Raw genomic sequence first — 40,608 nt, forward strand, 5'->3', positions numbered from 1 at the left:
CGCGCTGGGTGCACGCGGATCCGGACCGGCTGCGCCAGGTGATCGGCAACCTGATCCGCAACGCCCTGGCCGCCACCGCGTCCGGCGGCACGATCACTCTCGGCGTCACCCCGGACGGTGACCGGCACCTGGTCCGCGTCACCGACACCGGCAGCGGCATCGCCGAGCAGGACCTGCCCCACCTGTTCGACCGGCTCTGGCGCGCCGACCGCGCCCGCGGCCGGGGCGAGCGCTACACCACCGGCTCGGGCCTCGGCCTGTCCATCGCCCGGCAGATCGTCGCCGACCACGGCGGCGACATCGACGTGGTCAGTGTGCTCGGCGTGGGCACGACCTTCACCATCCGGCTGCCCGCCGCCTGAGACGTCAGAGCCCCATGGGGATCGGCTGCCCCGGCGGGCCGTCGGCCAGCAGCGCCGCCAGCGCCGCGGGCAGGGCCCGGGGCGCGAACAGGTCGGTTCCCCGGTACAGCGTCAGCTCCTGCTGGGTCCACCAGCGGAACTCGCTGATGTTCTCCGTGGCGGCCAGCTCGTCGTCGGTCAGCACGCCGCGCGGGTCGAACGACGACGTGCGTACCAGGTAGATGTCGTTGACCACGCCGTCGAAGCCGGTGATGTGGCCCTCCCGCACGACCTCCTGATGCCACACGTGCGGCGGATCGGCGGTCAGCGCGAGCCCGATCTCCTCGGTGAGCTCGCGCCGCAGTGCGGCCAGCGGAGTCTCGCCGGGCTCGATCCCGCCGCCCGGGGTGCCCCACACCACGATCGGGCCCTCGGGCTTGTCGAAGGCCCACCGGCACAGCAGCACCCGGTCCTGTTCGTCCAGCACGATGGCGCGTACACCGGCGCGCAGCCGGGGGAAAGCTGACGGCAGCATGCCGACGAACCTATCCGAATCACCTGTCCGCACGCCCCGGCATTTCGCCCCGCCCGCCGGTACAGTCGACGCTTCGACCTGCGAGAGGGCGGCCGATGATGCGGGTGTGGATGACGAGTGCCCCGGCTCGGACCGGCCGGGTGAACGAGGACTTCACCGGTGCCACGGCCTCGGCGGCGGTGCTGATCGACGGGGCCGGCATTCCCGGCGCGGAGTCGGTCTGCGGTCACGGCGTCGCCTGGTACGCCCACCGCCTGGGCGGCTGCCTGCTCGGCCTGCTTCCGCTGCGCGACGATCGCAGCCTCGCCGCGGTGCTCGCCGAGGCCATCACCCAGGTGACCGGCGAGCACCGGGACACCTGCGACGTCGCCGACCCGATCAGCCCGTCCGCGACCGTGGCCATGCTGCGGATCTCCGGCGGCCTGGCCGAATACCTGGTGCTCGGGGACACCGTAGTCGTGCTGGACATGTCGGACGGTGCGCCGCTCGTCGTCACCGACCCCCGTGAGGTGGTCATCAGCCGGTCGTACCAGCCTGCGTACGAGGCGACCGCCGCGGGCAGCGACGAGCGGCGACAGGTCCTGCGCGAACTGCGCGCCCACCGCAACGCGCCGGGCGGATTCTGGCTGGCCAAGGACGACCCGCGGGCCGCCGACGAGGCGCTCACCGGGAGCCGCCCGGTCCTGGAGCTGTCAGGTGCCGTCCTGCTCAGCAACGGGGCCGGCCGTTTCGTGGACCGGTTCGGGCTCGCCGACTGGCCGGGAGTCCTGGCGGTATTGGCGTCTCAGGGACCGGCGGAGATCATTCGTCAGGTTCGGCAGGCCGAGGGACGGGACGCGGTGACCGCCGACGACGCGACGATCACATGGTGCACCGACCTCGGCGAGGACTGATCCACCGGTGGAAGCCCCTGGCCGCAGCACATGCCGGGCGTACGGGTTCTTCAACAGTTCTTGATCGTGTGCTGCCTACCGTCCGTCCGTGGCGAACGCGACACGTACCGCACCGGCAAGAAGCACCCCTGGCTCAAGTGCTGCCTCCTCCGGCGTCCGGGGTTGGCTCGCGTTGCTGTGCCTGGCAGCCGGAGCCGTGCTGGTCGGACTGGGGCTGCTGCGCGGGGCCGAGGAACCGGTCGCGCAGCCGAGGCCCGTGGCGGGCGATGGAATCTTCCCGGCACCGTCGACGGCCCCGGCGTCGCCGAGCTCGTCCTCGTCACCGACACCGGTCTACCAGCTGCCCGGGGACTTTCCGGCGTCCGGGCCCGGCACCTGGAAGTACGCGAGCGGTCAGGGTGCGGTGCTCGGCAGCGCGGGCGGGCTGCGGCGATACCGGGTCGCGGTCGAGAACAACATCGCCGGGACCGAGCTGGCCGAGTTCACCCGGACCGTCGACCGGACGCTCGGCGATCCCCGTAGCTGGATCGGCGGTCGGGAACGCCGCCTGCAGCGGGTGCCCGCAAACTCGGCGTACGACTTCACGATCTACCTCGCCACCGGCGAGACCACCCGCAAGCTGTGCGCCCTCGGCGGGATGGACACCCGGCTCGACGGGGTGTCGTACACGTCATGCCGCCTGCCCGGACGCGTCGTGATCAACCTCAACCGCTGGCGGCTGTCCGTGCCCGACTATGTGAACGGGCGGATCGAGCTGTCGGTGTACCGCAGCTACGTGATCAACCATGAGGTCGGCCACGAGTTCGGCCGCGATCACGAGCGCTGCCCCGGCAAGGGCCGACCCGCGCCGACGATGCAGCAGCAGACGTACGGCCTGCGCGGCTGCCGCGCCAACCCGTGGCCCTACCTCGACGGCAAGCGCTATGCCGGCCCACCCCTGTGACCCGTTGCCACCGCACGGCGATCATGGCACGCTTCCGCGGATGGAACCGCTGAACGAGATCACTCACGGGTCCGGGCGATCACCGGACGCTGCCGCGGACGACCATGCGGCCAAGGCCGACCGGTTGCGGTCGGTGATCGAGCGGTTCGCCCCGCTGGTCGACCCGCCCGCCGAAGACGTGATCGCGCAGATCCTGACCGACGCCGGAGGGAGCCCGCGCGGTCGGTCCGGCCGCGGCTTCGCGTCAGGCGGCATGACCGCCGCGATCCTCGACGTCACCGGTGGCGCGCGGGTGAGCTTCGAGCTGGCCGGCTTCGGCTGCTCGGACGAACTCGACTACGACGACTTCGACGACGACGACGCCTATTCGGCGGCGGTGGACCAGCAGTACCTCGACGCAGAGGCGGGGGTGGCTGCCGTGTCCGCCCGGCTCGGACTGCCCGCTGCGGACGACCTCGCCGTCGACACGCTGATCTACTACGGATCGCGGGTCCGGATGCGCGCCGGGCACTGGGCGGTGACCGTCGCGGTCGTGCAGGAAGGCAGCGACCTGCCGATCCAGCTGGTGGTGGACCTGAGTTACGGCGCTGACCTGCCCGCGCGCCTCGCGCAAGTCGCACCGCCGCCAGCGGCCGGCACATCGGTCGACTGGGACGCCGTGTCGTCCGGGCTGGGCGTGGCCCTTCCCGCCGACTACCGTTGGCTGGCCGACCGATACGGCTGCGGCACGCTGGACCGCCGCGTCTCGGTGCTGCCACCTGCCGAGCTGTCCCCACCGCTGCTCGGACCGCTGGTAGGTCCGCTCCGGTACATGACAGCGCGGACGCTGCCGGTCGCCACTACCGCCGACGGCGCGCTCGTCTCCTGGGTGCTCGACCACGAGGGCCAGCCTGACCAGTGGGGTCTGCGCATCAGGGCCCCCGGACACCCGGACGAGGACCTCGAGGTGGGATTACTGCAGTACCTGGTGGTGACGCTGTCCGGGGCGTATCGGGCGCGGTACCTGCCTACGGGCACGGAGGACTGACCGCGCCGTCGGGTGTCAGGGCTCGTGCCGCGTGTGTCGTCCGGCGCTGTCGGCGGGCGGGAGCGGTTCGGGCTCGGTGTAGCCGTACGCCCGCTCGGCGAGCATCTGGCCGAACACGCCGTTGAAGCTGCCGCAGTCGCGGCACTGGAAGTTCTCGTCGAGCCGGGGTCCGCCGCAATGGTCGCACCGGCCCTGGTCACGCGGGTCGTGGTAGTCCTGCAGCGCCAGCCGCAGCGCCTGTGCGACCGGCTCGCTCAGCATGAGCCGCGACTCGCGCCCGTCGACGCGCACGGTCAGCTCGGTGCTTGCCGGGGCGTGCGGGTCGAGCGCGTGAATCCGCTCCACAAACCCGCCGATCTCACCCAGAATATCCGCCGCCTGCTCACTTGCCATGCCCCCGACCGTACGACATCCATGACCACAACTCTTCTAGATCCAGGCAAGTACAGTCGTCGTGCCCTGTTTCGGCTGGAGTGGATCATATGAAGGCCGACCCGACCCGGGTGCCGGAGAATGTTCGGCACCTGATTCCGCTGGTGGAGCGGTGGAGCGTGCCGGAGGACGGCGAGCGCTCGGACCTGATGGAAGCAGCCACCGATGCGCAGTTGCGCGAGCTGACCGACGCGGTGACCGAGTCGATCGACGAACTGGACGACTGGCTCTGCGGTGACGAGGCCGCTTCGCCGGATCCGTCCGATGAGTACATCGCGTTCAGCTGCCTGTCGATGGCGGCGTGCCTGGCGGACGTCCGGCTGAGGAAGCGCAGAGGGTCGGTTCCGCCGGGACCCGTTGGCGGCTGAGTCAGGCCTGCTGAGGCAGCGGGCCGGTGGATTCGCGGACGACGAGGCGGCAGGGTTGGCGGATGACGCCGGAGGACGGGGTGCCGTCGAGGGCGGCGAACAGGTGCATGACGGCGGTCGCGCCGAGTTGTTCCAGGTTGAGGTCGACCGTGGTCAGTGGGGGGCGGCAGTCGGCGGCCATCTCCTCCCAGTTGTCGTACCCGATGATGGCGACGTCGTCGGGGACTCGGCAGCCGTGTTCCTGCAGCGCCTGCGCGGCTCCGGCGGCGATCTGGTCGTTGCCGCAGAAGATCGCGTCGATCTCCGGGTGGGCGGTGATCAGCATGCGGGCGGCGTGCCGGCCCCAGCGCTGTGACCATTCGCCGTACAGCGGCTCGCCGCCGACCAGCTCCCATCCGGACTCGGCGAGCACGGCCTGCAATCCGGTGACGCGGTCGCGGGCGGCGCGGTAGCTCTGCGGGCCGGTGATGTGGGCGATGTTGCGCCGGCGCAGGCTGACCAGGTGCTCCATGGCGATGCGGCCGCCGCCCTCGTCGTCGGCGAGCACGCTCAGGTCGGCGGGGTCGGTGGACTGGCCGTACACGTAGACGACCGGCACCGGGATGTCGCGGCTGAGCGAGGGGCGCAGGTCGTTGCTGTCGCCGAGGATGATGAACCCGTCGACCTGCCGGGCCAGCAGGGTGCGGATGTAGTGCTGGCGGCGGATGGCGTCGCCGCGGGCGTCGCACAGCAGCACCGACATCTGCTCGTTGCCGAGAGCGTTTTCGGCGCCGAGCAGGATCGGGATGGAGAAGCGGCCGCCGAGTTCGTCGGTGAGCAGGCCGATGGTGCGGGTGCGCCCGGAGATGAGCCCGCGGGCCAGCACGTTGGGCTGGAAGCTGAGCTGGTTGGCGGCCTGCAGCACGCGCAGCCGGGTGTCGGGCGCGACCTCGCCGCGCGCGTTGAGCGCCTTGGAGGCGGTGGCCACGGAAACCCCCGCCAGCCGGGCCACGTCGGTGAGGGTCACCGACGTCGATCGCCGCCTGCCCATGGAAAGCCTTTCGCTCGTTTTTCGACAACGTGTCGGAGCATACGCACCAAGGCATCGCCGTGGCTAGCACGGTCCACGTTATCGAGATGTGACACGACGGCCATCTTGCCGAAAAGGTTTTCGGCGTCCATCGTTGCTCCAACGTCGAAGTGACCGCGGTCACGAGAGTCTGTTGGAGGCGGAGATGACGGTGGCGGCGCGAACCGCCGACCTCACCGGAGGTCGGCCCGTGGTGCCGTCGCGAGGAGTCCTGCGACCGCTGGGCCTGAGCGAGGTTCGGATCACGGGGGGCTTCTGGGCGCAGCGGCAGGCGACCAACGGGCGGGCGACGCTCGACCACGGTCGCGAATGGATGGACAAGCTCGGCTGGACCGGCAACTTCACCGCTGAAGTGGGCCGGGGCAGCGCCGAGCGGCGCGGTCGCGAGTTCTCCGACTCCGAGGTGTACAAGCTGATCGAGGCGATGTCGTGGGAGACCGGCCGGCAGGCCGACCCGGCCCGCGACACCGAGATCGCCGAGCTGACCACGATGATCGCCGGTGCGCAGGCTGCCGGCGGCTACCTGCACACCGCGTTCGGCCGGCCCGGCCAGCAGGCCCGCTACGGCGACCTGGCCTGGGGGCACGAGCTGTACTGCGCCGGGCACCTGCTGCAGGCGTCGGTGGCGCGGGCCCGGACCAGCGGCGACGACGCGCTGCTGAACGTGGCCCGGCGGGTCGCCGACCACGTGTGCGAGGAGTTCGGCCCGGCCGGGCGCGACGCGGTCTGCGGGCACCCGGAGATCGAGCCGGGACTGGTCGAACTGTTCCGGGCGACGGGGGAGCAGCGCTACCTGGACCAGGCGGCGCTGTTCGTGGCCCGGCGCGGCCGGCGTACGCTGCCGCGGCACGAGTTCGGCTGGAGCTACTTCAGCGACGACATCCCGGTGCGCGAGGCGAAGGTGCTGCGCGGGCACGCCGTGCGGGCCCTCTACCTGGCCGCGGGCGTGGTCGACCTGGCCGTGGAGACCGGCGACGACGAGCTGCTGGAGACGGTCGCGGCGCAGTTCGACCGGACCCTGGCCCGGCGCACCTACCTGACCGGCGGCATGGGCTCGCGGCACCTGGACGAGGCGTTCAGCGACGACTTCGTGCTGCCTGCCGACCGGGCCTACTCGGAGACCTGCGCCGGCATCGCGGCGATCATGGTGGCCTGGCGGCTGATGCTGGCCACCGGCCGCGAGCGCTACGCCGACGTGATCGAGCGCATCCTGTACAACGTCGTGGCCACCGCGATCGGCGACGACGGCCGCTCCTTCTTCTACGCGCACACGCTGCACCAGCGGTCGCTGACCGCGGTGCTGCCCGGCGACGTGGAGCAGCTCGGTTTCGGCGGCGGCCCGCGCGCGCCGTGGTTCGAGGTGTCCTGCTGCCTGGCCAACACGGCCCGGATGCTGGCCAGCCTGTCCACGTACGTGGCGTCGGTCGACGACGACGGGCTGCGCGTGCACCAGTACGCCGACGCCGACATCGACACGACGCTGGCCGACGGGCGGCGGGTCGGGCTGCGGATGCGGACCGGCTACCCCGACGACGGCACGGTCGGTTTCGAGGTGACCGCGGCCGAGCCCGGCCCGTGGACGCTGGCGCTGCGGCTGCCCGCGTGGGCGGCAGGCGCGACGGTCACGCTCAACGGGGAACCCCAGTCGGCCACCGGTGACCGGGTCGTGCTGCGGCGCGACTTCGCCGTCGGCGACCGGATCGTGCTGGCGCTGCCGATGCGGCCCCGGTTCACCCGCCCCGACCCGCGCATCGACGCGGTCAGAGGCTGCGTGGCGGTGGAGCAGGGGCCGGTCGTGCTGTGCGTCGAATCCGTCGGCGGCGAGCTGGACCTGGACAGCCTGCGGGTCGACGCGGGCACCGATCCGGCCGCCGACGGCGGGGTGACGGTCCGCGGGGTGGCCGAGGAGCTGCCCGAACGGCCGTGGCCGTACGCCGACGCGGGACCCGTCGGGCAGCGCACCACCTTGGACGTGCCCCTGGTCCCGTATCACCGCTGGGCGCGCAGCGGACCCTCCACCATGCGGGTCTGGCTGCCTACCACCTGATTCACCGCGAACGCACCACCGCACCTCGCTCCACTACATACCGATGGAAGGAGAGATTGTGAGATCTAAAGGACTTCGGGCGCTCGCCGTCACGGCGGCGGCCCTGCTGGTGACCGCTGTCGCCGCGTGCGGCGGCGATGACCCGAAGGCTCCCGGCGCGTCGGGCACCGCCGGTGTCGACGACGGTGCGCAGCTCACGCTGTGGACCCGTGCGGCCACCGAGTCGGTGTCCAAGGCGTACGCCGACGCGTACAACGCCACGCACAAGAACAAGGTGACCGTCACCTCGTACCCGAACGAGGAGTACCCGGCGAAGCTGGCCAGCGCGGCCGGCGCGAAGGCGCTGCCCGACCTGTTCGGCGCGGACGTGGTGTTCGCAGCGCAGTACGCCTCGCAGGGCCTGTGGACCGACCTGACCGAGCGCCTGGCGGCCAGCGGCCTGAGGGACAAGGTGTCGCCCGGACACCTCAACGCCGGCACCTGGGAGGGCAAGAACTACGCCGTCCCGCACACCGTGGACATGTCGGTGATGCTGTACAACAAGGACCTCTACACCAAGGTCGGCCTGGACCCGGAGAAGGGCCCGACGTCGCTGAAGGAGTTCGCCGAGCACGCCCGCAAGATCGACAAGCTGGGCGGCGACGTGAACGGCACCTACTTCGGCGGCAACTGCGGCGGCTGTGTCGAGTTCACCTTCTGGCCCTCGGTCTGGGGCGCGGGTGGCGACGTGCTCGACGCCAAGGGCGAGAACGCCAAGGTCGACTCCAAGGAGATGGCCGACGTCTTCGCGCTCTACCGGGCGCTGTACGACGAGGGCGTGGCGGCTCCGGCGTCCAAGGACGAGGCCGGTCCGACCTGGCTCGGCGCGCTGCAGAGTGGCAAGATCGGCATCGCCCCCGGGCCGTCGGTGTGGCTGGGCCTCATCGAGGAGAAGGGCGTGAAGATGGGCGTCGCGCCGATCAGCGGGCCCGACGGCGGCGACTCCACCTTCATCGGCGGTGACGCGATCGGCGTCGGCGCCACCAGCACCAAGGCCGCCCAGGCGTGGGACTTCCTGCTCTGGACCATGTCCGACGAGGCGCAGGTCGAGGTCATCGCCAAGAACAAGGGCGTGCCGATCCGCACCGACCTGGCGTCGAACAAGTACTCCTCGGCCGACCCGCGCATCGTGCTCATCAACAGCCTGGTCGCCAAGGGCAAGACGCCGTACGCGAAGAACTTCAACGCCTCCTTCAACGACCCGCAGAGCCCCTGGCTGCAGACGGTCCGCGGAGCGCTGTTCGGTGATGCCGCCAAGTCCCTGACCGACGGCAACGCCGCGATCACCAAGTCCCTCCAGCAAGGCTGACTCGCCCGGCCCGGCCGCCACCCCTCACGCGGCGGCCGGGCCACCTCGACCGAACGGCCTGCCGCGCACGCGTGGCGACAAGCCACCTCGACCGACCCGGAGACGCGATGTCCACGCTCACCCCGCCCCGCAGCGGACCGGCGCGCCCGCTGCCCGCCCCGGAGGCGCCCCCGCCGCCGCAGCGGTTCCGGCGCAGCGCCGCCCGCAGCCGCGCAGTGCTCGGGGCGCTCTACGCGATGCCCACCGCGGTCATGGTCGGCCTGTTCTTCCTGGTGCCGCTGCTGCTGGTCGGCTGGATGTCGCTGCACAAGTGGCCGCTGCTCGGCGCGCCGGCGATGAACGCGCCCGACAACTACACCCGCATCGCCGACAACGAGCTGGTCTCCTCGGCGGTCTGGTTCACCGTCAAGTACACGGTGCTGATGACGGTGGGGCTGTTCGCCGTCGCGTTCGGGCTGGCCCTGCTGGTGCAGCAGCGCCGGCGCGGGGTCGGCTTCTTCCGCACGGCGTTCCTGCTGCCCATGGCCGTCGGCTTCGCCAGCGCGTCGCTGCTGTTCCTGGGCCTGCTGTCGGACGAGATCGGCCCGATCAGCGACCTGCTGCGCAAGCTCGGCGTGATCGACGGCTACGTCTCCTGGACCAGCGGCAGCTCGGAGTCCGCGCTGGGTTCGGCGATGGTGCTGGTGCTGTGGCGCTTCGCCGGGTTCAACATGCTGATCCTGCTCACCGGCCTGCAGGCGATTCCGCTGGAGGTGTACGAGGCGGCCCGCATCGACGGCGCGAGCCGCCGGCAGACCTTCCGCCGGGTCACCATCCCGCTGATGCGGCCGACGATCGCGCTGGTGCTCACCATGATGATCACCGGTTCGCTGCTGGCCTTCGACCAGTTCTGGATCCTCACCCGCGGCGGCCCGGACAACAGCACCACGTCCCTGGTGATGGTGATCTACCGGGAGGCGTTCATCCGCCTCGACCTCGGCTCCGCCGCCGCCATCTCGGTCGCGCTGCTGGCCGTTCTCGTCGTCTTCAACGTCATCCAGCTCGGCGTGCTGCGCCGGCGCTCCTAGGAGAGGCACCAATGACCAGGTCTTCCCTGACGAGCCGGTGGGGCTACTACGTCACCGGCACGGCGCTGGCGATCCTGTTCCTGTCGCCCCTGCTGTGGAGCGGCTGGGCGTCGCTGCGCACCGGCACCGGCTTCGGGCTGGAGAACTACGACCGCCTGTTCACCTCGGACAACGGCATCCGGGTGCACCACATCGTCAACAGTGTCACGGTCAGCGCGCTCACCGTGGCGGGCACGCTGCTGGTCGCCACCCTCGGCGGGTATGCCTTCGGCCGGTTCCGCTTCCCCGGCCGGGACCTGCTGTTCCTGCTCACCCTGGCGATCCTGATGGTGCCGTACGCGACCATCCTCATCGCGCTCTACGTCCTGCTCGGCTGGATCGGCCTGCAGGACAGCCTGATCGGCCTGAGCCTGGTGCTGATCATGTTCCAGCTGCCGTTCTCGATCTTCATGATGCGCAACTCGTTCGAAGCCGTGCCCCGCGAGCTGGAGGAGTCGGCCCAGGTCGACGGCTGTAACAGCGTCTCCACGCTGATCCGGATCATGCTGCCCGCGGTGAAGCCCGGCCTGGTCACCGTCGGCCTGTTCGCGTTCCTGACCTCGTGGAGCGAGTTCTTCGCCCCGCTGATCCTGCTGAACTCGACCGACCGGTTCACGACCACCCTGGCCGTGGTCAACATGCGCACCGCCAGCCACGGCTCCATCGACTACGCCGCACTGGAGGCCGGGGTGGTCTTCATGGCCGTGCCCTGCCTCCTGCTGTTCGCCTTCATGCAGCGCAGCTACGTCCGGGGGTTCACCTCCGGCGCGCTGAAGGGCTGAGCAGCCCGATAGCCCCCGGCCGTGCCCGCCCCGCCTACCCGGCGGGCGCGGCCGGGTCACCAGACCTCTCACCGCCGAACACTCACCGCGTTCCCCCCAACCGTCCCCCAAGTGGAGGTGAACAACATGCCACTGCTTTCGCGCCACCGGCGCAGAAGCCTGGCACTCGGCCTGTCCGCAGTTCTGGCCGCCGGAGTGGTCGCCGTACAGGCGAGCAACCCGGCGATGGCGGCGCAGACCATCGGCTTCCCCACGTTCAGCGGCCCGACGATCCCGGCCCCGCCGGTGAGCTACACCAGCGGCAACATGATGCAGGCCAGCTACAACGCGGAGTCGGGCGGCACCGACTTCTGGATGGACCGGCTGCTGGCCCGGCCCGGCAACGACCCGGCCGGCACCTGGCTGATGACCCGCGGCCGGGCGCTGTACATGAAGACGCACACCCCGGGCACGCTCGGCTTCGCCGGGCAGGCCGCCTACTGGGAGAGCATCAACAACGGCAACGCGTACACCGTCGCGGTCACCCCCGGCACGTTCACCGAGCAGGTGGGCTCGCGCTGGCAGGCGCCCAGCCACTGGAAGAGCGTGCACACCAGCGGCACGATCACGATCAACCAGACGAAGTTCATCACCGACAACAACGTCGCGGTGACGAACCTGTCGATCACCAACGGCGGCAGCAGCTCCACCACGCTGCAGCTGCGGGCCACCTCGCCGTTCGCGACCTCGGGCAGCGGCAGCGAGCTGACCGGCCAGGTCAACGCGTACAACAACCTCACCACGCTGTACCCGCGGCTGACCGGTGACGGGTTCACCGTCTCCAGCGGCGGGCTCAACCGCTCGGTGACCATCGCGGCGGGCGCGACCGTGACCGCGAAGGTCGTCATGGGCTTCGTCGCCAACGAGATCCCGGCGTCGCTGAGCGAGTACAACGCGTATGCGGGCTACAGCAACGCGACCGCGTTCGCGACCCACGTGCGGGCGTACAACCTGTGGTGGGCGCAGAACCTGCCCTACATCGACGTCGCCGAGCCGGCGATCAAGAAGAACATCTACTACCGCTGGTGGCTGATGCGCTTCAACAACCTCGACGCCGACATCCCGGGGCAGACGTTCCAGTTCCCGACGTCGACCGAGGGCGTGCTGGGCTACAACAACGCGATCGTGCTGACCCAGCCGATGCACATCGACGACCTGAAGTACCTGCGCAACCCGATCTACGCGTTCGGCAACGTGCTGTCGACCGGGCAGGTCTCCAAGGGCGGGCGCTTCCTGGACAACCCGGGCGACCCGGAGAACTGGTCCAACAGCTACACCCAGTACATCGGCGAGGCGGCGTGGAAGGCCTACCAGATCTACGGCGGCCAGCCGGCGATCGCGGGCAACATCGCCAAGTACACCGAGGGTGACGTCAAGGGCCAGCTCGCCTTCTACGACACCAACAACAACGGGCTCATCGAGTACGACTGGGGTGCGCTGACCGGCAACGACGCCGACGCGGTGTCGTTCCACTACCGCTCGGGCCGGATGGACCGCGCGGAGTCGGCCTACCAGTACTCGGGGGCGCTGGCGGCGGCGCAGGCGTACGACGCGATCGGCAACACGACCAAGGCCGCCGAGATGCGCACGCTGGCCACGCGGATCCAGAACGCCATCACCAGTGTGCTGTGGAACTCCAGCCGGCAGCTGTTCGAGCACCGGTACCCGGACGGGACCTTCAACCCCTGGAAGGAGATCAACAACTACTACCCGTTCGCGGTCGGCGCGATCCCGAACACCGACACCTACAAGCAGGCGCTGCGCCTGTACGACAGCCCGCAGCAGTACCCGATCTTCCCGTTCTACACGGCCAACCAGGTGGACAAGGCGGCCGCGGCCGCGCAGGGCCAGCCCGGCTCGAACAACTTCTCCACCATCAACTCCACGGTGCAGTTCCGGCTCTACTCCTCGGTGCTGCGCAACTACCCGAACTCGTGGATGACCGCGCAGGACTACAAGAAGCTGCTGTACTGGAACGCCTGGGCGCAGTACCCCAGCGGCAACACCCAGTACCCGGACGCCAACGAGTTCTGGGCCGACTGGAACGGCAGCTCGATCCAGTACCGCTCCTGGATCCACCACAACATCCTCGGCTCGTCCAACTGGACCGTGATCGAGGACGTGGCGGGCCTGCGGCCGCGTAACGACAACAAGGTGGAGCTCTCGCCGATCAACATCGGCTGGACCCACTTCGCGATCAACAACCTGCGCTACCGCAACGCCGACCTGTCGATCGTCTGGGACGACCCGGCCGACGGCGTGGTCCGCTACACCGGCATCCCGCAGGGCTACTCCATCTTCATCAACGGCAACCGCGTCGCCACCGTCAACAGCCTCGTCCCGTTCACCTGGGACCCGGCCACGGGCGCGGTCACCACCAGCGGCACCGTCGCCTTCAACACCGCGGTCTCGGGCCTGCAGGCCCCGACCCAGGTGGTGCACAGCGAGGCCCGGATGACCGACATCATGGCCAAGGCCGGCGTCGACCTGACCGCCAACCTGACCAACCTGGCGGCCATGGGCACGGCCAGCGCGTCCTTCACCGGCTCGGGCGCCAACCTGGCCGGGGCCCGGGACGGCTTCCCGATCAACGAGCCCTACTGGGGCGCGGGCGGCTCCTCCAACAGCCAGGACTGGTACGAGGTCAACTTCGGTTCGGCGCAGACCTTCAACGAGGTCCGGCTGTACTTCAAGGACAGCCGCCCGGCCAGCAGCACCTATCGGGCTCCGTCGGCGTACGACATCCAGTACTACAACGGCAGCGCCTGGGTGACCGTGCCCAGCCAGGTCAAGAGCCCGTCGGCGCCGCGTGCCAACTACAACGTGGCCACCTTCACGGCGGTCAACGCGCAGCGGGTACGCGTCCTGGCGACCAACGCCTCCGGCGCGAAGACCGGTCTCACCGAGATCAAGATCTTCAACCGGGGCGGTGTCCAGCCGCCGGACCCGCCGGTGTCGACCAACCTGGCCCTGTCGGGCAGCGCGGTCTGCTCCTACACGTCCTCGTGGGAGGCCTGCTCGGCGATCAACAACGGTGACGAGCCGACCAGTTCCAACTACGGCGGCACCAACCAGGGCAACCGCTGGGGCACCTGGCCGGAGACCGGCACCCAGTGGGCCGAGGTCCAGTGGTCGTCGGCGCAGTCGGTGAAGCAGGCCCAGGTCTACTTCTTCGACGACGAGCAGGGCATCGACATGCCGTCGACCTGGAAACTCCAGTACTGGAACGGCAGCGCCTACGTCGACGTCCCCGGCGCGAGCACGTACACCCTCACCAAGAACGCCTACAACACGATCAACTTCACCTCGGTGAGCACCACGAGACTCCGCGTCTCCCTCACCGCCACCGGCACGGCCTCACTCGGCCTCCTGGAGGTCAAGGCCTTCGCCTGATGAGCAAAGGAAGGGCACCTTCTACATCGCTCCGCGATGTAGAAGGTGCCCTTCCCATCATCCGGGCAGCGTTTCAGCTGGTCGGGCTGGGTGTGGGGGTCGGCGGCGGCGCGGTCGGCAGGTTGAGGCCCGCGTACACCTGGTTGAGGACCGTCGGCAGCAGCACGTTGGCCGTCGTGCGGCCGGCCGGGTCGAGAGTCAGGTTCGTCCAGATCACCATCGTCACGTCGTTGGCCAGGTCATGGCCCATGAACGAGTTGAAGCCCGGCATCTCGCCGCCATGGAAGTGCAGCCCCACGTTCGGCGCGATCTGCTGGTACGCGATGCCGTACCCGTACTGCTGCCCACTGGCCCCGGCGGCCGGGTCCTCGGCCTGGAAGCTGCCCAGCCACTGCCGCTGCATGTCCGCGTCGAAGACCTTGCCGGTGGCCAGTGACTTGATCCAGGTGGCGATGTCCTCGGCGGTGGAGATCGCTCCGCCCGCGGCGGCCGCGTAGGACGGGTTCTGGTTCGTGTAGTCGATCGGCTCCAGCGTCCCGTCCCGCATGGCGGCCTGCATGTCCGCCGGGTACGGCTCGTCGGTCATCGCGTAGGCCGAACCGCCGTAGAGGTAACCGTGCGAGCCGGGGGCCGGGATGGTGTTGTCCTCGGGCGCGGGCAGCGACGTCTGGCCCAGCCCCAGCGGGCCGTACAGCCGCTCCTGGAACTGCTTGCCCAGCGGGCCGCCGCCGACCTTCTCCGCGACCAGTCCGAGCAGGACGAAGTTGGTGTTGTTGTACTCGTACTCCGTGCCCGGCGCGGCGTTCGGCGGGTGCCGGAACGCGATGGCCAGCACTTCCTGCGGCGTCCACACCTTCGCCGGATCGGCGTCCATGGTCGCCGACAACTCCGGCGCGTCCGTGTAGTTGTACAGGCCGCTGCGCATCTTCAGCAGCTGCTCGATGGTGATCTTGTCCCCGTTGGGCACGTCCGGGACGTACGCCGAGATCGGGTCGCTGAGCTTGAGCTTGCCCTCCTGGGCCAGGAGCAGGATCGTCGCGGAGGTCATGGTCTTGGTGTTGGAGCCGATCCGGTAGTGCGTGCTGGTCGCGGGCGGCGTCTGCGTGCCCCGCTGGAGGGTGCCGGACAGCACGGTGTTGACACCCTTCGGCGTGCAGACCAGTACCACGGCGCCGGGGACCAGCATCTGCTTGACGGCGGTGTCGACGGCGGCCTGCAGGGACGCCTGGTCGATCTGCTTCAGCACGGAACCCCCCGGTGACGGTGTGGCCCCAGCGGCGGGCGGTGCGCAGGACTGCGTGACGGGGGCGGCTGCCGCTGGTGTGCTCGGCGACGCGACCGCAGCCGACCAGCTCACGACCAGCATCGCCGTGCACGCCAGGCGGGCGCCTGGGGCTGGTGACCATGGTGCGCCGCTCCGAGAGCGCAGATCCGTTCCGCTGACCGCCCGAGAACGCCTCAACATCGCCATCACGGCCTTCGTCGTGAACTCCGTGCCGGAAACGCCGGTTGTGCCTGACCGTCGACGGCACCCGAACCCACCCATCGTAGTTCCGGGCATCGGCTCGTTTGGCCTGGTCAAAGTACTTTTGGATCACTGCTGCTGTGGGTGTCCGGCCGCCTGCCGTTTGTGCTCGTGGCACAGCGCGGCCGTCGGCTGGCCGCAGTTGCCGCACCAGGTGAGGGGCACCTCGTCGGCGGGCAGGGAGGGTCTGCGCCGCCGGGCCGACCACAGGCCGGCGAGGAAGCCGACGGCCAGGCCCGCGATCGCCGCGGCGAGCGTGTCCAGCCCCGACATGGTCCGTCCTCCGTTCGCGGTGGCGGTGCCGGGACGGGTGAAGCACTGTTCATGGGCGTCGCGGCACCGGGTCCGTGCCGGGGTGCGCGCTGCGGGCGCGTACTCCGGCCCTCCCTCCTACGGTATTGAGGTTCACCGTTGTGGGTGGCACCATTTGGCACCACGGGCTCTAATCTGGAGTCAGCGCCACTCGCCTACCTCGTAGGACACGCGATGAAGTCACCCGAACGCCCGTCACCCGAACCGATCGGCGACAAGATCAGGCGGCTGCGTGAGATCCGCGGCTACTCCGTGCGGCACGCGGCCGCCCTGGCCGGGATCTCGCACACCCAGTGGGGGCGGATCGAGAAAGGGCAGCGCAGCGCCGACAACCGCTTCCAGCTCGCGGACATCGCGCAGGCGCTCAAGGTCTCGCTCTCCGATCTGACCGGGGCGGCCGGGCTGGTGGCGGGGGACTACGCGCACACCCGCACCGCCGTCGCGCAGACCATGCAGGCCGTCATCGAGGCCGACCTCGAAGACCCGCCGCTGGCCGAGCCGGTGCCGCTCGACCTGCTCACCCAGCGGCTCGAACTCGCGCAGAGCCTCCGCTTCAAGTGCGACTACACCGGTGCCTCGTCCGTGCTGCCCGAGCTGCTGAAGGGCCTGCACGCCGCGTCGTTCGGGGCGGACCGGGTGGGCGCGCTGCGCGGCCTGGTGCTGGCGCAGGAGACGGCGTCGTTCGTGGTGCGCTACCTCGGCGACCCGGCCGGCGCGGTCATGATCGCCGACCGGAGCCGCCAGGCCGCGGCCGCGCTCGGCGATCCCGTGATCATGGGCCTGTCCGCGTGGACGCAGGCGCACGCCGCCGCCGGCTGCGGCCTGTACTCGCGCGCTCAGCGCATCGCCGACCGGGCCGTCGCCGACCTGGAGCAGGCCGCGGGCCTGCCGGACGCGCGGGAGATGCTCGGCCAGCTGCTGATGGTGGCCGCGTTCACCCGGTACGCGCAGGGCGATGTCGGCGGGTCCGTCAGCGCCGTCGCCGAGGCCGAGCGGCTGGCCGAGCTGACCGGGCAGAGCGCGGCGCTGGGCCTGAACTTCGGGCCGACGAACATCAGGTTCTGGCAGGTCAACATGGACGCCGACGGTGCCGACCCGGGACGTGCCGTGGAGATCGCCAGGAACGTGAACCCGAACGACGTGCCGGTCGTGTCCCGGCAGGCCGGGTTCCACATCGACGTGGCGCGGGCACTGGCCAACATCGGGCAGGACCAGGCCGCCATCCGGCAGTTCCTGATCGCCGAGCGCGTCGCACCGCAGCGGGTGCGCATGTCGCCGATCGTGCAGGAGACCGCGCGCGGCATGCTGGAGCGGGCGCGCCGCGGCACCGGTTGGGTGGAGCTGCGGGGCTTCTGCGAGCGGGTCGGCGTCGGCCTGTGACGGCACCGCGGACCACCGTCGTGTACGCGAGCGAGCAACCGCCCGCCGGCTGGCAGGCGTCGGTGTTCGTCGCGGGCCCGATGCCCCGCGATCCCGACCTGCCGTCCTGGCGGCCGGAGGCCCTGCGGCTGATCGAGGAGCAGTGGTCGGGCGGCGGGGCGCTGGTGGTGTTCGTGCCGGAGCCGCGCGACCGACACCATCCGCCGGTCGACTACGCGCACCAGCTCTGGGAGGACCGGTGGATGTCGGTCGTCGACGCGATCCTGTTCTGGGTCCCGCGCGAGATGCCCGGCACGCCCGGCCTGACCACCAACGTCGAGTTCGGCCGGTACGAGGGCAGCGGCCGGGTGGCGCTGGGCATGCCCCCGCACGCGCACAGCGTCCGCTACCTGCGGCACTTCGCCGACCTGCACGACGCTCCGGTGGCGGACACGCTGCCGCAGACCGTCTCCGCCACGCTCGGTCTGGTGGGGCGCGGGGCCTGGCGTGAGGCGGGCACCCGGGACGTGCCGCTGCTGGTCTGGCGTACGCACGCCTTCCAGACCTGGTGGACCGCGCTGCTGTCGCGCGGTGAACGGCTGCTCGGGGCGCGGGTGCGGTGGACCTCGGGTTCCGGCGCGGCCTCGTGGGTGCTTGACGCGACGGTCGCGGATCCCGCCGACCGTGTCGAGTCACGGCGCGTGATGTGCCTGGACGGCTCTGGCGTCGCGACGGCGGTGCTGGCGGACACCTCGCCGACGCCGGACCGCCGCCGGGCCGCGCAGGCGATGGTGCACGAGGCGGGTTACGTCGTCACTGGCGAGGGGGTGCGGCGGATCCGGGAGCGGGTGCAGGCCCTGGAGGCTCGGCGGGAAGACCGCGCGTGACCAGCCGCGGCGCGACGAGCGCGTGCCGAAATGACTATCTGCCGGACAGAGAGTGACTGGACCGTTACCGTTTGGGCATAATGTCCCACTTTGGCGGTTGCTGTTCTCTGTGAGGCGCACCATGCACGTATCCCGGCTTCGTCCCCTGCTGCTCACCTGCACCCTGCTGGCCGGCGGGTGCACCGCGGCCTTCAACGCCGACTCGCGAGCCACGTCCCGCACGGTCATGCCGAGCGAGCTGACCACCGTCGTCGCGGGCACCACCGGCGCGGAACTCGCGGTCCACGCGAGCCGATCATTGTTCGGCCAGGCCCCGGCCGTCGTACTGGTCGGCGAGCAGGACGCGCCGAGCCTGGCGCAGGCCGGTTCCGTCGCCGTCGAACTCGGGGTGCCGGTGCTGCTCACCGCGGCGGCCGACACCACGGCGGCCGCCGTGCGGGAGGAACTGGGACGGCTCGCGCCCGAGACCCTGATCCCGATCGGCGACGCCGCCACCGGCTGGGCCAAGGACAACGCGGCCAAGGGCCAGGAGGTCAAGCCGTACCAGGTTGGCGGCCTGCCCCGCCTCGGCGCCGTGGCCCCGTTGGACCAGCTCGTCGTGCTGACCCTCGACCGGGCCGACGCCGCCGCCGCGACGGCCACCGCGAAGGCGAGCCGCGCGCAGGTGCTGGTGCTCAAGGACCCCGACCCGCGCGCCGACGACGAGGTCATCAAGGCGCTCACCGGTCGGCCGACCGCTCGCGTGATGGCCCTGGGCAGCGCGTTCGGGCCCGCCGAGCGGCTGCGCAACCGGATCGCCACGGCCGCCACCGGCACGCTGCTACCGGGCGGACGCCAGGTGGTGTTCCCGAACCGCCGCCTGATCGCCCTCTACGGCCACCCCGGCGACTCCGGTCTCGGCTCGCTCGGCGAGCAGGGCGTCGAGGCCGCCGTCAAGCGCGCCCGCAAGGTCGCCGCGCAGTATGCCGAAATCGACAAGGGCCTGGTCGTGCCCGCTTTCGAGATCATCACCACGGTGGCGTCCAGCGACCCGGGGCCCGACGGCGACTTCTCCAACGAGTCGACGGTCGAGCACCTGCGCCCCTGGGTGGAGGCGGCCCGCGCCGCGGGCATCTACGTGCTGCTCGACCTGCAGCCCGGCCGGACCGACTTCCTCACCCAGGCCAAGCGGTACGAGGAACTGCTGGTGCAGCCGCACGTCGGCCTCGCCCTCGACCCGGAATGGCGACTCGCGGCCGGACAGCGGCACATGGTGCAGATCGGCTCGGTCGGCGCCAGCGAGATCAACAAGACGGCGGCCTGGCTCGCCGAGCTGACCCGCAGCCGCCGGCTCCCGCAGAAGATCCTGATGCTGCACCAGTTCCGCACCGACATGATCACCGGGCGGACGGGCATCGACACCAACCTCGACGAGCTGGCCGTGGTGATCCACGCCGACGGCTTCGGCTCGGCCAGCGAGAAGATGGCGACCTGGGACAACGTACGCGCCGAAGCGCCGAACCAGGTCTGGTGGGGCTGGAAGAACTTCTACGACGAGGACAAGCCTACGTTCTCGCCGAAGGAGACCATCGCGGTCGAGCCGTCCCCGGTGTTCGTCTCGTACCAGTGATACCAGGTCACGTGGCCGTCATCGGATACCCGATGGCGGCCACGTCGTCGTGCAGGTCGGCGAGGGTCGTCGTCGGGTTCAGCGACCGTACGAGCGTGTCCGTCAGCGGCCGGTGCGCGACCACCTGCCCGACGGCGGCCGGGTCCACCTCGATCTCGTAGTAGTCCTCGGCGAACTCCACATACCTGTCGACGATGTCGTCCAGCAGGATCGCGAGCATGCCGGCGCCGTCCACGGAGTCGTCAGGCGGGAAGACGATGCCCTCACCCGCGTGCCATCGATCGTCGTCGGCCAGCCGCCATAGCACGGCGGTTGCGATGAACTGCCCCGTCTCGTCGCCGAACGCGGGCTCCGCGACGTGTGGGCCGAACACCTCGGGCAGGCCGTCGAGCAAACCAGGCCACAGCTCGCGGTCTGGATCGCGGTACGGGGACATGTCGGACTCGTGATCGAACACGCGGATGAAGACGCCGTCGGAGGTGAACACGACAGCCCACTCGTCACCGCTGCCGTTGTTCATCAACGCGGCGTCGTCGTCGCCCCAGGCGTGGGTGAAGAAGTAGTACGGTTGCGAGCTGTCGATGATGCGCTCCAGCACGGCGAGTGACGTGCAGCGCTCGCGCAGCACATCAATGGTGGGCAGCGCGGCGGCGATGTCGTACACGTTCACCGGCCGACCCTAGCGCTTGCGGAACGCCCGGTCTCGGGCAGCCAGGCGGCCACACGGCCCTGCCGCGCGGAGCACCACGTCCAGGACGCGGTCGGGGTCGGCGGCGTAAGCGGTGCTGAACCAGGCCATGTTCGCCTCCACGACGGCCCAGTGCTCCTCGCCGCGGTCGGCGTCACTGGCCAGCCCGACGTCCACGACGACGGCGCTGGGCAGGCTGTCCGCATGGGCGTCGAGCAGGTCCTCAGCGAAGTCGAGCACGGCGTCGCGGTGCCGACAGGCGTCGAGCGGGGCGGGGTCGAGGCGGCCGCCGGTGGCGTACCGGCTGGCGGCGTGCACGGCCCCGTCGAGGACGAACAGCCGGTACTCGACGAGGAACGTCACGATGTCGCTGACCAGCACCGGGGTGTCGGCGGGCAGGCGCTCGTCGCCGGGCAGGCGGGAGCCGTCGGCGTACACGGCGGCGGGCAGGTGCTTGTCTCGCGGCGGCTTGACGAACATCGGCGTACGCGACCAGCGCGCTTCGCCGAGCGTGGTCAGGGTGATGTCGCGGCGGGTGTACTCGTACGGCAGCCGGGTCAGCCAGCCGTCGTCCGGTTCGAGCAGTGCAAGGCCGAGGTCCGCGGCGACCGTGCCCGCGAACACGGGTCCGCCGTACAGGTGCCCGCCCGCGCTCTGGCGCAGCCGGTCCGGCACCACCGGTCCGGGCAGCTGCTCCACGGCCAGGCCACGCCGCCGGGCCGCCGCGGCGAGCAGCTCGGCGGTGCTGTCGGGGCGCGGGGGCAGCACCAGGAAGTCGGTGTCGGGGCCGCCAGTGGTCATGACCGACGATTATGGCGACCCGCCCCGCCGCAGTCGTCCCGTTATCCGTGGACTATCCGGCGGGGCGAGCCGCCCCGCCGTCAGCCCTGACCGCCGAAGACGAACCCGAAGTGGCGCAGGACGTCCTCGGTGCTCGGCGACCGGCCGGTGTCGGTCGTGATCGAGACCGTCAGCTGCCGTGCGCCGTCCCGGGTGTGGAAAGAGAAGGTGTCGAAGCCGAAGAAGCCGCCGTGCTTGCCCCAGACGGCCGGGCCGCCCGGCAGGTGGACCCGGACGAGACCGAGGCCGCTGTCCGTTCCGGGTGCCGTCCACGGTGTCGGGGTGAGCATCTGCTCCAGCTCGGCGGGCGCGAGCAGCTCGCCGCGCAGCAGGGCGGCGAAGAACCGGTTGACGTCGTGCGCCGTCGAGACGATGCCGCCGGAGGCCCATGCCGTGGAACGGTCGAAGACGCTGACGTCGACCGGCCCGTCCGGGCCGGGCAGGTAGCCGTGCGCGTGCGGCCGGGGCAGGCCCGGGTCGTCGTCCCGGACGACGGTGCCGGCCAGCCGCAGCGGCTCCAGGATGCGACGCTCGACGTGTTCGGCGTACGTGCCGCCGGTGGCCTGCTCGACGATCATGCCCGCCAGCACGTAGCCGGTGTTGTTGTACGCGACGGCGGAGCCCGGCGGGAACTGCGCGCCACGCTGCTCGACGAGGGCGACGGTGTCCTCGGGCCGGATCCGCAGACTCCGCCGCGACAGCACCACCTCGACGTCCAGCCTGCCGTCCACGGCCCAGGCGTCGGTGTAGTTGTACAACCCCGCCGTGTGCATGAGCAGTTGCCGGACGGTGATCGCCGCGCCGTCGCCGAGCAGACCGGGCAGCCACCGCTCGACGGTGTCGTCGAGGGACAACCGGCCGTCTCCCACCAGCTGCAGCACCGCGGCGGCCGTGAACGTCTTGGTGACGCTGCCGATCCGGAAATGACCGGACGGGTCGACCGGTGCGCCGGTTCCCCGTTCGGAGACTCCGCTCGCCATCGTGTACGAGCCGGTGCCGGCGCGGACCTCGGCGAGTGCGCCCACCGCGCCGGCGACCACCAGCGCGTCCAGGGCCTCTCGCAGCCGGGGCGCGGTCACAGTCGGGCCTGCCTGCGCGCCAATGCCGCACCGGTGGCGACCAGGATCGCCGTGACGGCGGCTGGGGCCAGGATCCAGATCATCCTGCTCTCGTTGCCCTGGTGGCTGGGCAGGTACTGCTGGCCCAGCGCCGAGAGGGTGATCGGCAGCGGAAGCACGGCCGCCGCCAGCGCCGCCCGCGCGTCGACGAACGACCACACCAGCGCGCCCAGGCAGACGGCCACCAGGGCGAACGGCTGCAAGCCGAGGGAGCCGTCGAACGACGTCGGCAGCAGGACGACCGACAGCGGCACGGCGAGCAGCCACCACAGGGGATTCCCGGGCACGCCGGGCCGTCGGCGCAGCAGCGGCACCATCAGCACGATGCCCAGCGGCAGCGGCCAGAACTGGTAGTCCGCCAGCCGGTCCTCCAGGAAGTACCAGCTCGCCTCCGCCCATCCGGTGGTGTTCCGGCTGTCCGGGCGGACCGTCGTGACGTAGAAGTGCAGCTGTGGGCCGATCTGCGCCCACAGCTCGCAGACCAGCGCCGCCCCGGCGACCGCGGTGGCCCGCCCGTAACGGCCCCGAGCGGCCAGCAGCAGGGCCGGCACTCCGAGGACGGTCGCGCCGACGAACCCGAGTTCCGACTCCAGTCGCAGCCCGTCGCCCAGCAGGTCGGAGAAGACGACCCGGCCGCCCCGGGCCACGGACACCGCCGCGCCGTAGGCGAGCAGCAGCAGCGCGGCCACTCGTACCGCCGACAGCCAGGCCTGCCCGACCGGCAGGCCCGCTGCTGTGCCCACCCGTGCCCGCAGCGCACCGAGCACGAGCGCGCCGGTCTCGCGCAGCGGAGGTCGCCCCTGCCCGGCCTCCGCCGCGTCCATGAGCGTGCCGAGCATCTCCGCGCCGCGGTGGTCCCGGTATGCCTTCGGGTACAGCCGCAGCAGCCGCTCGTAGCGGCGCGTCGTCTCCGCGCTCACGCCGGCACCGCCCCGGGGCGTACGGCCGGCGCGGTCTTCGGGCCGCGCTCGGTGACGATCCGGGCCGCGTCGGCCAGCCGTGCCGCCTCCTCGCGCAGAGCGACCAGGCCGGCCTCGGTGAGCGTGTAGTAACGGCGGGCTCGGCCGTTGACGATCTGCTCGTCGGAGACCCGCACGAGCTGCTCGCCGGCCAGCCGGTCGAGTGCGGCGTACAGCGTTCCGGTGGCCAGGCGCACCTGTCCGCGCGACAGCTCGTCGGCGCGTTTGATGATGGCGTAGCCGTGCAGCGGTTCGTCCTGCAGCGAAGCGAGGATGTAGTACGTGGGTTCGCGCATCCGCATAGGAGAGACGGTCACGAAGGCAAGATATTCTGATGATCTACGTATGTAAAGATCTGCTGGCGGGTCTGGCCGACGGCGTGCCCCGACCCGCCGGGAGCCCTGGCGGACCGCAGGTCTCGACGCGCGGTCACGCGGCCTTCGTCAGTACCCAGGCCTGCCGGGCGAGCAACCCGACCACCGCGACCATGGCCAGGCCGTTGACCGCGTGCAGTCCGAAGACCAGCGGGCCGGCCGTGTCGCCGAGCGCGCGGGCGAGCTTCGCGATCACCACCTGGACCGCGGTCAGCCCGGCGACCAGGGCGGCCAGGCCGATGAGCCGTCCCGGCAGCCGGCCCAGCGCGCCGACGGCCGCCATCACCAGCGGCAGCAGGAAGATCACGTAGCCCAGCACGTGGTGGGGCCGGTAGGACGAGCCGTCGGGGTCGGCCGCGCCGCTCGCGGCGAAGTAGAACTCCGCCACGACGACCAGCAGGAGCAGGGCGGCCAGTGCGGCGAACGCCTTTCGCATCGGTTCTCTCCTCGAATTCGATCGCATCCGCCGTGGCCCGCTTGCCGAGCCCTTCGCGGATGCTGGATGGTGTCTCACCGACCCGACGACGCAGCGCTGGTGGATGTGAGGTGACGTGCCGGACCTCACAATCCGATGCGGCGCGGTGCCATACCGGCCAGAGTGGACGTGATCAAGGGAGGCGACGGGACATGGGCGATCGGCCGGAGCCGGCAGGCGCACCCGACGCGGGTCTGGACGCGGTCATGGCCGAGCGCCGTCAGCTGATCAATCTGGCGTATCGGCTGCTCGGCTCGCTTGCCGAAGCCGAGGACGCGGTTCAGGAGACGTACGCCCGCTGGTATGCCCTGTCCGACGAGCAGCGGCAAGCCGTCGAGGTGCCCGGGGCGTGGCTGACTAAGGTCGCGGGCCGGATCTGCCTGGACGTGCTCGGTTCCGCACGGGCCCGGCGGGAGCGTTACGTCGGCGAGTGGATCCCTGAACCGCTGCCCGGCCGCGGGATCACCGGTGACCCAGCCGACCGGGTCACCCTCGACGAGTCGGTCAGCATGGCCTTCCTCGTCGTGCTCGAATCGATGACCCCGGCGGAGCGGGTCGCGTTCATCCTGCACGACGTGTTCTGCCACTCCTTCGCCGAAGTCGCCGAGATCGTCGGCCGTACGCCGGCGGCCTGCCGCAAGCTCGCCTCCTCCGCACGCGCCCGGGTCCGCGCGTCGCGGGCCTCGGCGGCTCCGGCCGGCGAGCACGCCGCCCTGGTCAGGGAGTTCAAGCAGGCCTGGGAGAGTAAGGACATCCAAGCCCTGATCGCCCTGCTCGACCCCGCGGTCACGGCGGTCGCCGACGGCGGCGGCCGGATCAGCACGGTGGTCCGGCCGGTCGAAGGGGCGGAGCAGGTCGCCCGCTACGCCGTCGAGATCGCGGGCTGGATCCCCGGACTGGCGATCCTGGAGCGCACGGTCAACGGCCTGCCCGGCCTGGTGGCCCAGAGCAACGGCGTCACGGTGACGGTGATGGCCTTCCACGTCGCCGACGGCCGGATCGCCCGGATCTGGGGAGTGCGCAACCCCGACAAGCTCCGGTCGTGGACGGTGGCACCGCCGCCCTGACGCCGTGCATCATGGCGCGATGACCGACACGGGGGAGTCGTGGGGCGAGGCGGCCGACTGGTATCCGGACATCGTCGCGACAGGCGATACACGCCGCGCGTGGCAGGACGAGTTCGACCGGCAGGGCCTGGCGCTGCGGGCGGAACTGCGCGACGGTAGGAACCCTTGTCGCAACGCGACCGTCTCGGCCGGCGAGTTGCGCGCGGACCTGCTGCTGAGTCCTTGGCAGCGGAGGTTCTGGCTCTTTCTGCGCGACGGCCGTCGGACCCTGTTGTCGGGGTACGCCGCGGATCTCGCGGAGGCGGCGGGCGCGGCGCGGCTGTGGCTCGACGGGGCACGGCCCGGCGAGACCGCGGCGGCGTGGCCGTTCCTGGGTTCGGTGGCCCTCGCCGAGGCGCGCGAACGGGGCGACCACGGCGAGGCGACCTGGCTCTCGCTGTACGGGAACCACCGTGAAGATCCGATCGGCGTGCGGCTGCGCGCCTTCGTCGCACTGGCGTTCCACGAGCCCCGGCTGCGGGTCCTTCGGCCGTACACCAGCCATTGGACGCTGTGTTTCAGCAGGACGGAACAGTGGCCGTACAGCCAGGACCTGCCCATGGTCGATCCGGTGGCGACCCCCGACCGGTACGTCGTCCGTTTGCGCGACGGCCGGGTCCACGCCGAGACCGACGCCGCCGACACGCTCCGGCTGGTGCTGGCCGAGCTGCCGGAGTGACCGCGTCTCGGCGGAGTACGCGGCCTGCCGAGACGCGCTCTGCTCGGCAGAGGTCAGCGGATGACGGCGAGGTTGGCCATGTCGACCACCGGTCGGTAGCCCAGCGCGGTGTAGAGGCTGTTCGAGGCCGGATTGGCCTGGTCGGTGTACAGGCACGCCCGCCCGCCCGCGGCCTGGACGCGCCGGGAGACCTCGGCGACGGCGTTGCCGGCCCAGCCACGGCCGCGCTGCTCCGGCGGCGTGTACACGGGACCGATCCGGGCCACCCCGAACGACGGCGGATTCGCCCCGGTCAGGTGCACCGGCTCGCCGGCGGCGTCCAGCCAGAACCACAGGTCTCCGTCGCGCAACCGGCGCAGCAGCTCGTGCCGCTCAGGCGCTTCGTGCGAGCTGGCACCGCGGGCGCGGCCCGCCTGCTCGTCGGCGTCGCCCATGAACGCCTCGAACCACTCGGCGACCAGGTCCAGATCGTCCTCGCGGGCGGGAGCCAGCCTGCCGGGCACCGGCTTCGGCGGGACCAGGTCGCCGAGTTCGTACAGCCTGGTGTGGTGGCGGACCGCGACCCGGCCGTCGACCAGCCGGGCGAGTTCGGCGGCGCACCGCTCGACGGCCGGCAGGGCTCCGTTGACGGCGAGCACCTCCTCGCCGCGTCCGGCCAGCGCGCGGGCCAGCCCCACCGCCGCGGCCTCGGGCATCGGCAGCAGGAACATCGGGTACGGGGCGCTGGTCGCGGTGCGCATCCCGGTCCCGACCACAGCGCCGGAGTCGTCGTGCACGACGAGCCACCAGTCGCGGTCGGGCGGTGCGATCCCGTCGGCCCGCTGCGACAGCTTCCGGTGGGCGTTCGTCGCCACGACGGTGTTGACGACCGGGTCGGCGGCGAGGTGCGCACCGGCGACGGCCATGAACTCGCCGGGATCGGTGAGGAACCGCAGCCGCAGCCCCGTGTCCGGGATGTCGATCATTTTCGAAGGCTAGCCAGCGGCGGGACACCCGGCAACGGAGTAACGCGCCTGGCCGTCGGTGTCCGAGCCGGGAAGTAGCATTCGACGGTCTGACCGGATCGGCGTGCGAGCCGGGCCTCGCGCGTCGGTCCGGGCCGAGTCGAAGGAGCTGACGTGATGGCCGGTCCCGCTGACGAGCACCGCAGTACCGCCGAGCAGTTCACCGCACGCGTGCGCGGCGTGGCCCCGGGCGACTGGGATCGTCCGGCGCCGTGCCCCGGCTGGCTCGCCCGTGACGTGGTGGGTCACCTGGTCGAGTGGTTTCCGGGCTTCCTCCGGGCGGGCACGGGGATCGAGCTGCCGAAGGGCCCGCCGGTCGCACAGGACCCGGTCGCCGCCTGGACCGTCCACAGCGACGCGGTGCAGGCCCTGCTCGACGACCCCGCCACGGCGGACAAGGTCCTCACCAACCCGAACATCGGCGTGCTGCCCCTGGACCAGGCGGTCTCGATGTTCTACACCACCGACGTCTTCCTGCACACGTGGGACCTGGCCCGGGCCACCGGGCAGGACGAGCGGCTGGACGCCGAGCGGTGCGCCGTGCTGCTGGAGGGGATGCTGCCGATGGACGCCATGCTGCGCACCAGCGGACACTACGGCCCGAAGGTCGAGGTCCCCGACGACGCCGACCCGCAGACGCGCCTGCTCGCCTTCATCGGCCGCACCCCCTGATCCTGGTCCGCGCGGTAGTCGAAGATCGCCCGAGTTGCCGGGCAACCGCGCGAAAGCGGCCTCAAGATACGTACGCCCGGCACGTCCGATGATGACGACGGCACGCACGGCTGCCACTCTCGTACAGGTGTACTAAGATGCGGGCATGACCGGCTTGGCGACGATCCTGCACGCGGATTGTGACTCCCAGACTTAGATGGCCATTCCCACGGCTATTTGGCCAGTTTTCCCACGGTTAGCTGGCCATAGCAGTTGAGCAGGTCTTTTCCGGGTGGTCGCGATGCGCTCTGCGCCGGGCCGAGAAGCCGGCCCGGCGCAGAGGGCGCTGTCAGCCGCTGCATCCCGTGATGCTGGCGGGCGGGCTGCAGTTGTCGGGCGCGTTGGCGACTACCGGGCTGGCGTTAAGTGTGACCGTGCCGCCGTCGTTGAAGATGCCGCCGCCCGCCGAGGTCGTCGTTCCGGCCGCCCTGTTGCGCGTGACCGGCGAGTTCGTCAACGTGGCAGTCGCGGTGGCGGCGTTGAACAGCCCGCCGCCCTGAGCGGTGGCGCCGGTAGTCCGGTTGCCGGCGATGGTGGTGCGGCTCAGGTTCACGGTGCCCAGGTTGTTCAACCCGCCGCCCTGTGCCGTGCCGCCGGTGGCGCTGGCGACGTTGCCGGTGATGTTGCTGCTGGTGATGGTGAAGGTGGACCCGGGCACGATGCGCACGCCGCCGCCGAAGACGCTGCCGCCGGGAGCCTGAGCGGTGTTGCCGGCGACCGTGGTGCGGGCGATGGTGACGGTGCCGCTGGCGGCGACGCCTCCTGCGGTGGCGGTGCCGCCGGGAGCGCTGGACGTGTTTCTGATGATCTTCGTGTTGCTGATGTCCAGGCCGCCCAGGCCGGTCACCGCGCCGCGCGCGGTGCCGCCGGGCGCGGTTGCGTCGTTGTCAGCGACGACGCTGTGCCAGATGGTGACGGGAGCGAAGCCGGCCACAGCGGTGCCGAAGGCGAACCCGCCGATGCCGGCCGTGACGCTGACCAGGTTGCCGGTCAGCCGGCTGTGTTCGATGGTCAGCGGGCCGGCCGTGTCGATGCCGCCGCCGGTCGCCGCGGCCTCGGGCGCGCTGCCGGTGTAGCGGGCCTTGTTGCCGTGGATCTCGCTGTGGGTGACGGTGGCGGTGCCGATGTTTTCGATGCCGCCGCCTGCGGCGAAGAAGTCGGGGCCGCCGATGACGCTGTTGTCGATGACGCGGCTGCGGTTGACGGTCAGGGTGCCGAGGTTGAGGATGCCGCCACCGCACAACCCCTCGGTGGGCAGCACGATTGGGCAGTCGCTCGCGGAGCCGTGGCTGACGGTCAGGTTGTTGAGCACCAGGGTGCCGGTGTCGCCGACGTGCAGGATGCGGAAGTTCGGGGCGTATGTCCGCCGGGTGATCGTTGCGCCGTTGCCGTTGATGGTGATCTGGCCGGTGATGATCGGCAGGCCGTTGCCGGGGTTGTCCGCGGCGACGAGTGCGTAGGTGCAGCGCCGGGTCAGGGTGAGGGTGTCGGCCCCTGGCGTGGTATTGGCCGTGTTGATCGCCGCGATGAGCGCAGGCACCGAGCATGGCACGACGCCGGCTGCGGCGTGTGCCGATTGTGCGGGCAACCCGGCGGCCAGTGCGGCCGCCAGCACGGCAGCGCCCAGTCCGGATCGGGTGGTGAATGTGCGACTCGCGCGTTGTGGATGTTGTTCGACCACTGCTGCAACCCCCGTTGATGGTTACCGATCGCCATGAATGCGGCCAGCTCAGCGTAGGGAGGCGGCGATCTCCGGCCGAGGATTGGCGCGGAGTGTCGGCCCGCCGGTCCGCGCGGGCGCTGACACGGGTTCATGCCTTCCGATAGTCAGTGCGGGACCGCACCACGCGTCTGCTGGTGTTCGCCCCCACCCGGGGAGCTGGTTCGCTCCACGCTTGGTCGTCGGGCGTCGATCTTCGTGGTCAGGCGTTCGGCGAGGCTGTCGCAGGCTTGTTTGAGTAGGGCATGGTGCTTGCCGGGCCTTCTGCTGCTCAGGCCCCACGCGTTGTCGACTGGTCACGTCCACGGACGTGGTGTAGGAACGGTCGGGTCTTGGACTCGGGCGTAACAAGATAGACGGCCACCGGATTGATCCTTCAAAGACCGACCAAGATCTTGAGGGAGCGGGAATCCGATGACCGCCCGCAGGGTCATCTTGGCGTGGTCGGCGCCGTAGAAGTCCAAGATGGCCTCGCAGACGCTCTTCGGCGTCGCGGTGACCGGGGTCTGGACATAGGCTACCGGCGCGACCAGGTCCCGGGTCCCGGCGACGGCGTCGCGGCAGTCGTCCAGCGCCGGCCCGCCGAACCACAGACCACGGATCATCACCCCGCGCCGGTCGTGGATGGCGACGTGGTGGGCGGGCAGCAGCTGGTAATACAGCTCCGCCGTGGGGATCTGCAGCGCGAACCCGCCCTGGGCCATCACCGCGGCGAACAACGTGTTCGGGCTGTGCTCACCGGCCGGATCCCAGCACGGGGCGTGCTGACCCAACCGGCGGGTCTGCCAGATCCGCACCACCCACTCCGCGATCAGCTGCTCCATCGCCGCGACGGTGAGCACCGCGTCCGCTTCAGGGTCGGCGCCGCGGTCGGCGACATCGACGCCCTGGTAGCCAAGCCGAGCACCTTGCGGGCCTCGCCCAACTCCACCACGCTCTGACTCAGATCCAGCAAACTGCTGGACGCCGACGGCAACGCTGCCGTCGAGCGGCCTTGAGAAATCTGCATACGTCGATCAGATATGCCAAAGCGTGCCGGAACGCAACTCGGCCAGCCACAAAGCCAGCCGGTAGCCGAGCTCCCGGCCTACGCTTCAGCCCAAATCTATAAATTCGCTCACGATGGTTTATTTAGGACTAGTGCTCCCGAATCCTGCGTAAATTCAGCGGCGCGGACGTAACTGTCACCACTTGCGCAGCAGGTGGCTGAGTGACACGGAGGAAAGCATGCGCCAAGGAAGATGGACGGCAGCACTCATCCGAGACCGCCGGGGTAGGGCGGCGTGGATGTCAATGTTGGCGCTCACCACCGCCGCAGGACTCACCGTCGCCGGGCCAGCCAGCGCTGGCTACAGGCCCGAGCACAAATCGCCATGTTCTCCGGTGACGAACACCAGCTCGGACACGCTCGGCGGCACTGCGGGTGTCAACGACCTTCTCTGCGGCCACGCCGGAAATGGAGGACTCGGGGGCGACCGGGTGACAGGCGCTGAGGGCGACGACCGCGGCCGCGGCGATCACGTGAACTACAGCGTGCCGTGTTCGGCTCAGGCCCTGATCGAGGCCATCAGGAAGGCCAACAGCTCACCAGGGGCCGATACCCTCCACCTGGCCCGCAGGTGCACCTACAAGCTGACAGCACCGGACGAAGGCAACGCCCCCAACGGTCTGCCGATCATCACCAGCGACATCACCATCGAAGGCCGCGACGCGACGATCACACGCGACTCGTCAGCCCCCGCGTTCCGCATTCTCTTCGTGGACAGCACAGGCACCCTGACGCTCAACAAGACCACCATCAGCGGCGGCAGGGCGACGACATTGGACTGCCCCCTCTTCCCCGGGGAAGGGACCTGCGGTGGCGGCATCCTCAACAACGGCAGGATGACGGTGAACCACAGCCGGGTGATCAACAACACCTCGACGTCCGATATCTTCGCCCAGGGCGGCGGCATCGACAACAGCGGCACGGGGACCGTGTACGACACCGAAGTCAGCGGCAACACCGCCGAATACACCGGCACCGGCACCCCGTTCGCTGTCACAGGCGGCGGGATCGTCAACGACGGCCCACTGACAGTCGACCACAGTCGCGTGCACCACAACACCGTTCGCGCAACCGCGGACACCGGCAGCCTCGCGGAGGCCCCTGGCCTCGCCGCTTTCGCCAACACCTTGATCAAAAACACCGTCATCAGTCACAACCAGGCCAGCGCCCCAGGCGGCACCGCGCGCGGCGCTCTGGTAAACAACGCCCCACCGCCAGCCGTGATGACCGTGATCGACACCGTCATCCGCAACAACACCGCCAGCGCCCCGGGCGGCCTCGCCACCGGTGGCGGAACCACGACCAACCGCACGATGACCCTGACCCGCACCCGCATCATCGACAACCACGCCACCGCCCCCGATGGTGGCACCGTCCACGGCGGCGGGCTCACCCTCGGCCCCGCCGGCCAGGTCACGCTGATCAGCAGCACGGTGTACGGCAACACCGCCAGCGCCCCCGGCGGCACCGCCCTGGGAGGCGGCACCGCCAACCCATCCGGCGGCACTCTGACGATCGAGCAGTCGCACATCAGCAAGAACACCGCCACCGCCCCACGAGGCGGTACCGCCCAGGGCGGCGGCGTCTTCACCGACGTGGGCTCGACGACCCTGAAACGGAGCACTGTCATCGGCAACAACGCGGGGGACGGCGGCGGCATCTTCGAAGCATCCGGCACGGTCACGCTGGACAACACCACGGTCAAGCGCAACACGCCGAACAACTGCGCCCCTCCGAACAGCGTCCCCGGCTGCATTGGCTGAGTGAAAGCGCCGCATGGACCACCGCCGCCCGGCAGCCTTCAGGGCTACCCGGCGGCGGTGGCCAACTAACCCTGGGAAAACTGGCCAACTAGCCCTGGGCAAACACCACCCAAGTCATGCATAACGCGTTCGCGGTGGCCAACTAAGTGTGGGAGTCACACGGATCTCGACCCGTTCTACGCCTCGGTGGAGCAGCGGGACGAGCCCCGACTGCGAGGCCGACCGGTCATCGTCGGCGCCGGTGTGGTGCTGGCCGCCAGTTACGAGGCCAAGGCGTACGGCGTGCGTACCGCGATGAGCGTGCGGGCCGCGCTCGCCCGGTGCCCGAAGGCGATCGTCGTCCCGCCCCGCATGGCGGCGTACACCGAGGCCAGCCGGGCGGTGTTCGAGGTCTTCGGCGACACCACGCCCATCGGCGAGCCGCTCTCCATCGACGAGGCGTTCCTCGACGTCGCCGGGCTGCACCGGATCGCCGGCATGCCCGTGGGGCGATCGCGGCCCGGCTGCGCCGCGACGTGCTCGACCGGGTCGGCCTGCCGATCACCGTGGGCGTGGCCCGCACCAATTTCTTGCCAAGGTCGCCGGCCGGTCGCGAAACCGGACGGGCTGCTCGCCGTCGAGCCCGCGGACGAGCTGGCCTTCCTGCACCGGCTGCCGGTCGAGGTGCTGTGGGGCGTCGGCGCGGTCACCTCCGCGAAACTGCACCAGCGCGGTATCCGCACCGTCGGGCAGGTCGCCCGGCTCGGTGAGGCCGCGCTGGTGTCGATGCTCGGCCAGGGCGCGGGCCGCCACCTGCACGCCCTGGCCCACAACCGCGACCCGCGGCCGGTCGTCACCGGTCGCCGCCGCGCTTCGATGGGAGCCCAGCGTGCCCTCGGCAGCGGCCCGCACACGGTCGATTTCCTGGAGGCCGCGCTGGCCGGGCTCGTCGAGCGGGTCACCCGGCGCATGCGCAGCGCGCAACGTCCCGGCCGCACCGTCGTGTTGCGGCTGCGGTTCGCCGACTACACCCGGGCGACCCGCTCGTCGACCATGCCGAAGGCGACGTCGCAGACCCAGGCGGTGCTCGACACCGCCCGAGCCCTGCTCACGACCGCTGCGCCGCTGGTCGCCGAGCGCGGTCTGACACTGATCGGCGTGTCGGTCGGCAACCTGGACCGCACCGGCCACATCCAGCCCGAACTGCCCTTCGACGACCTGCCGCGCGACGCGCTGGACACCGCCGTCGACGCGGTGCGCCGCCGCTTCGGCGCGACCTCCCTGCAACGCGGCACGCTGCTGGGCACCGACACCGGCCTGGTCATGCCGATGCTGCCGGATTGAACCGGCTACACGACCACGGTGTCGCCCAGCGGGATGCGGGTGTAGCCGATCCGCTCCTCGCCGCCCAGCCAGGCATCGAACTGCCGCAGCCCGAGCTCGTTGAGCACACCGTCGTGGATCGGGAACGTACGGCGCGGCCGCACCGCGCGGGCGAACCGGATCGCGTCGCCGATCTTCAGCCACGGGCCGGCCGCCGGGATCAGCAGCGTCTCGACCGGCTCGGATGGCACGAACAGCGAGTCGCCGGGGTGGTAGACGCCGTCGACGACGAAGCCGACGTTGGCGCAGCCGGGCAGGCCGTCGATGATCTCGGCGTGCTCGCCGCCGACCGCCCGGACCGTGAACCCGGCCGCGGTGAAGACCTCCCCGGGCGAGACCGCCTGGACACCGTCGCCCAGCTCAGCCGCCAGCCCGGGATGGGTGTGCACGGTCAGCTCCGGGTTGCCCTCGCGGGCCGCCCGGAGCAGGTCGAGGTCGACGTGGTCGGCGTGCTCGTGGGTGACGAGCACTGCGGCGACGCCGTCGAACGACACCGGCTCCGAGTAGACGCCCGGGTCGATCACCAGGGCGCGGTCGCCGTCGTCGATGCGTACACAGGCGTGGCCGTACTTGGTCAGGCGCATGGTCAGAACCCCCGTTCGCCTGCGAGCGCAGCACGCAGAACTGGTTTGCCTCCGGCTCGGCGAGCACGGCCGACCCGTGCTGTACGCGTCGCGGTGGTTGGCGGCCATCGTAACGCCGAGATCCGAGGCCCGCTCGACTCCGGTGCCGCAGTGCGGGCGGGCCACACGAGAAGACGCCGGGCGACCGTCATCCCCGGCCGCACTCATACGCCGTTCGGTGGGGGTGCCGTGACAGGTTCGAGCAGCGCGGCGGTCGACTGTCGGTCGAAGTGCCTGGCCCAGTCGAGCGGAGTCGCGTCGAAGCGCCGGTCGCGGAGGTCGGGGTCGGCACCCAGGTCCAGCAGCCGGCGGGTGAGCTCGACGTTCCCGTTCACCGCGCTGTGGTGCAGGGCCGTCTCCCAGGCCTCTTCGACCGGGGCGTCGCCGCGCCCGTAGGCGTTGACGTCGAAGCCGAGCTCAGCGAGCAACGTGACCGTCTCGACGGGCGCCTGGGCCGCGGCCCAGACGATGAGCCCTGGGCGGCTGCGACGGGCTTGGGCCACGGCGTCGGGATACGCGGCGCGGACCCGGTCCAGGGTGGACCGGTCGGCGCGGAACGCCGCGGCGATCAGCTCGCGTACCGGGTCGGGGCCGAGCGACGCGCCCTGCGCGAGGAGGTAGTCGGCGATCTCGGTGTGGCCGTAGACCTGGGCCAGCTCGACCGGCGTCCGGCCGTCGCCGGGACTCCACGAGGGTCCGTCCCCCTCGAACGGCGAGCGGAAGTCGACGCCATGCTCGACCAGCAGCCGCACCCGGGCGGGCTGGTGGTGCTCGACCGCCCAGCGCAGCTGGACGCGCAGCATCTGCGCGGGCGTGGCCAGGTCCGGGATCCGTTTCTTCCACCGGCCGCCGTCGCCGGTGCCGAGCCCGTACTCGAACAGCAGCTCCAGGTGCGAGTCGTCGGGCTCGAACATCCGGTTGTACAGGGTCTGCGCATCGTTGGGGTCGGCACCCGCGTCGAGCAGCAGCCGGCCCAACGTCCGCCAATGCGGGTGGCGGGGCTGGCGCCGCCGGCCCAGCTCGCCATGGCCGAACACCCCCGTCAGCAAGGTGAAGGGTGACGGTAGGGCGTCGAAGAGGTAGCCCTCGTCGGGGTCGGCGCCGGCGTCGAGCAGCCGTCGGGCGACTGCCAGCACACGCTCGGCTGGCACGGCTGGGTCGAATCGCGAGTAGACGAGGTAGTACAGCGGACGCCACCGGAACGGGCCGCCCCGCTCGACCACCCGCCTCGGCTGCTCGGTGAGCAGCCGGTCGACGTGGTCCGGGCGGGCAGCCGCGGCGGCGGCCCAGATGTCGCCCGCGGTCAGCTCGGGATGCTGAACCAGCAGCTGCCGGGCCTGCGCCCATCGCTCCGGCCGGTCCTCGCGGCTGTACGTCAGGCAGGCGAGCCGGCAGAACTCCTCCGCCGGGTCGCTCGCCGGTGCCGCACCGAGCGCGGTGTCCCAGACGTGATCGGCCACGGTTTGCAGGTATCGCGCGAGCCGAGGCCAGCTGGAGAACCCGTATTCGCGGGCTACGACGAATTGTGCCGCGCTGAGCTGCAAGCCGCCGGCGTCGGGCGCGCCACCCGGATGGTGGCGGGCCAGCCGCGCGACGGCATCGGCGTCGCCGGCCCGAACGGCCCGCTGCAGGGCACGGGCCTGCCGACGAAAGCTTTCGAGGTGCGGACGGTCGGGCATGTCCAGGATCGGCACCATGGCCTCCTCTCGTCTGCCTGATGTCCGCTTGGTCAGGTCGAAAGGAGAGCGCTCGTGAAACGTGACGCACACGCCAGGTGGGCTGTGCCCATTCCCGCGGACCGGTGGCTTCCTGACAGCCGCCGCGATTATAGCCGGATCGCGGGTCGCGAGTCCCGGTTCGTGGGCGCAGGTCATGGCAGTCATCGTCTGTGCCGTCGGCGTTGTCGGTGGGCGGGCCTCTCGGCCCGCCCACCGGCGCGGTCAGTCGATGGCGTGGGACGCCACTGGCCACGGGCGGGGCCTCAGAACGGGGGGTTGTCCTTGTCTGCTGTGGCCCAGGGGTCGTCGTTGGTGCCGCGGCTGTCGTTGGTGCCGTGGCTGTCGGTGCGGCGGGCGCCCAACAGTTGCAGTGGCACCAGTTCGGTGTTCAGGAACCGGAATGTTCCGAACCGCTCCCGGATCTCGGGGCCGTAGATCGACAGGATCCAGCGCCAATACGGGGTCAGCCTGAGCTGGGCGCCTTGAGAAATGGTGGTTCCCCGGGCGATGAAATCCCGGGTCAGGCTCTCGGTGGCGGCCGTGTCTGTGGGGGCGGCCGGGTCCAGCGGCTTCAGCAACTGCCGGTAGTAGCGGGCCCAGTCGTTGTCGTGGGTGTTCCAGCCCGCCTCGGCGGGGCCCTGCGGCACGGCGACTCGATCGCGGCGGCGAACCGCCTCGGCGAACTGCCCGGCCATGATGTACGGGTTGCGCAGTCCCAGCCCACCGGCGGTGACCGGCCAGTACAGCCAGGCCTCCGGGATCGCCTGCGGTGGGGTCTGCCGGTCGGCGCCGGTGCGGGTGCCGACCAGGGCGATGACGTCCTTGCACAGGGCGTCGGCGATCCCCTGGCCGGGGCCGGCGTAGTCGTCGACGAACCGAACCAGGGCGGCGTTGGCCTCGGCGCGGTGGTCGTCACCCAGATCGGCTCCCAGCGCGATGCCTCGGGCCAGATGGGTCAGGTCGGCGTTGATGATGTCGACCTTCGACAGCACCGCCTCGGCCGCCATGACGCTGCTGCGGCTCTGCGCCAGGTGCTGCTCGAAGCCAGCTTCGTGCACCGACCACGCTCCCCGCTGGTCGAGGGTGAGCATGCCCCACCGGGGCAGCGGCCCCGCCATGGCCGCCGGGAGTTCGCCGCCGATGCAGACCGCTCCGAACTTGTCGTCGTTGAGCGTCAGCCCGCAGGTCCGGAAGAACGCGGTCACGTGTTCCCGGGCGGCGACGGCGGCATCAGGATCCGGGGTGAGCAGACAGATGTCGTCGACCACCCGAATGACGCGGACCGCGGCGCGCTGCTGAACATAGGTCTCCATACAGCGTCCGATCAGCTCGGCCAGCAGCGCCGAGAGCCGGTAGCCCATGGGCACGCCGCGGGTGGCGGACCGGGTCTCACCGAGGTCGCCGGTGGAGCCGGAGCCGTCGGTCGCCGCCAGGGGCATGGCCAGGAACCCGGCAACCAGATCCAGTTCCGGCCGGCGGATCCCGAGGCCGGCCAGGATGGTCAATACCAGGTCGTGGGGGATGCTGGAGTAGTAGTCACGCAGATCCAGTTTCACGACGCAGAGCGGTCGGTCGGGGAAAGCGGCCCGCGCCAGCTTGATCTCGGCGTTCACCAGTGCCACCACCGGGAAGAACATGTCGCTGTCCTGCTCGTACGGGTCGACCGCGGTGACCTCGTGGAGTTTGTCCAGGTGGGCGCGTCGCTGGGCCAGGACCGATTTCCGGTAGGGATCGTCGTGGATGAACTCGAAGCCGGCGCGCGCCTGAGGGTCCCGTGCGGTGCCGAGATCCGCGATCCAGGGAATCGTTTCCGGGTCCGATTGCCGGCCCGCGGACACCGCGAACTGCTGCTCGCCGTCGGTGACGGACTTGGGGGCGTTGCGCGCCCACAGGAGCTCCGACCGGTGGTCCGCCGCCTGTCTCTGTCGCCAGTCGCCGAAAACCTCGGACAGTTCCTGCTCCCAGCTGCGGGCGAGCACGTCGAGCAGACAGGTGGTGGCAAGATCCTGATCGGTGTAGAGCCGCCACTTGTTCCTGGTCCACACGGCCCGGGTGACCACGCCGCCAGCCGGCCACTGCAGGGCGTCGGGGCCGGTTCCCAGCAGGGTGAGGACGTCGGCGAGTTCCGCGGAGAGCGTGTGGTCCTGGATCAGGCGGCGCGCCTCGGCCCGCAGCCGAGCGGGTTGATACTGGTCGTTGTGGATGAGGCTGAGGGCCTCCTGCAGCGAATCCTCGCGGGTCGCCACGAAACGATCCTTTGCCGGGCCGGCCTCGGAGACCCCGGCGAGCAGGTTCTCGATCAGGCCACGATGGTCGTTCGGACGGGGTGGCGTCAGAACATGCTCACGCAGTTCATGCAGCTGTCGCGGGGGTGGTGTCCGCTGAAGGCTGTGGCCACTGGTCGCCCACTGCTCGAGGAGGACTCCGAACCGGTAGACGAACTCCGAACGCAGGCGTCCCGCGGTCAGCTCGTCGGCCAGCCGACGGGACCAGCGCTCGACCAGGTCGGCGGAGATGCCCTGACCGGGAAGGGTGTCGTTGGCCAGAACGCCGAGATCGGCCAGTTCGGGATGGACCTTTCCGCCCGCGTAGGTGAGGTCGGCCAACCCGCGATAGAGGTGTCGTAGCCGCTGGTGGGGATCGGTCGCGGCCTCGGCCTGGAGGGTGAGCCGGTCGTAGGCCTCGCGCAGCCGGCTGTGCTGTGCCCGCAGTTCTCGGAGCTTGACCGCGGTGACGAACTGGGTGGTCGAATCGGAACGCATGGCCGCAGACCGTAGTGTCGGGGTCGGACAAAACCCGATCACCGCGTTCATCCGGAAGATCGGCGTCGAGCCACTCTGCTCGTCGGCCGAGGCGGAGTGAACCTCCCTCGCCGACCCACACTGGTACCTGTACCGACCGTTCTGGCGGCCGACTCGTCAACGGGGTTCGGTCGTGGCCGCGTACGTGCGGGCCAGCTCCTCGACGGTGGCGGCGATGCGCCGGCGCAGCGAGACCGGTTCCAGCACCTCGACCTGTGCACCCAGGCGCAGGAACTGCATCTCGGCGTGGCTGTCGGTCTCGATCGGCACGCGGGCCAGGATCCAGCCGTCGGGTTGGCGCTCACCGGCCGCGGCGGCCTCGGCGACGGCCCGGCCCATCAGGTGCGGCAGCAGCTCCAGCGCGGCGGGGGACAGGCGCACCAGCGCCTCGCCCCGCACCAGCCGGGCACGGAAGTCGGTGATGTGCTCGTGCCAGTGCGCCGCCAGATCGAACCCGTCCGGCCAGGTGAACTCGTCGGGCAGCACCGTCAGTTCGCGGAGCTGGCTGACCCGGAAGGTGCGCAGGCCCCGCGCGGCGCGGGCGACCAGATACCACTTGCCCGCCTTGAGGACCAGGCCGTACGGCTCCAGCCGGTGCTCGGCGCGGCCGGTCCAGTTCTCGTAGGTGACGGCCAGGGCACGCTGGTGCCATACGGCGTCGGCGAGGGTGGCGAGGTGTGCGGAGCTGTCGCCGTCTTCGTACCAGCCGGGGGTGTCGAGGTGGAAGCGCTGCCGCATGCGGGCGCTGCGCTCGCGCTGCGCGTCCGGGAGCGCGGCGGCGAGCTTGAGCTGCGCGGCGGCCACCGCCTCGGCCAGGCCCAGGTCCGCGGCGACCCCCGGCAGCTCCGCGAACACGAGGCCGCGGGCTTCGGCGGCGGTCAGCCCGGTGAGCTGGGTGCGGTAGCCGTCGACCAGCCCGTAGCCGGTCGTGTCGCCGTAGACGGGGATGCCGGCGGTGCCCAGCGCCTGCATGTCGCGGTAGATGGTGCGGACCGACACCTCCAGCTCGGCGGCGAGCTGGTGCGCGGTCTGCCGGCCGCGGCTCTGCAGCAGCAGGACGATGGACAGCAGACGGTCGGCGCGCATGTCGGGAAGTCTGCCGCCGGGCACTGACAGAACATGTCAGGGGTACGCCCCTAGCGTCTCCCGCATGACGAACACTGATTTCGACTTCCTCGCCGGCTCCTGGGACACCGTCCAGCGGCGGCTGGTCAAGGCGCTCGCGGGCTGCGACGAGTGGTACGAGTTCGACGCGACCCTCGACTGCCAGGTGCTGCTCGACGGCACCGGCGTCTTCGACGTGCTGCGGGCCCCGGAACGGGGCTTCGAGGGCCTCACGCTGCGCCTGTTCCACCCCGACGAGCAGGTGTGGCGCATCTGGTGGGCCTCGAAGAACAGCGCCGGCCTGCTCGACGAGCCGGTGGTCGGCCGCTTCGACGGACCCGTCGGCACGTTCGAGTGCGACGACGTCTGGGAAGGCACCCAGATCCGGGTCCGCTACCGCTGGTCGAAGACCGATCCCGCCCATCCCCAGTGGGAGCAGTCCTTCTGTCAACGGCCATCGTGAGGTCGCCACTGGTGGCCAGCGAATGTCGCCACCTGTG

36 protein-coding genes and 1 pseudogene (1 of these 37 cut by a window edge) are annotated in these 40,608 nt (G+C 70.8%); 19 read left to right on the top strand and 18 right to left on the bottom strand.

Annotated elements, in window-relative coordinates:
• On the top strand, positions 1–362 hold the 3' end of the coding sequence (locus tag ACFQO7_RS06310) for a sensor histidine kinase (protein WP_376805519.1). The gene continues 1,279 nt to the left of window position 1, outside the view; 362 of the gene's 1,641 nt are visible here — the last part of the coding sequence; the start codon falls outside the window, past its left edge; it ends in the stop codon at positions 360–362.
• A 4-nt stretch (positions 363–366) separates the two neighbouring features.
• Here ACFQO7_RS06310 and ACFQO7_RS06315 read toward each other — a convergent pair whose 3' ends face one another.
• Entirely contained in the window at positions 367–876 is a 510-nt protein-coding gene (locus ACFQO7_RS06315; protein WP_376805520.1) for an NUDIX domain-containing protein, read from the bottom strand.
• Positions 877–986: 110 nt separating this feature from the next.
• Between ACFQO7_RS06315 and ACFQO7_RS06320 the strand changes: the two genes are divergently transcribed.
• The 3 genes from ACFQO7_RS06320 to ACFQO7_RS06330 all read left to right on the top strand — a co-directional run bounded on the left by ACFQO7_RS06320 (position 987) and on the right by ACFQO7_RS06330 (position 3,739).
• Positions 987–1,769: a protein phosphatase 2C domain-containing protein gene (locus ACFQO7_RS06320; RefSeq protein ID WP_376805521.1), complete on the top strand. Its 783-nt coding sequence runs from the start codon at positions 987–989 to the stop codon at positions 1,767–1,769.
• A gap of 196 nt (positions 1,770–1,965) precedes the next feature.
• The gene (locus ACFQO7_RS06325; protein ID WP_376805522.1) at positions 1,966–2,712 is read left to right on the top strand and encodes a DUF3152 domain-containing protein; all 747 of its coding nucleotides are present in this window, start codon (positions 1,966–1,968) and stop codon (positions 2,710–2,712) included.
• Between the two features lie 40 nt (positions 2,713–2,752).
• Entirely contained in the window at positions 2,753–3,739 is a 987-nt protein-coding gene (locus ACFQO7_RS06330) for a hypothetical protein (protein ID WP_376805523.1), read from the top strand.
• 15 nt (positions 3,740–3,754) lie between these two features.
• Here the strand turns inward: ACFQO7_RS06330 and ACFQO7_RS06335 are convergent, their stop codons facing one another.
• Positions 3,755–4,132, bottom strand: coding sequence for a hypothetical protein (locus ACFQO7_RS06335; RefSeq protein WP_376805524.1), 378 nt, complete (start codon positions 4,130–4,132; stop codon positions 3,755–3,757).
• 89 nt (positions 4,133–4,221) lie between these two features.
• Here ACFQO7_RS06335 and ACFQO7_RS06340 point away from each other — a divergent pair, with 89 nt between their 5' ends.
• Complete coding sequence (locus ACFQO7_RS06340; protein ID WP_376805525.1) at positions 4,222–4,539, top strand: hypothetical protein; 318 nt, start codon at positions 4,222–4,224, stop codon at positions 4,537–4,539.
• 1 nt (position 4,540) lies between these two features.
• On the opposite strand, the gene ACFQO7_RS06345 is transcribed toward ACFQO7_RS06340, so the two are convergent.
• On the bottom strand, positions 4,541–5,569 hold the full coding sequence (locus ACFQO7_RS06345; RefSeq protein WP_376805526.1) for a LacI family DNA-binding transcriptional regulator: 1,029 nt from the start codon (positions 5,567–5,569) through the stop codon (positions 4,541–4,543).
• 190 nt (positions 5,570–5,759) lie between these two features.
• On the opposite strand from ACFQO7_RS06345, the gene ACFQO7_RS06350 reads away from it, so the two are divergent.
• The 5 genes from ACFQO7_RS06350 to ACFQO7_RS06370 all read left to right on the top strand — a co-directional run bounded on the left by ACFQO7_RS06350 (position 5,760) and on the right by ACFQO7_RS06370 (position 14,323).
• A complete protein-coding gene (locus ACFQO7_RS06350) occupies positions 5,760–7,655 on the top strand; it encodes a glycoside hydrolase family 127 protein (protein ID WP_376805527.1) in 1,896 nt (631 codons plus the stop codon).
• Positions 7,656–7,713: 58 nt separating this feature from the next.
• Positions 7,714–9,003 (top strand): ABC transporter substrate-binding protein, encoded by a 1,290-nt coding sequence (locus ACFQO7_RS06355; protein WP_376805528.1) that lies wholly within the window; start codon positions 7,714–7,716, stop codon positions 9,001–9,003.
• Positions 9,004–9,110: 107 nt separating this feature from the next.
• The gene (locus tag ACFQO7_RS06360; RefSeq protein ID WP_376805529.1) at positions 9,111–10,070 is read left to right on the top strand and encodes a carbohydrate ABC transporter permease; all 960 of its coding nucleotides are present in this window, start codon (positions 9,111–9,113) and stop codon (positions 10,068–10,070) included.
• 11 nt (positions 10,071–10,081) lie between these two features.
• Complete coding sequence (locus tag ACFQO7_RS06365; RefSeq protein WP_376805530.1) at positions 10,082–10,891, top strand: carbohydrate ABC transporter permease; 810 nt, start codon at positions 10,082–10,084, stop codon at positions 10,889–10,891.
• Positions 10,892–11,017: 126 nt separating this feature from the next.
• On the top strand, positions 11,018–14,323 hold the full coding sequence (locus ACFQO7_RS06370; protein ID WP_376805531.1) for a discoidin domain-containing protein: 3,306 nt from the start codon (positions 11,018–11,020) through the stop codon (positions 14,321–14,323).
• Positions 14,324–14,396: 73 nt separating this feature from the next.
• On the opposite strand, the gene ACFQO7_RS06375 is transcribed toward ACFQO7_RS06370, so the two are convergent.
• Entirely contained in the window at positions 14,397–15,569 is a 1,173-nt protein-coding gene (locus ACFQO7_RS06375; protein WP_376805532.1) for a serine hydrolase domain-containing protein, read from the bottom strand.
• Positions 15,570–15,917: 348 nt separating this feature from the next.
• Positions 15,918–16,121: a hypothetical protein gene (locus tag ACFQO7_RS06380; RefSeq protein WP_376805533.1), complete on the bottom strand. Its 204-nt coding sequence runs from the start codon at positions 16,119–16,121 to the stop codon at positions 15,918–15,920.
• Positions 16,122–16,334: 213 nt separating this feature from the next.
• On the opposite strand from ACFQO7_RS06380, the gene ACFQO7_RS06385 reads away from it, so the two are divergent.
• From ACFQO7_RS06385 to ACFQO7_RS06395, 3 genes are all read left to right on the top strand, one after another.
• The gene (locus ACFQO7_RS06385) at positions 16,335–17,540 is read left to right on the top strand and encodes a helix-turn-helix domain-containing protein (protein ID WP_376805534.1); all 1,206 of its coding nucleotides are present in this window, start codon (positions 16,335–16,337) and stop codon (positions 17,538–17,540) included.
• A complete protein-coding gene (locus ACFQO7_RS06390) occupies positions 17,537–18,406 on the top strand; it encodes a hypothetical protein (protein WP_376805535.1) in 870 nt (289 codons plus the stop codon). Before ACFQO7_RS06385 ends, ACFQO7_RS06390 begins: the two co-directional genes overlap by 4 nt.
• Before the next feature lie 121 nt (positions 18,407–18,527).
• Positions 18,528–20,015 (top strand): apurinic/apyrimidinic endonuclease family protein, encoded by a 1,488-nt coding sequence (locus ACFQO7_RS06395; protein ID WP_376805536.1) that lies wholly within the window; start codon positions 18,528–18,530, stop codon positions 20,013–20,015.
• A gap of 7 nt (positions 20,016–20,022) precedes the next feature.
• On the opposite strand, the gene ACFQO7_RS06400 is transcribed toward ACFQO7_RS06395, so the two are convergent.
• From ACFQO7_RS06400 to ACFQO7_RS06425, 6 genes are all read right to left on the bottom strand, one after another.
• The gene (locus tag ACFQO7_RS06400; protein WP_376805537.1) at positions 20,023–20,685 is read right to left on the bottom strand and encodes a hypothetical protein; all 663 of its coding nucleotides are present in this window, start codon (positions 20,683–20,685) and stop codon (positions 20,023–20,025) included.
• Between the two features lie 9 nt (positions 20,686–20,694).
• Positions 20,695–21,504: an ATP-grasp domain-containing protein gene (locus ACFQO7_RS06405; RefSeq protein WP_376805538.1), complete on the bottom strand. Its 810-nt coding sequence runs from the start codon at positions 21,502–21,504 to the stop codon at positions 20,695–20,697.
• 80 nt (positions 21,505–21,584) lie between these two features.
• Positions 21,585–22,622: a serine hydrolase domain-containing protein gene (locus ACFQO7_RS06410; protein WP_376805539.1), complete on the bottom strand. Its 1,038-nt coding sequence runs from the start codon at positions 22,620–22,622 to the stop codon at positions 21,585–21,587.
• On the bottom strand, positions 22,619–23,581 hold the full coding sequence (locus ACFQO7_RS06415) for a hypothetical protein (protein ID WP_376805540.1): 963 nt from the start codon (positions 23,579–23,581) through the stop codon (positions 22,619–22,621). The genes ACFQO7_RS06410 and ACFQO7_RS06415 overlap by 4 nt, the downstream gene beginning before the upstream one ends.
• Complete coding sequence (locus ACFQO7_RS06420; protein WP_376805541.1) at positions 23,578–23,937, bottom strand: PadR family transcriptional regulator; 360 nt, start codon at positions 23,935–23,937, stop codon at positions 23,578–23,580. The genes ACFQO7_RS06415 and ACFQO7_RS06420 overlap by 4 nt, the downstream gene beginning before the upstream one ends.
• 112 nt (positions 23,938–24,049) lie before the next feature.
• Positions 24,050–24,430, bottom strand: a complete 381-nt coding sequence (locus tag ACFQO7_RS06425; protein WP_376805542.1) for a DUF6220 domain-containing protein — start codon at positions 24,428–24,430, stop codon at positions 24,050–24,052.
• A 191-nt stretch (positions 24,431–24,621) separates the two neighbouring features.
• On the opposite strand from ACFQO7_RS06425, the gene sigJ reads away from it, so the two are divergent.
• Together sigJ and ACFQO7_RS06435 are read left to right on the top strand one after the other, a co-directional pair.
• Entirely contained in the window at positions 24,622–25,536 is a 915-nt protein-coding gene (sigJ, locus tag ACFQO7_RS06430) for an RNA polymerase sigma factor SigJ (protein WP_376805543.1), read from the top strand.
• 19 nt (positions 25,537–25,555) lie between these two features.
• Entirely contained in the window at positions 25,556–26,254 is a 699-nt protein-coding gene (locus ACFQO7_RS06435; RefSeq protein WP_376805544.1) for a DUF6193 family natural product biosynthesis protein, read from the top strand.
• Between the two features lie 53 nt (positions 26,255–26,307).
• Here the strand turns inward: ACFQO7_RS06435 and ACFQO7_RS06440 are convergent, their stop codons facing one another.
• Entirely contained in the window at positions 26,308–27,219 is a 912-nt protein-coding gene (locus ACFQO7_RS06440) for a GNAT family N-acetyltransferase (RefSeq protein ID WP_376805545.1), read from the bottom strand.
• A gap of 156 nt (positions 27,220–27,375) precedes the next feature.
• Between ACFQO7_RS06440 and ACFQO7_RS06445 the strand changes: the two genes are divergently transcribed.
• Positions 27,376–27,930, top strand: coding sequence for a TIGR03086 family metal-binding protein (locus ACFQO7_RS06445; RefSeq protein WP_376805546.1), 555 nt, complete (start codon positions 27,376–27,378; stop codon positions 27,928–27,930).
• A gap of 328 nt (positions 27,931–28,258) precedes the next feature.
• Here the strand turns inward: ACFQO7_RS06445 and ACFQO7_RS06450 are convergent, their stop codons facing one another.
• Complete coding sequence (locus ACFQO7_RS06450) at positions 28,259–29,509, bottom strand: right-handed parallel beta-helix repeat-containing protein (protein WP_376805547.1); 1,251 nt, start codon at positions 29,507–29,509, stop codon at positions 28,259–28,261.
• 476 nt (positions 29,510–29,985) lie between these two features.
• On the bottom strand, positions 29,986–30,513 hold the full coding sequence (locus ACFQO7_RS06455) for a hypothetical protein (RefSeq protein WP_376805548.1): 528 nt from the start codon (positions 30,511–30,513) through the stop codon (positions 29,986–29,988).
• A gap of 559 nt (positions 30,514–31,072) precedes the next feature.
• Here ACFQO7_RS06455 and ACFQO7_RS06460 point away from each other — a divergent pair.
• Both ACFQO7_RS06460 and dinB read left to right on the top strand, forming a co-directional pair.
• Positions 31,073–32,500: a hypothetical protein gene (locus tag ACFQO7_RS06460; RefSeq protein WP_376805549.1), complete on the top strand. Its 1,428-nt coding sequence runs from the start codon at positions 31,073–31,075 to the stop codon at positions 32,498–32,500.
• A gap of 120 nt (positions 32,501–32,620) precedes the next feature.
• Positions 32,621–33,823 (top strand): annotated as a pseudogene (gene dinB, locus ACFQO7_RS06465) (DNA polymerase IV).
• Between the two features lie 5 nt (positions 33,824–33,828).
• On the opposite strand, the gene ACFQO7_RS06470 reads toward dinB, so the two are convergent.
• The 4 genes from ACFQO7_RS06470 to ACFQO7_RS06485 form a co-directional block, all read right to left on the bottom strand.
• Positions 33,829–34,446, bottom strand: a complete 618-nt coding sequence (locus ACFQO7_RS06470; protein ID WP_376805550.1) for an MBL fold metallo-hydrolase — start codon at positions 34,444–34,446, stop codon at positions 33,829–33,831.
• Positions 34,447–34,649: 203 nt separating this feature from the next.
• Positions 34,650–36,179 (bottom strand): ankyrin repeat domain-containing protein, encoded by a 1,530-nt coding sequence (locus ACFQO7_RS06475; protein WP_376805551.1) that lies wholly within the window; start codon positions 36,177–36,179, stop codon positions 34,650–34,652.
• Between the two features lie 287 nt (positions 36,180–36,466).
• Positions 36,467–39,016 (bottom strand): reverse transcriptase domain-containing protein, encoded by a 2,550-nt coding sequence (locus tag ACFQO7_RS06480; RefSeq protein ID WP_376805552.1) that lies wholly within the window; start codon positions 39,014–39,016, stop codon positions 36,467–36,469.
• 105 nt (positions 39,017–39,121) lie between these two features.
• The gene (locus tag ACFQO7_RS06485) at positions 39,122–40,090 is read right to left on the bottom strand and encodes a helix-turn-helix transcriptional regulator (protein ID WP_376805553.1); all 969 of its coding nucleotides are present in this window, start codon (positions 40,088–40,090) and stop codon (positions 39,122–39,124) included.
• Positions 40,091–40,154: 64 nt separating this feature from the next.
• Between ACFQO7_RS06485 and ACFQO7_RS06490 the strand changes: the two genes are divergently transcribed.
• Positions 40,155–40,571, top strand: a complete 417-nt coding sequence (locus ACFQO7_RS06490) for a hypothetical protein (protein ID WP_376805554.1) — start codon at positions 40,155–40,157, stop codon at positions 40,569–40,571.
• Positions 40,572–40,608 lie beyond the last annotated feature (37 nt).

Source organism: Catellatospora aurea (genome assembly GCF_042663325.1).
Classification (GTDB): domain Bacteria; phylum Actinomycetota; class Actinomycetes; order Mycobacteriales; family Micromonosporaceae; genus Catellatospora; species Catellatospora aurea.

Bases quoted from the DNA above. Each gene is read 5' to 3' on its own strand.
- ACFQO7_RS06335 (WP_376805524.1), bottom strand. From the start codon at position 4,132: ATGGCAAGTGAGCAGGCGGCGGATATTCTGGGTGAGATCGGCGGGTTT.
- ACFQO7_RS06340 (WP_376805525.1), top strand. From the start codon at position 4,222: ATGAAGGCCGACCCGACCCGGGTGCCGGAGAATGTTCGGCACCTGATT.
- ACFQO7_RS06380 (WP_376805533.1), bottom strand. From the start codon at position 16,121: ATGTCGGGGCTGGACACGCTCGCCGCGGCGATCGCGGGCCTGGCCGTC.
- ACFQO7_RS06315 (WP_376805520.1), bottom strand. From the start codon at position 876: ATGCTGCCGTCAGCTTTCCCCCGGCTGCGCGCCGGTGTACGCGCCATC.
- ACFQO7_RS06395 (WP_376805536.1), top strand. From the start codon at position 18,528: ATGCACGTATCCCGGCTTCGTCCCCTGCTGCTCACCTGCACCCTGCTG.
- ACFQO7_RS06365 (WP_376805530.1), top strand. From the start codon at position 10,082: ATGACCAGGTCTTCCCTGACGAGCCGGTGGGGCTACTACGTCACCGGC.
- ACFQO7_RS06360 (WP_376805529.1), top strand. From the start codon at position 9,111: ATGTCCACGCTCACCCCGCCCCGCAGCGGACCGGCGCGCCCGCTGCCC.
- ACFQO7_RS06425 (WP_376805542.1), bottom strand. From the start codon at position 24,430: ATGCGAAAGGCGTTCGCCGCACTGGCCGCCCTGCTCCTGCTGGTCGTC.
- ACFQO7_RS06435 (WP_376805544.1), top strand. From the start codon at position 25,556: ATGACCGACACGGGGGAGTCGTGGGGCGAGGCGGCCGACTGGTATCCG.
- ACFQO7_RS06320 (WP_376805521.1), top strand. From the start codon at position 987: ATGACGAGTGCCCCGGCTCGGACCGGCCGGGTGAACGAGGACTTCACC.
- ACFQO7_RS06490 (WP_376805554.1), top strand. From the start codon at position 40,155: ATGACGAACACTGATTTCGACTTCCTCGCCGGCTCCTGGGACACCGTC.
- ACFQO7_RS06470 (WP_376805550.1), bottom strand. From the start codon at position 34,446: ATGCGCCTGACCAAGTACGGCCACGCCTGTGTACGCATCGACGACGGC.
- sigJ (WP_376805543.1), top strand. From the start codon at position 24,622: ATGGGCGATCGGCCGGAGCCGGCAGGCGCACCCGACGCGGGTCTGGAC.
- ACFQO7_RS06370 (WP_376805531.1), top strand. From the start codon at position 11,018: ATGCCACTGCTTTCGCGCCACCGGCGCAGAAGCCTGGCACTCGGCCTG.
- ACFQO7_RS06405 (WP_376805538.1), bottom strand. From the start codon at position 21,504: ATGACCACTGGCGGCCCCGACACCGACTTCCTGGTGCTGCCCCCGCGC.
- ACFQO7_RS06485 (WP_376805553.1), bottom strand. From the start codon at position 40,090: ATGCGCGCCGACCGTCTGCTGTCCATCGTCCTGCTGCTGCAGAGCCGC.
- ACFQO7_RS06445 (WP_376805546.1), top strand. From the start codon at position 27,376: ATGGCCGGTCCCGCTGACGAGCACCGCAGTACCGCCGAGCAGTTCACC.
- ACFQO7_RS06480 (WP_376805552.1), bottom strand. From the start codon at position 39,016: ATGAACGCGGTGATCGGGTTTTGTCCGACCCCGACACTACGGTCTGCG.
- ACFQO7_RS06440 (WP_376805545.1), bottom strand. From the start codon at position 27,219: ATGATCGACATCCCGGACACGGGGCTGCGGCTGCGGTTCCTCACCGAT.
- ACFQO7_RS06455 (WP_376805548.1), bottom strand. From the start codon at position 30,513: ATGGAGCAGCTGATCGCGGAGTGGGTGGTGCGGATCTGGCAGACCCGC.
- ACFQO7_RS06345 (WP_376805526.1), bottom strand. From the start codon at position 5,569: ATGGGCAGGCGGCGATCGACGTCGGTGACCCTCACCGACGTGGCCCGG.
- ACFQO7_RS06330 (WP_376805523.1), top strand. From the start codon at position 2,753: ATGGAACCGCTGAACGAGATCACTCACGGGTCCGGGCGATCACCGGAC.
- ACFQO7_RS06385 (WP_376805534.1), top strand. From the start codon at position 16,335: ATGAAGTCACCCGAACGCCCGTCACCCGAACCGATCGGCGACAAGATC.